This window comes from Bradyrhizobium erythrophlei (genome assembly GCF_042430365.1).
Classification (GTDB): Bacteria; Pseudomonadota; Alphaproteobacteria; order Rhizobiales; family Xanthobacteraceae; genus Bradyrhizobium; species Bradyrhizobium erythrophlei.
In genome coordinates this window covers 1-55,149 of the sequence record NZ_JBHMET010000126.1, presented here as the reverse complement: position 1 = coordinate 55,149, position 55,149 = coordinate 1, and the positions used below count along the sequence as shown (strand labels likewise).

The 55,149-nt window shown below is 64.7% G+C and carries 52 protein-coding genes, 1 tRNA gene and 3 pseudogenes (1 of these 56 only partly in view); 35 read left to right on the top strand and 21 right to left on the bottom strand.

Features of this window, described 5'->3' with window-relative positions:
* The 3 genes from ACFFWD_RS19430 to ACFFWD_RS19420 form a co-directional block, all read left to right on the top strand.
* A protein-coding gene (locus ACFFWD_RS19430; RefSeq protein WP_376968069.1) for a patatin-like phospholipase family protein crosses the window boundary here: on the top strand, positions 1–1,080 show its 3' portion. Its footprint begins 282 nt before the window's first position; the window shows 1,080 of its 1,362 coding nt (coding positions 283–1,362); its start codon lies beyond the left edge, outside the window; its stop codon occupies positions 1,078–1,080.
* A 115-nt stretch (positions 1,081–1,195) separates the two neighbouring features.
* Complete coding sequence (gatB, locus tag ACFFWD_RS19425) at positions 1,196–2,683, top strand: Asp-tRNA(Asn)/Glu-tRNA(Gln) amidotransferase subunit GatB (RefSeq protein ID WP_376968039.1); 1,488 nt, start codon at positions 1,196–1,198, stop codon at positions 2,681–2,683.
* 1,530 nt (positions 2,684–4,213) lie between these two features.
* Entirely contained in the window at positions 4,214–4,480 is a 267-nt protein-coding gene (locus tag ACFFWD_RS19420) for a hypothetical protein (protein ID WP_376968036.1), read from the top strand.
* A 107-nt stretch (positions 4,481–4,587) separates the two neighbouring features.
* Here ACFFWD_RS19420 and ACFFWD_RS19415 read toward each other — a convergent pair whose 3' ends face one another.
* The 3 genes from ACFFWD_RS19415 to ACFFWD_RS19405 all read right to left on the bottom strand — a co-directional run bounded on the left by ACFFWD_RS19415 (position 4,588) and on the right by ACFFWD_RS19405 (position 6,562).
* Positions 4,588–4,749, bottom strand: a complete 162-nt coding sequence (locus tag ACFFWD_RS19415; RefSeq protein WP_376968034.1) for a hypothetical protein — start codon at positions 4,747–4,749, stop codon at positions 4,588–4,590.
* Between the two features lie 101 nt (positions 4,750–4,850).
* Positions 4,851–6,110: an MFS transporter gene (locus ACFFWD_RS19410; protein WP_376968031.1), complete on the bottom strand. Its 1,260-nt coding sequence runs from the start codon at positions 6,108–6,110 to the stop codon at positions 4,851–4,853.
* A complete protein-coding gene (locus ACFFWD_RS19405; RefSeq protein ID WP_376968029.1) occupies positions 6,107–6,562 on the bottom strand; it encodes a PaaI family thioesterase in 456 nt (151 codons plus the stop codon). Before ACFFWD_RS19405 ends, ACFFWD_RS19410 begins: the two co-directional genes overlap by 4 nt.
* Positions 6,563–6,816: 254 nt before the next feature.
* Between ACFFWD_RS19405 and gcvA the strand changes: the two genes are divergently transcribed.
* Positions 6,817–7,737, top strand: coding sequence for a transcriptional regulator GcvA (gcvA, locus tag ACFFWD_RS19400; protein WP_376968026.1), 921 nt, complete (start codon positions 6,817–6,819; stop codon positions 7,735–7,737).
* Here the strand turns inward: gcvA and ACFFWD_RS19395 are convergent.
* On the bottom strand, positions 7,728–8,267 hold the full coding sequence (locus ACFFWD_RS19395; protein ID WP_376968067.1) for an AraC family transcriptional regulator: 540 nt from the start codon (positions 8,265–8,267) through the stop codon (positions 7,728–7,730). The two genes, gcvA and ACFFWD_RS19395, sit on opposite strands and share 10 nt — an antisense overlap.
* 30 nt (positions 8,268–8,297) lie before the next feature.
* Complete coding sequence (locus tag ACFFWD_RS19390; protein ID WP_376968023.1) at positions 8,298–8,501, bottom strand: AraC family ligand binding domain-containing protein; 204 nt, start codon at positions 8,499–8,501, stop codon at positions 8,298–8,300.
* Between the two features lie 98 nt (positions 8,502–8,599).
* Here ACFFWD_RS19390 and ACFFWD_RS19385 point away from each other — a divergent pair, with 98 nt between their 5' ends.
* Positions 8,600–9,502, top strand: coding sequence for a DMT family transporter (locus tag ACFFWD_RS19385; protein WP_376968020.1), 903 nt, complete (start codon positions 8,600–8,602; stop codon positions 9,500–9,502).
* 453 nt (positions 9,503–9,955) lie between these two features.
* Here ACFFWD_RS19385 and ACFFWD_RS19380 read toward each other — a convergent pair.
* Both ACFFWD_RS19380 and ACFFWD_RS19375 read right to left on the bottom strand, forming a co-directional pair.
* A tRNA-Ser gene (locus ACFFWD_RS19380) sits at positions 9,956–10,049 on the bottom strand.
* A gap of 249 nt (positions 10,050–10,298) precedes the next feature.
* Positions 10,299–12,716: a transglycosylase SLT domain-containing protein gene (locus ACFFWD_RS19375; RefSeq protein ID WP_376968017.1), complete on the bottom strand. Its 2,418-nt coding sequence runs from the start codon at positions 12,714–12,716 to the stop codon at positions 10,299–10,301.
* A gap of 295 nt (positions 12,717–13,011) precedes the next feature.
* Between ACFFWD_RS19375 and dapA the strand changes: the two genes are divergently transcribed.
* From dapA to ACFFWD_RS19350, 5 genes are read left to right on the top strand one after another with little or no spacing between them, the layout of a single operon-like run.
* Positions 13,012–13,902, top strand: coding sequence for a 4-hydroxy-tetrahydrodipicolinate synthase (gene dapA, locus ACFFWD_RS19370; protein WP_376968015.1), 891 nt, complete (start codon positions 13,012–13,014; stop codon positions 13,900–13,902).
* A gap of 43 nt (positions 13,903–13,945) precedes the next feature.
* Positions 13,946–14,362, top strand: coding sequence for a large conductance mechanosensitive channel protein MscL (gene mscL / locus ACFFWD_RS19365; RefSeq protein ID WP_376968012.1), 417 nt, complete (start codon positions 13,946–13,948; stop codon positions 14,360–14,362).
* Between the two features lies 1 nt (position 14,363).
* Complete coding sequence (gene smpB / locus ACFFWD_RS19360) at positions 14,364–14,837, top strand: SsrA-binding protein SmpB (protein ID WP_376968009.1); 474 nt, start codon at positions 14,364–14,366, stop codon at positions 14,835–14,837.
* Positions 14,838–14,889: 52 nt separating this feature from the next.
* Entirely contained in the window at positions 14,890–15,468 is a 579-nt protein-coding gene (locus tag ACFFWD_RS19355) for a peroxiredoxin (protein WP_376968007.1), read from the top strand.
* Between the two features lie 16 nt (positions 15,469–15,484).
* Positions 15,485–16,096 (top strand): LbetaH domain-containing protein, encoded by a 612-nt coding sequence (locus ACFFWD_RS19350; RefSeq protein ID WP_376968004.1) that lies wholly within the window; start codon positions 15,485–15,487, stop codon positions 16,094–16,096.
* Positions 16,097–16,099: 3 nt separating this feature from the next.
* On the opposite strand, the gene ACFFWD_RS19345 is transcribed toward ACFFWD_RS19350, so the two are convergent.
* The gene (locus ACFFWD_RS19345) at positions 16,100–16,759 is read right to left on the bottom strand and encodes a uracil-DNA glycosylase (protein ID WP_376968001.1); all 660 of its coding nucleotides are present in this window, start codon (positions 16,757–16,759) and stop codon (positions 16,100–16,102) included.
* Positions 16,740–17,375: a LabA-like NYN domain-containing protein gene (locus ACFFWD_RS19340; protein WP_376967998.1), complete on the bottom strand. Its 636-nt coding sequence runs from the start codon at positions 17,373–17,375 to the stop codon at positions 16,740–16,742. The genes ACFFWD_RS19345 and ACFFWD_RS19340 overlap by 20 nt, the downstream gene beginning before the upstream one ends.
* A 358-nt stretch (positions 17,376–17,733) precedes the next feature.
* On the opposite strand from ACFFWD_RS19340, the gene rpoZ reads away from it, so the two are divergent.
* The 12 genes from rpoZ (at position 17,734) to ACFFWD_RS19280 (ending at position 29,779) form a co-directional block, all read left to right on the top strand.
* A complete protein-coding gene (gene rpoZ / locus ACFFWD_RS19335) occupies positions 17,734–18,126 on the top strand; it encodes a DNA-directed RNA polymerase subunit omega (protein ID WP_027522935.1) in 393 nt (130 codons plus the stop codon).
* Positions 18,127–18,346: 220 nt separating this feature from the next.
* Positions 18,347–20,638 carry a RelA/SpoT family protein gene (locus ACFFWD_RS19330; protein ID WP_376967994.1) on the top strand — a complete coding sequence of 764 codons (2,292 nt, stop codon included), beginning with the start codon at positions 18,347–18,349 and terminating at the stop codon, positions 20,636–20,638.
* A 98-nt stretch (positions 20,639–20,736) separates the two neighbouring features.
* Positions 20,737–21,507 carry a pyridoxine 5'-phosphate synthase gene (locus tag ACFFWD_RS19325; protein ID WP_376967991.1) on the top strand — a complete coding sequence of 257 codons (771 nt, stop codon included), beginning with the start codon at positions 20,737–20,739 and terminating at the stop codon, positions 21,505–21,507.
* A complete protein-coding gene (gene acpS / locus ACFFWD_RS19320) occupies positions 21,504–21,920 on the top strand; it encodes a holo-ACP synthase (RefSeq protein ID WP_376967988.1) in 417 nt (138 codons plus the stop codon). Before ACFFWD_RS19325 ends, acpS begins: the two co-directional genes overlap by 4 nt.
* A 286-nt stretch (positions 21,921–22,206) precedes the next feature.
* Complete coding sequence (gene lepB / locus ACFFWD_RS19315) at positions 22,207–22,965, top strand: signal peptidase I (protein ID WP_376967986.1); 759 nt, start codon at positions 22,207–22,209, stop codon at positions 22,963–22,965.
* A complete protein-coding gene (gene rnc, locus ACFFWD_RS19310; protein WP_376967983.1) occupies positions 22,962–23,783 on the top strand; it encodes a ribonuclease III in 822 nt (273 codons plus the stop codon). The genes lepB and rnc overlap by 4 nt, the downstream gene beginning before the upstream one ends.
* The gene (era, locus tag ACFFWD_RS19305; RefSeq protein WP_376967980.1) at positions 23,776–24,699 is read left to right on the top strand and encodes a GTPase Era; all 924 of its coding nucleotides are present in this window, start codon (positions 23,776–23,778) and stop codon (positions 24,697–24,699) included. Before rnc ends, era begins: the two co-directional genes overlap by 8 nt.
* A 12-nt stretch (positions 24,700–24,711) precedes the next feature.
* Positions 24,712–25,092 carry a hypothetical protein gene (locus tag ACFFWD_RS19300; RefSeq protein ID WP_376967977.1) on the top strand — a complete coding sequence of 127 codons (381 nt, stop codon included), beginning with the start codon at positions 24,712–24,714 and terminating at the stop codon, positions 25,090–25,092.
* A 143-nt stretch (positions 25,093–25,235) separates the two neighbouring features.
* A complete protein-coding gene (recO, locus tag ACFFWD_RS19295) occupies positions 25,236–25,991 on the top strand; it encodes a DNA repair protein RecO (RefSeq protein WP_376967974.1) in 756 nt (251 codons plus the stop codon).
* Positions 25,992–26,082: 91 nt separating this feature from the next.
* A complete protein-coding gene (locus tag ACFFWD_RS19290; protein ID WP_376967971.1) occupies positions 26,083–26,340 on the top strand; it encodes a hypothetical protein in 258 nt (85 codons plus the stop codon).
* A gap of 82 nt (positions 26,341–26,422) precedes the next feature.
* Positions 26,423–28,678: a DNA topoisomerase IV subunit A gene (gene parC, locus ACFFWD_RS19285; RefSeq protein WP_376967968.1), complete on the top strand. Its 2,256-nt coding sequence runs from the start codon at positions 26,423–26,425 to the stop codon at positions 28,676–28,678.
* A 165-nt stretch (positions 28,679–28,843) separates the two neighbouring features.
* Positions 28,844–29,779 (top strand): cation diffusion facilitator family transporter, encoded by a 936-nt coding sequence (locus tag ACFFWD_RS19280; RefSeq protein ID WP_376967965.1) that lies wholly within the window; start codon positions 28,844–28,846, stop codon positions 29,777–29,779.
* Between the two features lie 98 nt (positions 29,780–29,877).
* Here the strand turns inward: ACFFWD_RS19280 and chrA are convergent, their stop codons facing one another.
* Both chrA and ACFFWD_RS19270 read right to left on the bottom strand, forming a co-directional pair.
* A complete protein-coding gene (chrA, locus tag ACFFWD_RS19275) occupies positions 29,878–31,269 on the bottom strand; it encodes a chromate efflux transporter (protein WP_376967963.1) in 1,392 nt (463 codons plus the stop codon).
* Positions 31,269–32,087 carry a chromate resistance protein ChrB domain-containing protein gene (locus ACFFWD_RS19270; RefSeq protein WP_376967960.1) on the bottom strand — a complete coding sequence of 273 codons (819 nt, stop codon included), beginning with the start codon at positions 32,085–32,087 and terminating at the stop codon, positions 31,269–31,271. Before ACFFWD_RS19270 ends, chrA begins: the two co-directional genes overlap by 1 nt.
* 364 nt (positions 32,088–32,451) lie before the next feature.
* Between ACFFWD_RS19270 and ACFFWD_RS19265 the strand changes: the two genes are divergently transcribed.
* Together ACFFWD_RS19265 and ACFFWD_RS19260 are read left to right on the top strand one after the other, a co-directional pair.
* Positions 32,452–33,024: a hypothetical protein gene (locus ACFFWD_RS19265; RefSeq protein ID WP_376967957.1), complete on the top strand. Its 573-nt coding sequence runs from the start codon at positions 32,452–32,454 to the stop codon at positions 33,022–33,024.
* A 24-nt stretch (positions 33,025–33,048) separates the two neighbouring features.
* A complete protein-coding gene (locus tag ACFFWD_RS19260) occupies positions 33,049–34,275 on the top strand; it encodes an MFS transporter (RefSeq protein ID WP_376967954.1) in 1,227 nt (408 codons plus the stop codon).
* Positions 34,276–34,293: 18 nt separating this feature from the next.
* On the opposite strand, the gene ACFFWD_RS19255 is transcribed toward ACFFWD_RS19260, so the two are convergent.
* Complete coding sequence (locus ACFFWD_RS19255; protein WP_376967951.1) at positions 34,294–35,178, bottom strand: DUF1259 domain-containing protein; 885 nt, start codon at positions 35,176–35,178, stop codon at positions 34,294–34,296.
* Positions 35,179–35,550: 372 nt separating this feature from the next.
* On the opposite strand from ACFFWD_RS19255, the pseudogene ACFFWD_RS19250 reads away from it, so the two are divergent.
* Both ACFFWD_RS19250 and ACFFWD_RS19245 read left to right on the top strand, forming a co-directional pair.
* Positions 35,551–36,344: pseudogene (locus ACFFWD_RS19250) on the top strand (N-acyl homoserine lactonase family protein).
* A gap of 184 nt (positions 36,345–36,528) precedes the next feature.
* Positions 36,529–37,397: pseudogene (locus tag ACFFWD_RS19245) on the top strand (DMT family transporter).
* A gap of 9 nt (positions 37,398–37,406) precedes the next feature.
* On the opposite strand, the gene ACFFWD_RS19240 reads toward ACFFWD_RS19245, so the two are convergent.
* On the bottom strand, positions 37,407–37,601 hold the full coding sequence (locus ACFFWD_RS19240) for a hypothetical protein (RefSeq protein WP_376967948.1): 195 nt from the start codon (positions 37,599–37,601) through the stop codon (positions 37,407–37,409).
* Between the two features lie 49 nt (positions 37,602–37,650).
* Positions 37,651–38,808 carry an MFS transporter gene (locus ACFFWD_RS19235; protein ID WP_376967946.1) on the bottom strand — a complete coding sequence of 386 codons (1,158 nt, stop codon included), beginning with the start codon at positions 38,806–38,808 and terminating at the stop codon, positions 37,651–37,653.
* A 150-nt stretch (positions 38,809–38,958) separates the two neighbouring features.
* Between ACFFWD_RS19235 and ACFFWD_RS19230 the strand changes: the two genes are divergently transcribed.
* Positions 38,959–40,215, top strand: coding sequence for an adenylate/guanylate cyclase domain-containing protein (locus ACFFWD_RS19230; protein WP_376967944.1), 1,257 nt, complete (start codon positions 38,959–38,961; stop codon positions 40,213–40,215).
* A gap of 1 nt (position 40,216) precedes the next feature.
* On the opposite strand, the gene ACFFWD_RS19225 is transcribed toward ACFFWD_RS19230, so the two are convergent.
* From ACFFWD_RS19225 to ACFFWD_RS19210, 4 genes are all read right to left on the bottom strand, one after another.
* Entirely contained in the window at positions 40,217–41,458 is a 1,242-nt protein-coding gene (locus ACFFWD_RS19225; protein WP_376967941.1) for an MFS transporter, read from the bottom strand.
* A gap of 148 nt (positions 41,459–41,606) precedes the next feature.
* Entirely contained in the window at positions 41,607–43,364 is a 1,758-nt protein-coding gene (locus ACFFWD_RS19220) for a flotillin family protein (RefSeq protein WP_376967938.1), read from the bottom strand.
* A 3-nt stretch (positions 43,365–43,367) separates the two neighbouring features.
* A complete protein-coding gene (locus ACFFWD_RS19215) occupies positions 43,368–44,030 on the bottom strand; it encodes an OB-fold-containig protein (protein WP_376967936.1) in 663 nt (220 codons plus the stop codon).
* The gene (locus ACFFWD_RS19210; protein WP_376967934.1) at positions 44,027–45,157 is read right to left on the bottom strand and encodes a PspA/IM30 family protein; all 1,131 of its coding nucleotides are present in this window, start codon (positions 45,155–45,157) and stop codon (positions 44,027–44,029) included. The genes ACFFWD_RS19215 and ACFFWD_RS19210 overlap by 4 nt, the downstream gene beginning before the upstream one ends.
* 121 nt (positions 45,158–45,278) lie before the next feature.
* Between ACFFWD_RS19210 and ACFFWD_RS19205 the strand changes: the two genes are divergently transcribed.
* A complete protein-coding gene (locus tag ACFFWD_RS19205; RefSeq protein WP_376967932.1) occupies positions 45,279–46,655 on the top strand; it encodes an Nramp family divalent metal transporter in 1,377 nt (458 codons plus the stop codon).
* Positions 46,656–46,664: 9 nt separating this feature from the next.
* On the opposite strand, the gene ACFFWD_RS19200 is transcribed toward ACFFWD_RS19205, so the two are convergent.
* Together ACFFWD_RS19200 and ACFFWD_RS19195 are read right to left on the bottom strand one after the other, a co-directional pair.
* A complete protein-coding gene (locus ACFFWD_RS19200) occupies positions 46,665–47,441 on the bottom strand; it encodes an arginyltransferase (RefSeq protein ID WP_376967930.1) in 777 nt (258 codons plus the stop codon).
* A gap of 85 nt (positions 47,442–47,526) precedes the next feature.
* Entirely contained in the window at positions 47,527–48,078 is a 552-nt protein-coding gene (locus tag ACFFWD_RS19195; RefSeq protein WP_376967927.1) for an RDD family protein, read from the bottom strand.
* A 156-nt stretch (positions 48,079–48,234) separates the two neighbouring features.
* On the opposite strand from ACFFWD_RS19195, the pseudogene ACFFWD_RS19190 reads away from it, so the two are divergent.
* Positions 48,235–48,711: pseudogene (locus ACFFWD_RS19190) on the top strand (DUF6151 family protein); the annotation flags it as partial.
* 174 nt (positions 48,712–48,885) lie between these two features.
* Here the strand turns inward: ACFFWD_RS19190 and hemB are convergent.
* A complete protein-coding gene (hemB, locus tag ACFFWD_RS19185) occupies positions 48,886–49,947 on the bottom strand; it encodes a porphobilinogen synthase (protein ID WP_376967925.1) in 1,062 nt (353 codons plus the stop codon).
* 186 nt (positions 49,948–50,133) lie between these two features.
* On the opposite strand from hemB, the gene ACFFWD_RS19180 reads away from it, so the two are divergent.
* The 6 genes from ACFFWD_RS19180 (at position 50,134) to ACFFWD_RS19155 (ending at position 54,988) form a co-directional block, all read left to right on the top strand.
* Positions 50,134–50,595, top strand: a complete 462-nt coding sequence (locus ACFFWD_RS19180) for a DUF6163 family protein (RefSeq protein WP_376967922.1) — start codon at positions 50,134–50,136, stop codon at positions 50,593–50,595.
* A 377-nt stretch (positions 50,596–50,972) separates the two neighbouring features.
* Positions 50,973–51,491 (top strand): transcriptional regulator LdtR, encoded by a 519-nt coding sequence (ldtR, locus tag ACFFWD_RS19175; protein WP_376967919.1) that lies wholly within the window; start codon positions 50,973–50,975, stop codon positions 51,489–51,491.
* A 178-nt stretch (positions 51,492–51,669) separates the two neighbouring features.
* Positions 51,670–51,897 carry a hypothetical protein gene (locus ACFFWD_RS19170; RefSeq protein ID WP_376967917.1) on the top strand — a complete coding sequence of 76 codons (228 nt, stop codon included), beginning with the start codon at positions 51,670–51,672 and terminating at the stop codon, positions 51,895–51,897.
* Positions 51,898–51,915: 18 nt separating this feature from the next.
* Complete coding sequence (locus ACFFWD_RS19165) at positions 51,916–52,137, top strand: hypothetical protein (RefSeq protein ID WP_376967914.1); 222 nt, start codon at positions 51,916–51,918, stop codon at positions 52,135–52,137.
* A 911-nt stretch (positions 52,138–53,048) separates the two neighbouring features.
* Positions 53,049–53,408, top strand: a complete 360-nt coding sequence (locus tag ACFFWD_RS19160) for a hypothetical protein (RefSeq protein WP_376967912.1) — start codon at positions 53,049–53,051, stop codon at positions 53,406–53,408.
* A 308-nt stretch (positions 53,409–53,716) separates the two neighbouring features.
* Positions 53,717–54,988: an adenylate/guanylate cyclase domain-containing protein gene (locus ACFFWD_RS19155; protein WP_376967909.1), complete on the top strand. Its 1,272-nt coding sequence runs from the start codon at positions 53,717–53,719 to the stop codon at positions 54,986–54,988.
* The last annotated feature ends 161 nt before the right edge of the window (positions 54,989–55,149 follow it).

The following is a 55,149-nucleotide window of genomic DNA, read 5'->3' as shown; positions in this document are numbered from 1 at the left end:
GGATCGGTGACGGCTGCCTATTTCGGTCTCAAGCGGCGCGCCGCGCTCGACGATTTCCGCGAACGCTTCCTGCTGCGCAATGCGGAGGAAGGACTGAAGACCCAGATCTCGCTCGGCAATATCGGTCGCGCGCTTGGCGGCGGCGTCAACGACAGCCAATTCACCGATTGGCTGGATCGCAACCTGTTCGACGGCGCGCGCTTCGAGGCATTGCCCGACGAGCGGCGCCCGCGGGTCTGGATCAACGCCTCCGACATCTACAACCGCACGCCGTTCGTGTTCGGCAAGACCGCCTTCGACGCGCTGTGCAGCGACATCCGCTCCTACCGCGTGGCGGAAGCGGTGGCGGCGTCGGCCGCGGTGCCGCTCGCATTCGCGCCGATCGTGCTGGAAACCTATCCCGGCGGCTGCGCGGCGACGTTGCCGTCATGGCTCGAGGGCGTCAGGCACGACCCGAACGCGCAGCCGTTGTTGCGTGCCTATGCCGAAGCCCAGACGCGCTACCACGACGGCTCGATGCGTTACGTCAAGCTGCTCGACGGCGGCCTCGTCGACAATTTCGGCCTGTCCGGCCTCAGCATCGGGCTATTGGCGGCCCAGCGGCCGTATGAGCCGCTCACCGAACGGCAGGCGGCGAAACTCAGGCGCATCCTGTTTCTGGTCGTCGATGCCGGGCGCGGCGTGTCCGGCGACTTCGTGCAGACGGTCGAAGGGCCGAACGGCGTCGAGCTCGTCGCCGCTGCCGCCGATACCGCGATCGACGCCAGCGTGCGGTCGAGCTATGCCGCGTTCACGGCGCTCGCCAACGATTGGTCGGGCAAGCTGAAGCGCTGGCGCTGCGGCCTGTCGGCCGCGGAGCGCAGCCGCCTGGGTGTCGGCGCGAACTGGAAATGCGGCGATGTCGGCATCTATATCGAGCGCGTCGGCTTCGACCGGCTGGGGCCGGAGCGCGCAGGTCTCCTGAACGCCATCCCGACGCGGTTCTCGCTGCCGGCGGAGCAGGTCGATCAATTGATTGCCGGCGGGGCGGATGCGCTGCGCGCGAGCAAGGCCTACCAGTCGTTCCGGCACGGGCTTTAAAGCGCGATCCGGGCCCGGATCATGCGCTGAGGCGGCTTGACTGCCGGGAGCGGTTGCGCGAAGCCCAATCCGGCCCAGATATCCCAGATATGACTTTGTCCGGAAACCAAGACCCATGAATGCACCTGCCGCACCCCACAAGCTGATCAAAGGCGCGACCGGCGACTGGGAGGTCGTGATCGGCATGGAGATCCATGCCCAGGTCACCTCGAATTCAAAACTGTTCTCGGGCGCGTCGACCGCGTTCGGCGGCGAGCCGAACAGCCACGTCTCACTGGTCGATGCCGCGATGCCGGGCATGCTGCCCGTCATCAACGAGGAGTGCGTCCGTCAGGCGGTGCGTACCGGTCTCGGGCTGAATGCGAAGATCAACCTGCGCTCGGTGTTCGACCGCAAGAACTATTTCTATCCGGACTCGCCGCAGGGCTACCAGATCAGCCAGTACAAGTCGCCGATCGTCGGCGAGGGCGAGGTGTTGCTCGAGCTCGACGGCGGCCGCAGCGTCACGATCGGGATCGAGCGGCTGCATCTGGAGCAGGACGCCGCCAAGTTGCTGCACGATCAGTCGCCGACGATGTCCTATGTCGACCTCAACCGCTCCGGCGTCGCGCTGATGGAGATCGTCTCCAAGCCCGACATCCGCGACGCCGAGCAGGCCAAGGCCTATGTCACCAAGCTGCGCTCGATCCTGCGCTACCTCGGCACCTGCGACGGCGACATGGAGAAGGGCAATCTGCGCGCCGACGTCAACGTCTCGGTGCGCCGCTTTGGCGAGACCGCATTCGGCACCCGCTGCGAAATCAAGAACATGAACTCGGTCAACTTCATCGGCCAGGCGATCGAGTACGAGGCGCGGCGCCAGATCGAGATCATCGAGGACGGCGGCACTATCGACCAGGAAACCCGGCTGTTCGACCCGAACAAGGGCGAGACGCGCTCGATGCGCTCCAAGGAAGAGGCGCACGACTACCGTTACTTCCCCGATCCCGACCTGTTGCCGCTCGAGTTCAGCCAGGCCTTCGTCGACGATCTCAAGGCGGAGCTGCCAGAGCTGCCGGATCAGAAGAAGACCCGTTTTATTACGGGCTTTGGCCTGTCGCCGTATGATGCGAGCGTGCTGGTGGCCGAGCGCGAGAGTGCCGACTTCTACGAGACGGTGCTGTCAGGTCTCGCCGACAAGGCGCGCGACGGCAAGCTCGCCGCGAACTGGGTGATCAACGAACTGTTCGGGCGGCTGAACAAGGAGAGCCGCGACATCGCGGCCTCGCCGGTGTCGGCCGAGCAGCTTGCTGCGATCGTCGATCTGATCGGCGAGGGGACGATTTCCGGCAAGATCGCCAAGGACTTGTTCGAGATTGTCTGGCAGGAAGGCGGCGACCCGCGCGCGCTCGTCGAAGCGCGCGGAATGAAGCAGGTCACCGATCTCGGCGCGATCGAAAAGGTCGTCGACGACATCATCGCGGCCAACCCGGACAAGGTCGCGCAAGCCAAGGCGAAGCCGCAACTGGTCGGCTGGTTCGTCGGTCAGGTGATGAAGTCGTCCGGCGGCAAGGCGAACCCGCAAGCCGTCAACGATCTGCTCAAGTCCAAGCTCGGTATCTGAACCAAACGAAAGCGACGACGCTATCCTTGGCCCATGATCCTCCCGGAAAACCGGTGCCCACTTTTCCGGATAATGCTCCTGCGTCGTCTCTTTCGGCATCGTCGCGCACCCGTGAGCGCGACGTGATCTCGCCTCACACCTGCCGTTCATCGTCGCGATGACGCCCGTCGCCACCGAATCGCCGGAACCGCGATTCGTCCGGAAATCCGGTTTTGGCGACCGCTGATGGGGCAAAACGGGCTTACCCACGAAATTTTTTTCAGCGCCAGAATCTGTGACTCGGGGACCGCGCCGAGATGTTTTTCGTCGGCGGCATCGACGCATGACGATGACGATCGTGCATCGAGCGACGAAATGCGAATTCACGAAAGGCCTGCAGAACAAGCCTTTCCTGCGATATCGACAAATGCCGATGTCGAGCGGCTGCTGCACTTCTTGCATCGTTGCGCGAACGCATCGACGATTTGTCCGACGCAGCGCGCTGCACGATGGCGCATCTCTGCGTCAACACTTCCTTAAGCTGGACGCTGTTTTTTTCGCTCTGTTGGTGTATTCGGGATGTCGTGCATTTCGATTCCCGAGTGCACGCAGCGAACCAAGCCATCTCACATACTGGAGGGCAACATGGCTAAGAAGGCAAAGAAGGCGAAGAAGGCGAAGAGCGCAGTGAAGAAGACTGCGAAGAAGACCCGCAAGGTCGCCAAGAAGAAGAAGTAAGCCTCTCGCCTTTGAGAGGATTGCCGGCGGCTTGAAGCCGGCACGTCACGAGAGCCAGCGGCAAGTTTGTTTTCAAAGCTCCTGCTGAGAGGCAAACTCCCCCAAGGCTCTGGTTGACGAAAGAGGGTGTCGGCGAGACATCAGGTCAAACGGCTGGATCGTATTTCGGCAAGACTTCGCTCCCCAACGGGAGCCTGCTCTTCCAAAACCGGTCCGGCAGAAGAAACGAGAGATTTCTTCGTTCGGTGCGGATCCCTCCTGGTTCCGCAATTTCACCGGCGCCAATGCCCAAGTGAAATCTGGCCCTGACGTGATCGCCGACGCCCTCGTTCCGGCGGCCCGCGCACTCCGCGCCCGGCGCCAGTTTCCAGATATTTCCGACAACAAACTGTTCGAACCGCCCGAGCGAGGTGCGGTCTCCGTCTTGTCGCGCCCGTGGACAGCCACGCGGCCGTTGCCAGCGGCGACCACTTGCGTCCGTATCGGCAATGCCGGCATCCGGCGTTTGTCCGCAATGGTTATCGTTGTCCGAAATGCCAGGGTAAACCGGCGTTCACGAATGCCGGGAAGTGCCTGTGGCACAGGCACTTCTGCGATTCCTGAAAGTCGCGCGCCGGCCGCGAATTTACACCCCGTTCATCGCGATACTTAAACCGCTCTTCAAATTTGCTGGGCCATGATCACCCCAACAAGCCGGCGAACGGCAAGCGCATGATCCGCACGATCAGCGCAGGGGACGAAGAGGCGTTTTGACAGTGGACGGGGGCCGCGCTCGGGGGAGGGCGGCCAATAACAAAATGGGGAGTTGCGACAATGTTTCAGGGCTTCATCGATCAGGACACCGCCATCCCGGTTGCGGCCACCGCGATCCAGGACGTGCTGTTCGAACGTGGTCTCTACTGGGCAAGCGGCCGCTCCGGCGTGGTTAATCTCGTCGCGGCGCACAAATGGTTCAACCTCGCCGCCCTGAAGGGCCGCGCTGACGCGATCACGATGCGTCGCGAGGTCGCCGAGCAGATGTCCGACGTCGAGATCGCCACGGCCCAGCGCGAAGCGCGCGCCTGGATGACCACTCACTAAAGGCTCGACGACGCGTCCGGCATTGACGGGCAGGTCGGCCTGGCGCCCATCCCGCGCCGTGAGCGACATATCATCGGCTCGCGCCGAAGCGGCGCCGGTCCGACACCCTAGAGCCAATACCGCACCGCGTAGATCACGCTCATTGCGGCGCCTGCCACGATCACGAATTGCCTGACGATGTGGCCGGGAAGAACCCGGATCAGGCGACCGCCGGCATATCCGCCGATCAATGCCCCGAGCAGCATCGCCATCGTTTCCGGCCATCGCACGGCGCCCTCGGGGCAGAACGGGTCATCGCAAGCTAAGGAACCAGGGATCATCACCAGTCAGTGGCGGAGTGTACCACGACCGGCCACCGAAGCGCGATGCGTCATGACCGTACGACCGCTGCAATCGGCGAGCCGGTCTTCATCGTGGCCACCGCGATGAGGGCTGCGACGACGTTGGCGGCCGCGCTGATCGCAACCGGGAAGACGTAGCTGTGGCTGATGTCGAACGCAAAGCCGGCGGCGCTCGGGCCTAACAGCGTCCCGATCGCGACGCTGGTGTAGAGGATTCCGATGATACCGCCGACATTGCGGCCGCCGAAATGGTCGGTAACGACAGCGGGCAGGATCGCGACCCAGCCGCCATAGAATACGCCGAACAGCAGCGCGAAGCCCACCAGCGGCCAGAACCCGCCGGCAACCGCCCAGATCGCGAGCGACGCGGCCATTCCGACATACATCGCGATCAGGAAGGCATCCCGTCCGACCCGATCGGCAATACCGCCGAGGAAGAAGCGGCCGGCGGTGCTGCCGACGCCGATCGTCCCGAGCAGCAGCACCGCGGCCGCGGGCGCCACCTGGTGGTCGACGGCATAGGGGACGAGATGCACGAAGGGCACAAACACGCCGAATGCGCTGATCAGGCATGTCGCATAGAGCCCGGCGAAGCGCGCGGTGCGGACCGCTTCGCGCACCGACACGCCGTGCCGGACCGGCGAACTCGCGAGCGGGTCGAGCGGAGCACCATCGGGTCCGACGCCGTGCCGGCGCGGATCATCCGCGATCAGGAACGATGACCCGACGCCGACGATCGCGGCGAAGAAGCCGAGGACGAGGTAGGCGTCGCGCCAGCCCAGGCTTGCGATCAGCCAGGTCGCGAGCGGCGGCATGACGAGCGTGCCGACGCCGATCCCGCTGACCGCCAGACCCGACGCGAAGCCGCGCCGTTTGACGAACCAGCGTTGCACTGCGCCGAGCGTCGGCACGTAGGCGCAGCCGACGCCCGCGCCAATGCCGATGCTGTAGGCGGCATAGACCTGAACGATGGTCTGCGCGCGGCCGGCCAGCATGAGGCCGAGGCCGACCAGCGCCATGCCGATAGCCGCAAGTCGTTTCGCGCCCCAGCGGTCGGCAAGCGGGCCCGAGATCATGCCGAGACCGAAATATAGGAAGCCGGCGAAGGAAAACACCAGCGATACGGAGCCGCGGGAGGCGCCGAAATCGCGTTGCAGGGAGTCCACGAAGGAGCTGAACGTATAGGCGCTGCCAAAGCCGATGAACGTCACGACAAAGGCTGCTGCCACGACGAACCAGCCGTAGAACAGCTTTGTTTTGGGGTGGTCGGTCACAGCAGTGGTCCTCATGATTGTTCGGATGGCATTGCGGGCCGAGGAGGCTTGCCCGGCGGCGGATAGAGCAGCATCTGGGTGCAGCGAAACAGCGCGATCGTCTTTCCCGTCGTCTCACTCCGGAGCTCTGCGTCCCAGACCTGGGTCGTGCGCCCGGCATGAACGAGCCGCGCCTCGCAGCTCACAATTCCCTCGCTGATGGCGCCGATGAAGTTGGTCTTCAGCTCGCCGGTCGCGAAGCCGTGGGCACCATCGGGCAAGGACGCGAGGCATCCGAAGCCGCACGCCGTGTCGGCCAGCGCCACGATCGCCGCGCCGTGCAGAAGTCCGTGCGGCGAAAAGTGCTTGGCCGCGATCTGAAAGCGGCCGCGGACATAGCCCTTGTCGGCCTCGATCCATTCGAACTCGAGCACGCCGGGCAGGCTGCCGGCTTGCGACGCATTGATCCGATCGACGCGCGAGGTCATGCCGCGGCTTCCGCGACGGAAACGTGCCGCGCACAAGGAGATGTCGTCATTCTGTCGCTCCATTGGTGACGCAAGGGCGATCGGCTGCGAGGGCGGTTCGCGATTACGTTTTCGGTAGAAAATCTAATCTATGGTACGCAGGTTCTCCGCGTTGACGCGGCCAATGATGCTCGGATACTCTGACAAAGCACACGAAAGCGCCGCTTCGCAAACCAGAATTCCTGCGCGATATTGATTAGAAAATCTAAATCGAAATGGACCCTAAGATCCCGCCTTTGAACGCGTTGAAGGCCTTCGAGGCCGCTGCCCGCCATCTCTCGGTGAAGCTCGCGGCCGAGGAGCTGTGCGTGACGCCTGGCGCAGTCAGCCAGATGCTCAAGACGCTCGAGACCCATCTCGGTGTGCGGCTGTTCGAGCGCGTGCCGCGCGGCATCTATCTCACCGACGCCGGGCGCGATTATCTGCCCTCGATCCGCAATGCGTTTCGCCAGATCGCGGAAGCGTCGCGCCGTGTCGCCGCGTCGACCGACGCCGGCGTTCTCACGGTGAGCGTCACGCCGTTCTTTGCTTCCGCCTGGCTCGTGCCGCGCATGGCCTCGTTTCAGGACGCCCATCCCGAAATCGATCTGCAGATCGTCACCAGCAGTGCGCTGGTGGACTTTTCGCGCAGCGGCGTCGACGTCGCTATCAGGCACGGGCTTGGCCGCTATTCCGGCCTGCGCAGCGATCGCGTCGTGACGGTGGAGATGGTGGTGGTCGCGGCGCCGTCGCTCGTCGCCCGGCTTGGCCGGCCGAAACGTCCTGCCGATCTCGCGCACTGGCCCCAGGTGCATGACGCCGAGCGCAAGGGATGGAGCCTTTGGTTTCAGACCAACGGCGTCGACGAGGTGCGCGCACCGCGTGGTCCGTCGTTCGACGACACCAGTCTGCTGCTCAAGGCGGTGATGTCAGGGCAGGGCGCCGGCCTGCTGCCGGCGGCGATGGTCGCCAACGAAATCGAGAGCGGCGAGCTGATCCAGCTGCTGGATACCGCGCAGATGGAAGACTTCGCCTATTATCTCGTCTGTCCGGCGCACAAGCAGGATCAGCCGAAGATCGCGGCGTTCCGGGAGTGGATCCTGGGGCAAGCCCAAACGGCTCACGCCGAGAGATCGCCGACGGTGGCCTATCGATAGAACGCGTTCGGCGGCACGCCAAAATGCTTGCGGAACATCGCGGTGAACGCGCTCTGGCTGGCATAGCCGCTGTCGAGTGCGACGTCGACGATCCGCTCGCCGCGCGCAAGACGTTCGAGGGCGAACAGAAGGCGCGCCTGCTGGCGCCATTCGCCGAACGTCATGCCGGTCTCTTTCGCGAACAGGCGATGGATGGTCTTCGACGTCACGTTCAGCTTGCTTGCCCATTGATCGGCGGTCGAGGTGTCGTCCGGATGAGTGGCCAGCGCCTGGCAAATCCGGCGTAGCCTGACGTCGCGCGGCATCGGCAGATGCAGCGGCAGCACGTCGATTTCGCGCAGCTCGTCGAGCAACAGATGCATTAGCCGTTCATCGCGCGTGCCGGGCGCATAGTCGAGCGGGACGCCCATCGCGGCGACGAACAGCTCGCGCAGCAGCGGCGACACCGCAAAGACGCAGCTCGAGGGTGGCAGGTTGGGCGCGGCGCGCGGATCGACGAAAACGGTGCGGATATTCACCGCGCCGCACATGCGCACGTTGTGCTCGAGCCCGGCGACAAGCTACACCGCGCGATTGGGCGGCACCACCCACGTTCCCTCCGCGGAGCGCACGATCATGACGCCCTCGATCGCGTAGAGCAGCTGGCCGCGCGGATGCGCATGCGGGCCGGTCGAGGCGCCGCTCGGATAGTCGATCTCCATCGCCGCCATCGGCCGTGCGGTGGCGTGGTAGTCGAGATGCCGAATGATCAATTCGTCGAGCATGTCCCAATCTCGCTAGGGGTGGTCATTCTAGCGTGAGACGGACGTCTGCGCGACCGGCTAGCTGCTGCGGTTCATCTCGTTCAACGCAAAGCCGGATCATGTTCAGAAAGACAGCAGCTCTCTATCCGTTCGTCGCCATCGTTCTATGGGCCGGCAACGTCATCGTGTCGCGCCTCTCAGCGCACACGATCGGCCCGCAAGCGATCACGTTCTACCGGCTTCTGGTCGCGGTGCTCCTGATGACGCCCTTCATCGCGTGCGCCACCTGGCGCAATCGGCACGCGATCTGGCCGCATGTCGGTCAACTCGCGATCCTCGGCTTTCTTGCGATGTGCCTGTTCCAGAGCTTGTCGTATCTCGTGGCCGAAACTACGACGGCGACCAACATGGCGGTGTTCACTGCGCTCACGCCGCTGCTGACGGTCGGCCTCAGCGCGGCGCTGCTCGGCGAAGCGCCGACGCTCGGCATGATCTGCGGTGCGCCGCTGGCCTTCGCCGGCCTCGTCTATCTCGTCAGCGGCGGCGACCTGTCGTCGCTGCTGCGGAATGGTGTGCATGCGGGTGACGCGCTGATGTTGCTCGCGGCCATCGTCTATGCGCTCTACGGCGTGCTGCTGAAGCGATGGAGCCTGCCGATCACCGGTTGGCAATCCACCTACATGCAGGCGCTCTGCGCTCTCGCGGTCATGTTTCCCGCGTTCCTCGCAACGCCGGCGCCGCTGCGCGTGCTCAACGCCGAAACGCTGCCGTTGATCTTCTATGCCGGCGGGCTTGCATCGGTGGTGCTTCCGTTCCTGTGGATTCGCGGCGTGCAGCAGCTCGGTCCGAACCGCTGCGCGATCTTCATGAATCTGCTGCCGGTGCTGACCGCGGCCGCCGCGATCGTGATGTTGGGCGAGCCGGTGAAGCCGTTTCACATCGTCGGCGGCGGACTGGCGTTGCTCGGCGTCGCATGCGCCCAAGCCTTCCAGCAGCCGCCGAAGGCCGCGCGCCATGCGTGACAACTCGCAAGTTGCAGATTGGTGATCTCGCCGTTTTGATCGCATGTGAGAGGCCTAAGCAGAATACGGCGTGGCGGTCGGCGATCAATTGTTCGGTGAAACGGAGCAATTGCGATGCGTGCTGCTTTCTTGACGTTGCCCTTGGGCCTGCTGGTGTGGGGGGCGGTTGCCGACGCCGCGACGGTGGGTCACCCGCGCGTGCGTCGGCCGGTCATTGTTCGTCCGAGCCAGGAGGTGGTGCCCCCTGGCTGGTACAAGTTTCCTGGCTGGAGGCCCATTCCGCCCGAGGAGAACAGAAACCTCGACCCGTCGAATCGCGGCAGCGGTTGACTTGCAACCGGCTCCGGCGCGGCGAGGTTTGACGACAATCGCAAAGCGGTGCCCGCAACCTGGCGCTCAAGGTCACGCGGCAATGCGCTCGGGGCGCGGCGGTCGATCAGGGTTTTGGGGGGCTGGCGGAGACGGAGGGATTCGAACCCTCGATAGGCCTTTACAAGCCTATAACGGTTTAGCAAACCGCCGCCTTCAGCCACTCGGCCACGTCTCCAATGGCGCCGATATGCCCGAGAGGGCGCTGAGCCGCAAGCGGCAGATTCAGATTGCGGCAAGGTGATTTGGTGGCATTTCCGGTGCAGCCGGCCCTACGGCCCCCGGCGAGCCTTTATAGATGGTGTCGATCGGGCCGCTCCGGCCCGATTCTTCTCAGGAAAGTTATTTCCTAACAATAGCTTAGGTCGAATCTGGTTGCGGTCGAGCGCGCCGGGTCAAGCGCCTGTTGAAAACTGAACGCCGCGGTTCATTCCACGCTCGCGCCGCGGCGCAGGTCGGCCTCGATCTGCAGTTTTGTGCCGCCGCCGAACCGGGCGCGATAGACCTGCAGGTTCTCCATGATCCGCTGCACGTAGTTCCGCGTCTCCGAGAATGGAATCAGCTCGACCCAGTCGACCGCGTCGATCTTCGGGTCGCGCGGATCGCCGTAGCGGTCGATCCACTTCTTCACGCTGCCGCGGCCGGCATTGTAGGCGGCGAAGGTGAGGATGTAGGAGCCGCGATAGTCCTCGAGAAGGCCGCCGAGCTCGGCCGCGCCGAGCATTGCGTTGTAGACCGGATCGGTCTTCATCCGGTTGAGATCGAAGCCGATGCCGGCGCGCTTGCAGACGTAGCGGCCGGCCTCCGGCGTCACCTGCATCAGGCCATAGGCCTGCGCCGGCGACACCACCGCCGGATTGAACGCGCTTTCCTGGCGCGCGATCGCATAGACGATGCTCTGCTCGACCTCCGGTCCGACCTGGCGGAATGACGGAATGCCGTTGACGGGGTAGGCGTAGTGGTCGAACGGCAGGCCGCGATTGAGCGCGGACTTGCCCATCAGCAGCATGCCGCGCGCATCGCCATGGCGCGCCGTCAGTTCGCCGAGGCCGGCGAGCGCTTCGGGATCGCCATTGTCGCCCATGTCGCCGAAGATCGGGATCGCAAGCTCGCGCTCGTCGAGCTCGTAGAGCAGCCCGACCGCGCGGACGATCTCGAGCCGCTCGGCGCCGCGGCCGCGCGGCACGCCGTTCAACTCGATCTGCGGCAGGCCGAGCTTGGCGCGCGCAAGCTGGCCGTAATAGCTCGTCGACTGCTCGGCCGCGCGGCCATAGGCGGCGCGCGCCTCCTGGCTGCGGCCGGCGGCCTCCGCGGCGCGGCCCTGCCAGTAGCCGGCGCGCGCCAGCGCCGTCGGGTTGGCGCTGCCGACGCCGATCCGCGCGAAGTGCTGTGCGGCGAGCGAGGGATCGTTGAGGAAGCGCAGCGCGATCCAGCCCGCGGTGAATTCCTGTTCGGTCTTGTAGATGTCGCGGGCGGGAAGGGCGGCGTCGCGCGCGATCAGATAGGCGCTGCGGAATTCATTGACGTCGATCATCTTGCGCGCGAGCAGCCGGCGCTCGATCCACCATTCGTCGACGTTGAAGAGACGGGAGGCCTCCTTCGGCGCGCTCATCATCAGCTGCGCGGCCTCGGTGAATTTCTCCTCGCGGCGGAGCAGCTGGATCCTGGCGAAGATGTAGCCGGTGTCGCCGGAGAGCTCGCGCGGCACCGCTTCGAGCAGCGCGCGCAGGTTCGATCCCTTGCGGGTGGCGGCGCTGCGCGCTTTCGCCAGCGCCATATAGCCCGAGCCGAGGCGCTTGGCCGCACGCATGCCGGCGGCCTCGTTGTCGGTGCCGTAGAGCATCGTGTCCATGCGCGCCTTGTGGTCGCCGGCGGTGAGGAACGATCCGAACAGATCGAGCGCGGTGGTCTCGGTGTCCTCGCTCATCGGGTCGTTGCGCCAGGCCTCGCGCACCAGCCGCTCGGCATTGCCGCGGTCGCCGCGCGCGATCATCGCTTTCGCCAGCGCGAAGCGTCCCTTCGCCGACACCGGCGATTCATTCTCGAACCACGACCAGACCGCGGAATCCTCGCGGTGGTCGTCCCATAGCGCGGCCTCGAGCCGGCGGCGCAGGAAGGTCTGCGACGGCCAGCTCGGATTGGCATTGAGGAAGGCGCGATAGCGTTCGACGGAGGCGCCGTTGTCCTCGCTGCGCAGGATCAGCCATTCCGCGAGCTTGCGCGCCACCGGATCTGATATCGAGGCTTCGGCCTGCGTCGCATCGCTGGCCTTGCGCTTGCGCAGGAGCTCGATGATGGTCTCGAGCGTGTGCTTGTCGTCCTGCGAGGTCGACGAGGTCGCGGCCACGGCCGCAGGGGTGACCGGCTTGCGCGTCGCGGGCGCGGCATGCTGGCGGGTCGCCGGAACCAGCGCAGGTGCGACGGCATTCGCGGGGGCTGGCTTGTTCGGCAGGGTTCCAGTGACTTTGGGAACGGCGGGCTTGGCCGCGCTCGTCTTGGCCGCGTGAGTTTTGGCCGGGCTAGTTTTGATAGCGTCGGCTTTGGCAGCGCTGGTCTTGGCAGGACTTGTTGTTGTCTTTGCCGCGTCGGGCTTGGGAGTGCTGGGCTTAGAAAGGCCGCTCTTGGTGGTATTCGTCTTGGCAGCAGTCGTCTTCGCAGCGCTAGTCTTCGCTGTGGTCGTCTTGGCGGCGGGCTCCTTGGAAGCCGTACTGTCGGCAGGCTTTGCTGTTGGAACCTCCGCTGCGGCCCAACCACCGGCCGCTATGGTGCCGAAGCCGACCACAAGCGCCAGGCTGGTCGCCAGCGCCGTCGATCGCAATGTGGCTGCGCGGGCCAAACGGGTCACGGTGTCCTCTGCGGCGGGCGAATCATCAGATCGCTCAGGCGTTTGGCTCTTATTTGATGGAATATGTGGACAAAACACTAAAAACCGGCGCGGTGCGGCTGTTTGCGCCAGCACCACGGCAAAATCGCGGCTGGGATAGGTACGGCGCGGCCCTTTCGCCTGTCCGCCAGACCCGATATGAATGCCCGATCACTGCGTTTTCGCGTGAACCGGACACCGGTTCGCTCGCCGAAAGCGCGTCAAAACCAAGATCCGCAGGCCAAGCCGCAAGCTCTTTAGCGTTTGGAGGACATCCATGGCAGCCAAGACAAAATTCCGGGGTTCTTTCACCGCCTTGGTCACGCCCTTCAAAAACGGCTCGGTCGACGAGGCCGCGTTCCGCAGCCTGGTGAACTGGCAGATCGCCGAGGGCACCCATGGTCTCGTGCCGGTCGGCACCACGGGCGAGAGCCCGACGCTCAGCCATGACGAGCACAAGCGCGTGGTCGAATGGTGCATCGAGGAGGCCAAGGGCCGGGTCCCGGTGATCGCCGGTGCCGGCTCCAACTCGACCAAGGAAGCGATCGAATTGTCCGAGCATGCCGAGAAGGCGGGCGCGAACGCGGTGCTGATCGTGACGCCGTACTACAACAAGCCGACCCAGGAAGGCATGTACCAGCACTTCAAGGCGATCAACGACGCGATCGGCATTCCGATCATCATCTACAACATCCCGCCGCGCTCGGTGATCGACATGTCGGTCGACACCATGACGCGGCTGTTCGAATTGAAGAACATCGCCGGCGTCAAGGACGCCACCGCCAGCATGGTGCGGGTGTCGCAGCAGCGCGCGGCGATGGGCGAGGACTTCAACCAGCTCTCGGGCGAGGACGCGACCATCCTCGGCTACATGGCGCATGGCGGCCATGGCTGCATCTCGGTGACCTCGAACGTCGCCCCGCGGCTGTGCGCGGAATTCCAGACCGCCTGGCAGAAGGGCGACGCGGCCACGGCACTCAAGATCCACGACAAGCTGATGCCGCTGCACACCAACCTGTTCATCGAGAGCAACCCGGCGCCGGTCAAATACGCGATGTCGCTGCTCGGCAAGATGGACGAGAAGCTGCGCCTGCCGATGGTGCCGGTCACCGAATCCACCCGCGCCGCGGTCCGCAGCGCCATGGTGCATGCCGGCCTGATCAACTGAGACGGCCGCGGACCGCCGGGAAGGCCGAGAAAAGGGAATGGGCATGCTGAACGAATTCCGCGAATTCGCGATGAAAGGCAATGTCGTCGACCTCGCCGTCGGCGTCATCATCGGCGTGGCGTTCGGCGCGATCGTGAACTCGCTGGTCGGCGACATCATCATGCCTGTTATCGGCGCGATCACCGGCGGCCTCGACTTCTCGAACTATTTCACCGGCCTTTCCAAGGCCGTCACCGCCACCAACCTGGCCGACGCCAAGAAGCAGGGCGCGGTGCTGGCCTGGGGCAACTTCATCACGCTGACGCTCAACTTCCTGATCATCGCCTTCGTGCTGTTCATCGTCATTCGCGCCATGAACCAGTTCAAGCGCAAGGAAGAGGCAGCGCCCGCGGCGCCGCCGAAGCCGACCGCCGAGGTCGAGCTGCTGACGGAAATCCGCGATATCCTCAAGAAGAGCTAACGTGGCCGACAAGAACGAACGCCCCATCAAGGTCGTCGCCGAGAACCGCAAGGCCCGCTTCAACTACGCCATTGAGGATACGATCGAGGCCGGCATTTCCTTGACCGGCACCGAGGTGAAGTCGATCCGCAGCGGCAAGAGCACGATCGCGGAGTCCTATGCGGATTCCAAGAACGGCGAGCTGTGGCTGATCAACGCCAACATCCCGGAATATCTCCAGGCCAACCGCTTCAATCACGAGCCGAAGCGGCCGCGGAAGCTGTTGCTGCATCGCAAGCAGATCAACAAATTGCTGGGTGCCGTCGACCGCGAAGGCATGACGCTCATTCCGCTCAAGCTCTACTTCAACGAGCGCGGCCGTGCCAAACTCCTGCTCGCGGTCGCCAAGGGCAAGAAGCTGCACGACAAGCGCGAGACGGTGAAGAAGCGCGACTGGGGCCGCGAGAAGGGCCGCCTGATGCGAGCGCGGGGGTAGCGCTCTCGCGTTCTGGCTGACGTCGCAATGACGGCGGATGGAGAGTGGAGCGATGAGCCAGAACAGCCTGACCGACGTCGATTGGAGCAAGATTCCAGCGCCATCGGACGATGGCGGCGCGGCGCATCTGGCCAGCATGACGATCCCATCAGTCACGCTGCGTGCCACCAACGATACGTCGGTGACACTGTCCGAACTCAAGGGGCGCACCGTCGTGTTCGCCTATCCGCGGACGGGCGAGCCCGGCAAGATCGGGCTGGTCGACGATTGGGACATGATCCCGGGCGCGCGCGGCTGCACGCCGCAAACCTGCTCCTTCCGCGACCTGTTCGCCGAGCTGAAGGTGGCTGGCGCCGCGCATGTATTCGGCCTGTCGACGCAGAGCAATGAATACCAGACCGAAATGGCTAATCGGCTGCACCTGCCGTTTCCGGTGCTGTCGGACGAGGCGCTGAAAATGACGCGCGCGTTGAACTTGCCGACGATGTCGGTTGCGGGCCAGACGCTGATCAAGCGGCTCGCGCTGATCATCGACGACGCACGCATCCGCCACGTGCTCTATCCGGTGTTTCCGCCGGATAGAAACGCCGGCGACGTGCTGGAATGGCTGAAGGAAAACAGCGGCAAGTAGACGTCGGGGGGCGCCGGTGATTGACGAGTACATCAGCGGATTTGGCTCATCTGCGCTCGCGGAGTTCGCCGGCCGGATGCCATGGGAACTGACGCGCGGCTCGGTTGGAATCGTCGAACGGCTGCTGGGCGGGTTGCGCGACGGCTACGTAACCGCAGGCGGCATTGCCGTCCATCTCACGTCGACGATTGAGAATGGGGCGGTGGTCAAGGGGCCGGCCATCATCGGGCCGGATTGCGTCATCGCGGCAGGCGCCTACGTCCGTGGCGGCTGCTGGCTGGAAGCCGATTGCATTCTTGGGCCTGGAGCCGAGCTGAAGTCCTCATTCTTATTCAGAGGCTCCAGGCTTGCTCATTTCAACTTTGTCGGAGACAGCCTTCTCGGTTGCGGGGTCAATCTCGAGGCAGGGTCGATTATCGCGAATTACCGAAACGAACGGACCAATCCAACAATTTCGTTCTTCCACAAAGGCAGACGTCTTGAGACCGGAGCGGAAAAGTTTGGCGCCCTGGTTGGCGACCGGACAAGGATCGGCGCTAACGCCGTCATCGCCCCGGGCGCAATCCTGGCACCTGCAACGATCGTGGCGCGGCTGTCGCTGATCGATCAAGGAACCGGAGTGGGCTGACTCTCAGCCGATATCCTTGCGTACGGTCGCGAACACGTTGCGGAACATGTCGGTCGTGAGCACGCCAGTGTTCGTGTTGTAGCGCGAGCAATGATAGCTGTCGTAGAGCCTGATGTTGCCGGCCATATGCACGGCACCGTGCGCAAATGGCGCCGCGGCGAGGCGAATACCGAGTGCCTTCAAGGTTGATTCGTGTGCGATGCGGCCGAGCAGCACGATCGCGCGGAGCTTCGGCATCGCGGCAATGGTCGCGCTGAGGAACTGCCGGCAGGTGTTGATCTCGGCCGGCAATGGCTTGTTCTGCGGCGGCACGCACCGCACCGCATTGCTGATCCGGCAATCGATCAGCTTCAACCCGTCGTCCGGCCGCGCCTGGTAGACGCCCGAGGCAAAGCCGAATTCCAGCAGGGTCGCGTAGAGCAGGTCACCGGCATAGTCGCCGGTGAAGGGGCGGCCAGTGCGGTTAGCCCCCTGCAGTCCCGGCGCCAGGCCTACGATCAGGAGCCGCGCATTGGCGTCGCCGAAGGAGTCGACCGGCGAATTGAACCAGCCCGGCTCGCGCGCGCGGGCCTGCGCACGAAAGTCGGCCAGCCTCGGGCAAAGCGGGCAGTTGCGATCCGGTGTGGCGGCAGGGGTGACGAGGCTACTCGTCGAAATCGTCATCGGCACCCCGGGGCGCCATAGTGGTCGCGCGCTGCAGGAATTGCGGGGAATGATGGCGCGGCTCGCGCGGGGCAGGGCGCTCGGACGGGTCGCGGCCGAGCTTGGATTGCAGTTCCACCAGGTCGGTGAAGACGTCGGCCTGACGGCGCAATTCGTCGGCGATCATCGGCGGCTGGCTGGCAATGGTGGAGATCACGGTGACGCGGACGCCGCGGCGCTGCACGGCCTCGACCAGGGAGCGGAAGTCGCCGTCACCGGAGAACAGAATCATCTGGTCGATGTGCTCGGCAAGCTCCATGGCATCGACCGCGAGCTCGATATCCATGTTGCCCTTCACCTTGCGGCGGCCGCTGGCGTCGATGAATTCCTTGGTCGCCTTGGTGACGACGGTGTAGCCGTTGTAGTCGAGCCAGTCGATCAGCGGACGGATCGACGAATATTCCTGATCCTCGATAATCGCCGTGTAATAGAAGGCGCGGAGCAGGGTGCCGCGGCCCTGGAATTCCTTGAGAAGGCGCTTGTAATCGATGTCGAAACCGAGCGTCTTTGCGGTTGCGTAAAGATTGGCTCCGTCAATGAAGAGCGCGATCTTGTTGGAAACTGGTGACGACGACATCAAATGGTTCTCGCGTGGTTGTTAGCGTATTAGCGCAGCGGCGACCGACCGCGCGCAATTTCCTGCGTTGCTGCCTAAAGTTCGGTGAATCTTCCCCACGACAGTCACCACCGCAATTATGGTGAGGCGAGGGCAAAAAGCCTAGACTTTTGACATTGCAATGAAGAGATTTACTTGTCTGGGACGGCAACCTGGCCATGCCCTCAGACGCTCCGGCCATTCTGGCCCCGGCGCACCGGGTTATCAGAGCCTGTTCGGAAGGCAAATCACAAATTTTGCCTTGCGAAACGGCTGCCACCCCTATAACTAACCCTCATAACCAACATATTCGGTCCCTTTTACCACGGAGCGCCTCGAGATGGCTCGCGTCACCGTCGAAGACTGCATTGATAAGGTCGACAACCGCTTCGATCTCGTCCTGTTGGCGGCTCACCGCGCGCGGATGATCTCCTCGGGTTCGCAACTCACGGTTGATCGCGACAACGACAAGAATCCGGTCGTGTCGTTGCGGGAGATTGCCGACCAGACGATCTCGCCGGAAGACCTGCGCGAGGAACTCGTGCACTCCCTGCAGAAGTTCGTCGAGGTGGACGAGCCCGAACCCGACACGGTGCCGCTAATCGGTTCCGCCGGCGCGAGCGTCGATGCTGATGATACCGAGGTCGCCGTCGAGCGGATGACCGAGGAAGAGCTGCTGAAGGGGCTCGAAGGTCTCGCGCCGCCGGAAGAGCAGCCCGAGGAAGACGAGTAATCCGGGATTTCCGGTCAGCTCAGCGGACAAATTTGCCAGAGGCCCGGACATCGCTCCGGGCCTTTGCTTTTGTTGACAATTTTGCAGTTAGGATGCGTCCTATGGGGGCGCAGGAAATTGAACGGCTCAGCGCCCCGTGCGGGGTGCAGCTTCGATCCAAGGCGCACTAGATTGAGATTGGATGGGCCCGTTTTGGGCCCGCAGGAAAGGCATTGAGGCGATGGCGTATCGGCGCCGCAGTTCCAGCCAGATGCAGGCTGCCACCGACACGGTGGCGGTGGCGCCGGCATCGCGTGCGGCCGAGAAGCCACCAAAGTCCAGGGCGCGGATGATGCGGCAATACGACCTCGTCGAACGCGTCCGCTCCTACAACCCCGACACCAACGAGGATCTGCTCAACCGCGCCTATGTCTACGCCATGAAGGCGCATGGCACCCAGACCCGCGCCTCCGGCGACCCCTATTTCTCGCACCCGCTCGAGGTCGCCGCGATCCTCACCAACCTCAAGCTCGACGACGCCACGATCGTTGCCGCCTTGCTGCACGACACCATCGAGGACACCGAGGCGACGCGGGCGGAGATCGACAGCGTTTTCGGTCACGAGATCGGCGCGCTGGTCGAGGGCCTGACCAAACTGAAACGGCTGGAACTGGTCTCGCGCGAGGCCAAGCAGGCCGAGAATCTGCGCAAGCTGCTGCTTGCGATCGCCGACGATGTCCGCGTGCTGCTGATCAAGCTCGCCGACCGCCTCCACAACATGCGCACGCTGGAATTCGTGCCGCCGGCCTCGCGCCGCCGCATCGCCGAGGAGACGCTCGACATCTATGCGCCGCTCGCCGGCCGCATGGGCATGCACGAGATGCGCGAAGAGCTCGAGGACCTGTCCTTCTTCGTGCTCGATCCCGAGGCCTATGCCGTGGTCAAGCAGCGGCTCGACGCTCTGGCCGACCGCAACCGGAACCTGATCGGCGAGATCGAAACCCAGCTCTCCAAGAACCTGCAGAAGAACGGCATCACCGCGCGCGTGTTCGGTCGCCGCAAGCAGCCGTTTTCGATCTGGACCAAGATGGAGCGTAAGTCGGTCGGTTTCGAGCAATTGTCCGATATCTACGGCTTCCGCGTCATCCTCGACGATGTCGGGGCGTGCTACCGGGCGCTCGGCATCGTGCACACGACCTGGCCGGTCGTGCCGGGCCGCTTCAAGGACTACATCTCGACGCCGAAGCAGAACGACTACCGCTCGATCCACACCACCGTGATCGGCCCCGGCAAGCAGCGCGTCGAGCTGCAGATCCGCACCGAGGACATGAACCAGATTGCCGAGCTCGGCATCGCCGCGCACGCCTTCTACAAGGAAGGGGCGGGTTCGCCGAACGAGCGGCTGAAGCATGAGTCCAACGCGTTCGCCTGGCTGCGCCATACCATCGGCATCCTGTCCGACAGCGACAATCCGGAAGAGTTTCTGGAGCACACCAAGCTCGAGCTGTTCCACGACCAGGTGTTCTGCTTCACGCCGAAGGGCAAGCTGATCGCGCTGCCGCGCAAGGCCAATGTGATCGACTTCGCCTATGCGGTGCACACCGCCGTCGGCAACAGCGCGGTCGGCTGCAAGATCAACGGCAAGTTCGCGCCGCTGTCGTCCGAGCTGCAGAATGGCGACGAGGTCGAGGTCCTGACCTCGAAGGCCCAGTCGGCGCCGCCATCGGCGTGGGAAGCGCTCGCCGTCACCGGCAAGGCGCGCGCCGCGATCCGCCGCGCCACCCGCGACGCGGTGCGCGATCAGTACGCCGGCCTCGGCCGCCGCATCGTCGATCGCCTGTTTGCCCGCGCCAAGATCGAATATGCCGACGACAAGCTGAACGGCGCGCTGCCGCGGCTCGCGCGCACCTCGATCGAGGATGTGATGGCCTCGGTCGGCCGTGGCGAGATCAAGGCCTCCGACGTCGCGCGCGCGATGTATCCCGACTACAAGGAAGAGCGGCTGGTGCGCTACGGCGCCAAGAAGGGCCTGACCACCAAATTGAAGACGCAGCCGGCGCCGCATCCGGCGCGCGCGGCCTCGGTGATCCCGGTGCGCGGCATCAACTCCGACCTGCCGGTGAAGTTCGCGCCGAACGGCGGCGCGGTGCCGGGCGACCGCATTGTCGGCATCGTCACGCCGGGCGAGGGGATCACGATCTATCCGATCCAGTCGCCCGCGCTGAAGGATTTTGAGGAGGAGCCGGAGCGCTGGCTCGACGTGCGCTGGGACATCGACGAGACGATGCCACAGCGTTTCCCGGCGCGGATCCTGATCCATAACGTCAACGAGCCGGGCAGCCTTGCCCAGATCGCCACCGTGATCGCCGAGCACGACGGCAATATCGACAACATCCATATGTCGCGCCGTTCGCCCGATTTCACCGAGCTGACGATCGATCTCGAGGTCTATGACCTCAAGCATCTCAGCGCTATCATCGCCCAGTTGCGCGCCAAGGCCGTCGTCGCGCGGGTCGAGCGCGTCAATGGTTAGACTTGCACCCGTCGTCGACCCTCATCCGAGGAGCGGCGCCTTCGCCGCTTCTCGAAGGATGAGGGGATGGTTCAATCCATTTGTCAGAGAGTAGTTTGATGCCCCTTCCTCCACTGCGCCTCGGCGTCAATGTCGACCACGTCGCCACCCTGCGCAACGCGCGCGGTGGTGCACGGCCGGATCCGGTGCGCCTGGCGCTCGCTGCCATCGCGGCCGGTGCCGACGGCATCACCGCGCATCTGCGCGAGGATCGCCGCCATATCCGCGACGAGGACATGGCGCGGTTGAAGGCGGAGATCTCGAAGCCGCTGAATTTCGAGATGGCGGCGACCGACGACATGCTGCGGATCTCGCTCGCCACCAAGCCGCACGCGGTGTGTCTGGTGCCGGAGCGCCGCCAGGAATTGACCACCGAAGGCGGCCTCGACGTGGTCGGCCAGCACAATGCGCTGGCGCCTTTCATCGCGAAGCTGAGCGATGCCGGGATCCGCGTCTCGTTGTTCATCGCCGCCGATCCCAGGCAGATCGAGATGGCGGCGAAACTCAAGGCACCCGTCATCGAGATCCACACCGGCGGCTGGTGCGACGCCGTGGTCGATGGCCACAAGGACAAGGCCGACGCCGAATGGAAGCGAATCGTCGCGGGCGCGAAACTCGCCCAGGCAGCAGGGCTCGAGGTCCATGCCGGCCACGGCCTCGACTATGAGACCGCTGAAACGATCTCGGCGCTACCGGAGATGCGCGAGCTCAACATCGGCTACTTCATGATCGGCGAGGCGCTGTTCGTCGGGATCGCCGAGACCGTACGCGCGATGCGCGCGGCGATGGATCGGGGCCGTGCCAAGGCGGAAGGCGTAGGTCGAGCATGATCATCGGCATCGGCTCGGACCTGATCGACATCACCCGGATCGCCAAGGTGATCGAGCGCCACGGCGACCGGTTCCTCGATCGCATCTTCACCGATGCCGAGCGGGCTAAGGCGCTGCGTCGCGCCAACAGCGAGAGGATGGTGGTCGCAACCTATGCCAAGCGTTTTGCCGCCAAGGAGGCCTGCTCCAAGGCGCTCGGCACCGGCATCCGCCAGGGCGTGTGGTGGAAGGACATGGGGGTGGTGAACCTGCCTGGCGGGCGTCCGACCATGCAACTCACCGGCGGGGCGCTGGAGCGGCTGAAGAAGCTGACGCCCGAGGGCATGGACGCGCGGATCGACCTGTCGATCACCGACGACTGGCCGCTGGCGCAGGCCTTCGTCATAATTTCGGCGGTCGCGCCCGGCAAATGACGACTAAAGGCAGGGCGTTCGTCGCGGCATCGCGCCAAAACTAAAAATCGTTGATTTTTCAATGAATTATGAAGTTTTTACACGGCGCTTGATTGCGCCGCTGCGAACAACCGTCTAAAACGCCGCAGGGTTAACATCGAGCGAGACGCGAATTCGGGTTTGCGCCGGAATTTGCCCTCAATATCAGAATCAAGGCCATTTTCCTCACGCGAAGGGCGGCTCCTGCGCGTGAAGAGAACGTTCTGCCACCGCGCGGGGATCAGGGCCTGCGGGAATTGGGAAAGCAATGAGCGTGACCACCGGAACCAAATCTGAGAGCGGCTTCGGCGAAACGATCCGCGTCGTCATCCACGCTCTCCTGATCGCGCTCGTGATCCGGACCTTCCTGTTCCAGCCCTTCAACATTCCGTCGGGGTCGATGAAGGCGACGCTGCTGGTCGGCGACTACCTCTTCGTGTCGAAATATACCTATGGATATAGCCACTACTCGATCCCGTTCTCGCCCAACCTGTTCTCGGGGCGCATTTTCGGCTCGAACCCGAACAGGGGCGATATCGTGGTGTTCCGGCTGCCCAAGGACGACTCCACCGACTACATCAAGCGGGTGATCGGCCTGCCGGGCGATCGCATCCAGATGAAGGAGGGGCTGCTTTATATCAATGACGCCCCGGTCAAGCGCGAGCGGTTGAGCGACTTCATCGGCGAGGACCCCTGCGGCTCGGATGCCACCGCGCGGGTCAAGCGCTGGAAGGAGACGCTGCCCAACGGCGTCACCTATGAGACGCTCGATTGCGTCGACAACGGCTTCTACGACAACACCAACATCTACACCGTGCCCGAGGGCCATTTCTTCATGATGGGCGACAACCGCGACAATTCGACCGACAGCCGGGTGCAGTCGGCGGTCGGCTATGTGCCGCTCGAGAACATCGTGGGACGGGCCCAGATGATCTTCTTCTCGATCGCCGAGGGCGAGCACGCCTGGATGTTCTGGCGCTGGCCCACCGCTGTGCGGTGGAATCGCATATTCTCCATCGTGCGATGAACGACGAGACATCAGTCATCAAGAACCAACCGACGAGCGGCGAGCCGAGCCAGACGCCTGACGCCGGCGGCAAGGCTGCGCCGAAGAAGCGGCGCAGCAAGGCTGCCAGGGCGGCTGAGGAGAAGGCTGCGATCGCCGGGACCGAAGCGCGGATCGGGTACACATTCTCCGATTCCACGCTCCTGACCACCGCGTTCACCCACGTTTCGGCGCTGAAACCGGCGACCCGCAACCGGGCCGACAGCTACCAGCGGCTTGAATTCCTCGGCGACCACGTGCTCGGGCTGATCGTTTCCGACATGCTGTTCCGGGCCTTTCCGAAGGCGGATGAGGGCGAATTGTCGAAGCGGCTCGCCGATCTCGTGCGTAAGGAGAGCTGCGCCGACGTCGCCAAATCGCTCGGGCTGCTCGAGGACATCAAGCTTGGCATGGTGAAGGCGGTCGAGGGGGCGCGGCTGCGCAAATCGGTGCTCGGTGATATCTGCGAGGCGGTGATCGGCGCGATCTATCTCGACGGCGGCCACGAGGCGGCCCGCCAGTTCGTCGAGCGCAACTGGACCGAACGGATGCGCAAGCTGCGCCGGCCGCTGCGCGACCCCAAGACCGTGCTGCAGGAATGGGCGCAGGGCAAGGGATTGCCGACGCCCGTTTATCGCGAGGTCGAACGCACCGGCCCGCATCACGATCCGCAATTCCGCGTCGCCGTCGATTTGCCCGGACTGGCGTCCGCCGAGGGCCTCGGCGGCAACAAGCGCGCGGCCGAAAAGGCGGCGGCATCCGTCATGATCGAGCGAGAAGGTGTCGGCACCAATGATTGACGGGGCCGAAGGGCAGGCGGCTGCCACGCGCTGCGGCTTTGTCGCGCTGATCGGCGCGCCGAACGTCGGCAAGTCGACGCTGGTCAATGCGCTGGTCGGCTCCAAGGTGACGATCGTCTCGCGCAAGGTGCAGACCACGCGCGCGCTGATCCGCGGCATCGTGATCGAGGGCCAGTCCCAGATCATCCTGGTCGACACGCCCGGCATCTTCTCACCGAAGCGCCGGCTCGACCGCGCCATGGTGTCGACCGCCTGGAGCGGCGCCCATGACGCCGATCTCGTCTGCGTGCTGCTCGACGCCAAGGCCGGCCTCGACGACGAGGCGCAGGCGATCCTCACGAGGCTCGAGAGCGTCGCCCATCCGAAGATCCTGGTGTTGAACAAGGTCGACCTCGTTGCGCGCGAGAAGCTCCTGGCGCTGGCGCAGGCCGCCAACGAGCGGATGCGCTTCGAGCACACTTTCATGATCTCCGCGCTGTCGGGCGACGGCGTCGACGATCTGCGCCGGACGCTGGCGCAGATGGTGCCGGAAGGGCCGTTCCTCTATCCCGAGGACCAGATGTCGGATGCGCCGATGCGGCATCTGGCGGCGGAGATCACCCGGGAGAAGATCTACGGGCATCTGCATCAGGAGCTGCCGTATCAATCGACGGTCGAGACCGACAGCTGGAAAGACCGCAAGGATGGCTCGATCCGGATCGAGCAGACGATCTTTGTCGAGCGCGAGAGCCAGCGCAAGATCGTGCTCGGCAAGGGCGGCGCCACCATCAAGTCGATCGGCGCGGAGTCGCGCAAGGAGATTGCCGAGATCATGGGCGTGCCCGTGCACCTGTTCCTGTTCGTCAAGGTGCGCGAGAACTGGGGCGACGACCCCGACCGCTACAGGGAAATGGGGCTCGACTTCCCCAAAGAATAAGAACCGTGTGCGATGACCGTCCCCCGAAACGTGTTTTGGTTTGAGGTGTTGCTCTATCTGTCGCTGACACTGGATGCGCTGTCGGTGGCGTTCCAGGATCGCACGCCGAGTGCTGCGATGACGGAGCAGATGATCACGGTGGCGACCATGATGGCCGCCGGCATGATCCTGCTCCTGATGTACTTCGTCTATCTTGCCGCGCAGCGCCGCAAGAACTGGCCGCGCTGGGCGCTCGCCGCGGCGCTCGTGTTGTCGGTGCTCTCGCTGATCCAGGTGATCGGCGAGCGGGGCCTGGAATTCGACAGCGGCATCGAGATCGTTTCTTGCATCCTGACCACGGCGGGGCTCTATTTCTCCTTCACCGGCGACGCGCAGGGCTGGTTCAACGCCTAAGTCGTGCTTAGGGCGAGTCAGCCCAACGGGTCCGCGCGAGCGCGGCCCGATGACAGGCTCCGGCGTAACTCGCCGCCGTAACGTCCCGGCGATATCGGCGGATTACGCTGCGCTAATCCGCCCTACATGATACGTTCGCGACCATGGAATGGACCGACGAAGGCATCGTGCTGGGAGTCCGGCGGCATGGCGAATCTTCCGCCATCGTCGAGCTCCTGACGCGCGAGCACGGCCGCCATCTCGGTCTCGTGCGCGGCGGCGCCAGCTCGCGGATGCGGCCGCTGCTGCAGCCCGGCAACAGCGTCACCGCGGTCTGGCGGGCGCGGCTCGACGAGCATCTCGGCATGTACACGCTGGAGGGCACGCGGCTGCGCGCGGCGAACCTGCTCGCGTCGTCCCACGCCGTCTACGGTGTGACGCATCTTGCAGCGCTCGCGCGGCTGTTGCCGGAGCGCGATCCGCATGAGGACATCTATGCGATGCTGGAATGGACCCTCGACGATTTCGAGGATGCCGGCGTCGCCGCGGTGCATCTGATACGGTTCGAGCTCGCGATGCTCGCCGAGCTCGGCTTCGGGCTCGATCTGGACAACTGCGCGGCCACAGGCGCAACCACCGATCTGGTCTACGTCTCGCCGAAATCCGGCGGGGCGGTGTCGCGCGCCGCCGGCGAGCCCTGGCGCGATCGCCTGTTGCCGTTGCCGGCCTTCCTGCGCGAAGGCGAGGGCGGCGCGAATGCCTGGTCGGACCAGGACCTGCTCGACGGCTTCCAGATTACGGGCCTGTTCCTGCTCCGCCACGTGCTGGAGCCGCGCGGGCAGGGCCATTCCGACGCCCGCGACGGGTTTATCAACGCGGTGACCAAGCGGCGCGGCAAGCTGCCCTCCACCCAGCCCTGATGTCATTGCGCCCCATTCATGTGCGCTGAGGCCGGGAACCAAATCGGTCCCTTGCGCGTTGCCCGGCCTGGTTCCATGGATGGGGCGACTGATGGTCCTTCGGGGGATTGTGGTCTCGGCGGCGTTGCTGGCGGCGGCGCCGGATGCGAGGGCGGGTGGGCAGGGCGGTGTCATCCGCCGGGTGTCCTGTACGGTTGTTCGCTATTATGTCGCCAAATACTCGGTCGCGGCCGCAGAAAGCTGGGCGAGAGCCCATGGTGCGACGGACGCCGAGATCGATCTCGCCCGCCTCTGCCTCAAGGACGTGCCGGTCAAGACCCTGCAGGCCGTGGACCAATCCGCACAATAATCGCACGAATCAGGTGAAAAGGGGCACGGCCAACCCTGATTCGCGTCTTGCCCGATTCAGCGGCGCGGTTTAACGCCTCCTCATGGGAAAACGACAGCTACCGCCGGAAAAGCCGGCTGAAATCCACGAGGTCGGACTGCGCGATGCGCTCGAGGAGCGCTATCTCGCTTACGCGCTCTCGACCATCATGCATCGCGCATTGCCGGATGCCCGCGACGGGCTGAAGCCGGTGCACCGGCGCATCCTCTACGGGATGCGGCTGCTGCGGCTGGATCCCGGCACCGCGTTCAAGAAGTCCGCAAAGATCGTCGGCGACGTGATGGGTTCGTTCCATCCGCATGGCGACCAGGCGATCTATGACGCCATGGTGCGCCTGGCGCAGGATTTTTCCTCGCGCTACCCGCTGGTCGACGGCCAGGGCAATTTCGGCAATATCGACGGCGATAATCCCGCCGCCTATCGTTACACCGAGGCGCGCATGACCGAGGTCGCGCGGCTGCTGCTGGATGGCATCGACGAGGACGGTGTCGAGTTTCGCCTCAACTATGACGGCCAGACCAAGGAGCCGGTGGTGCTGCCGGGCGGCTTCCCGAACCTGCTCGCCAACGGCGCGCAGGGGATTGCGGTCGGCATGGCGACCTCGATCCCGCCGCACAACGTCGCCGAGCTCTGCGATGCCGCGCTGCACCTGATCGAGAAGCCCGACGCCAAGTCGAAGGCGCTCTTGAAATGGGTGAAGGGTCCGGACTTCCCGACCGGCGGCATCATCATCGATTCCAAGCAAGCGATCGCCGAGGCCTACACCACCGGCCGCGGCTCGTTCCGCACCCGCGCGCGCTGGGAGCGGGAAGAGGGCGCTCGCGGCACTTGGGTGATCGTGGTCACCGAAATCCCGTGGCTGGTGCAGAAGTCGCGGCTGGTTGAGAAGATTGCCGAGCTCCTGGACCAGAAGAAGCTGCCGCTGGTCGGCGAAGTCCGCGATGAATCTGCCGAAGATGTCCGCCTCGTCATCGAGCCGAAGTCGCGCACCGTCGACCCCGAATTGATGATGGAGTCGCTGTTCCGGCTGACCGAGCTGGAAAGCAAGATCCCGCTGAATCTGAACGTCCTGATCAAGGGCCGCATCCCGAAGGTGGTCGGCCTTGCCGAGTGCCTGCGCGAATGGCTCGACCATCTGCGCGACGTGCTGATCCGCCGCTCGAACTTCCGCAAGGGCCAGATCGAGAACCGGCTGGAAGTCCTCGGCGGCTATCTGATCGCCTATCTGAACATCGACAAGGTGATCAAGATCATCCGCACCGAGGACGAGCCGAAGCCGGCGCTGATCAAGGCGTTCAAGCTCACCGAGGTTCAGGCGGACGCCATCCTCAACATGCGCCTGCGTAGCTTGCGCAAGCTCGAGGAAATGGAGATCCGCACCGAGGACAAGGACCTGCGCAAGGAGCTGAAGGGCATCGAGGCGTTGCTCGGCTCGGAAGCGCAGCAATGGGCCAAGGTCGGCGAGCAGGTCACCAAGGTTCGCGACATCTTCGGGCCGAAGACGCCGCTCGGCAAGCGCCGCACCACGTTCGCGGATGCGCCCGAACACGATCTTGCGGCGATCGAGGAAGCCTTCGTCGAGCGCGAGCCGTGCACCGTCGTGATCTCGGAGAAGGGCTGGGTGCGTACCCTGAAGGGCCACGTCGCCGATCTCTCCGGCCTTGCCTTCAAGACCGATGACAAGCTCGATCACGCCTTCTTTGCCGAGACCACGTCGAAGCTGCTGCTGTTCGCGACCAATGGAAAGTTCTACACGCTCGATGTCGCCAAACTACCGGGCGGCCGCGGCCATGGCGAGCCGATCCGCATGTTCATCGACCTCGAGCAGGACGCCGCTGTCGTCTCGCTGTTCGTCAACAAGGGCGAGCGCAAGTTCCTGATCGCGAGCAGCGAGGGGCAGGGCTTCGTGGTCAAGGAAGAGGACTGCGTCGGCAACACCCGCAAGGGCAAGCAGGTGCTCAACGTCGACATGCCCAACGAAGCGCGCGCGATCGCGACCGTGACCGGCGATACCGTCGCCGTGATCGGCACCAACCACAAGATGGTGCTGTTCGGTCTCGACCAGGTGCCGGAGATGGCGCGCGGCCGCGGCGTGCGGTTGCAGAAATACACCAGCGCGGCGCTGTCCGACGTCGCGGTGTTCGATGCCAAGACCGGCCTGACATGGAAGGACTCCGCCGGCCGCGAGCACAGCATGACCATGAAGGAATTGGCCGACTGGCGCGGCAACCGTGCCGATGCCGGCCGTCTCGCCCATGGCCTGCCGAAGTCGAACAAGTTCAACCGCGGGGTGGAGTAGTGGAACCGTAGCCCGGACGGAGCCAACGGGTCGCGCGAATGCGCGCCCGATGACAGGCTCCGCGAAATCCGGGCTGCGGTTGGTCGTCCGCCGCACTGTGATAGTATCCATATTTCATCGCGCTATAACCGTCGCCGACGACTTCAGACGACGGCTGCGACGCGAATGGCGCATCATCACGACCACGACGGTCATTCCCACAATCATTCTCACGCCGGGCACGGCCATGCGCCCGATAGTTTCGGCGCCGCCTTCGCGATCGGCGCATCGCTCAACACGGCGTTCGTCGTCGCCGAAATGATCTTCGGCTATGCCGCCAACTCGCTGGCGCTGGTCTCGGACGCCGTCCATAATTTCTCCGATGTGATCGCGCTCCTGTTGGCGTGGGGCGGCGTCTGGCTTGCGGGAAAGCGGCCGACCGACACCCACACCTACGGCTATCGCCGTGCCTCGATCCTCGCCGCGCTGGTCAACGCCGCGCTGCTGCTGGTTGCCGTTGGCGGCATCGTGGTCGAGGCGCTCAACCGCTTGCGCGAGCCGGCCGAGGTCGCGAGCAGGACCGTGGTCTGGGTGGCGGCGCTCGGCATCCTCATCAATGGCGGCACAGCGCTGTTGTTCATGCGCGGCCGCGACAACGACCTCAATGTCCGCGGCGCCTATCTGCACATGGTGGCCGACGCCGGCGTCTCGTTCGGCGTTGTCGTCGCCGCGCTCCTGATCATGGCGACCGGCTGGCAATGGCTCGATCCAGCGATCAGCCTCGTCATCGCCGCGGTCGTGCTGGCGAGCGGCTGGGGGCTGATGCGCGACAGCGTCAATCTCGCGCTCGACGCGGTGCCGAGGGGCATCGAGCTCAGGGAGGTGAGGGAGTATCTCGCCGCGCTTGAGGGCGTTACCGAGGTGCACGACCTGCACATCTGGGCGATGAGCACGAGCGAGACCGCGCTGACCGCGCACCTGGTCCGGCCGGGCGGCCACGACGATGCCTTCCTGCATCACGTCTGCGCCGAGCTCTCGCACCGCTTCAGCATCCACCACGCCACGCTGCAGGTCGAGATCAGCAGCGAGACCTGCCGGCTCGCGCCGGCAGAGATGGTGTAGTCGGCCGTAGGGCGGGTTATTAAGCGAAACCGTAACCCGCCGTTTCGATGCAGGATTGGTGGATTACGCCTTCGGCTAATTCACCCTACGGATATCGCTTAGATAATCCCCACCAGCCGGAACACGATCCCGGCGACGCACGAGCCCGCCAGCACCCACAGCATTCCGAGGTTGAAGCGGAAGATCGCGGTCGCCGCGGCGATCGACAGGATCAGTGCCGGGATATCGATGCTCGACGGCACCGGCATGTCGAACGACAGGCCGAGCGAGCGGACCGGCACGGTGTCGCGGAACAGCGTGTGCAGCGCGAACCAGATCGAGAGGTTGAGGATCACACCGACCACCGCGGCGGTGATCGCGGTCAGCGCCCCGGCGAGCCCCTTATTGCCGCGCAGGGTCTCGATGTAGGGCGCGCCGAGGAAGATCCAGAGGAAGCAGGGCGTGAAGGTGACCCAGGTCGCGAGCAGCCCGCCGAGCGTGCCGGCCAGCATCGGCGACAGGCCGTTGGGATCGCGGAACGCGGCCATGAAGCCCACGAATTGCAGCACCATGATCAGCGGGCCCGGCGTGGTCTCGGCCATGCCGAGGCCGTCAAGCATCTCGCGCGGCCCGACCCAGTGATAATGCTCGACCGCCTGCTGGGCGACATAGGCGAGCACCGCATAGGCGCCGCCGAACGTCACCATCGCCATCTTTGAGAAGAACAGCGCGATCTGGCTGAACACATTGGCCTGTCCAAGCCCGATCAGGAGGGCTGCGACCGGCACCAGCCAGAGCAATAGCCACGTCGTGCCGACGCGAAACGCGCGCGACACGCTGGGGCGGACATGCTCCGGGAGCTCTTCGCCGAACAGGCTGTCGACCGCCGCTTTCTTGCCGTTGCCGCCGCCGTGCTCGGTGGCCGCGAATTCCGCCCGGCCGCTGCGGGCCCCGAGATAGCCGATGATGCCGGCGCCGATGATGATGACCGGGAAGGGGACGGCGAAGAAGAAGATCGCGACGAAGGCGACCGCCGCGAGGCCAATCATGACGTTGTTGCGCAGCGCGCGCTTGCCGACGCGTACCACGGCCTGGACCACGATCGCGAGCACCGCGGCCTTGAGCCCGAAAAACAGCGCCTCGACGAAGCCGACATTGCCGTAGGCCGCGTAGATGTAGCTCAAGGCCATGATGGCGATGATGCCGGGCAGGATGAACAGGCCGCCGGCTACGATGCCGCCGGCGGTCCGGTGCAGGAGCCAGCCGATATAGGTCGCAAGCTGCTGCGCCTCGGGCCCCGGCAGCAGCATGCAGTAGTTCAAGGCATGCAGGAACCGGCTCTCCGAGATCCAGTTCTTCTCCTCGACCAGGATGCGGTGCATCACCGCGATCTGGCCCGCAGGCCCGCCGAAGCTCAGGCAGGCGACACGCAGCCAGACGCGGACAGCTTCGCCGAAGCTGATGCCGTGGCCGGCGTCGCCGCCGGCCGCCTCATTCGTCGTCGCATCCATTACGGTTTTGCCTTGTTGGTCGGCCAATTGTGGGTTTCACCCGACGCGTCGCGGCACCAGCGATAGAAGGCGTCGTAAAGCAGCATGCCGGCCTCGAGCTGCTCGAGGTCGTCGTCATAGATCCGCGACAGTCCGAGCGAGGCCGCAAGCAGTCCCGGCGCCTCGGGCGACAGGTCGAGCCGCGCCGTATCGGCGCCGCGCACCATGGTGGCAAGCCGCAGCAGCGGCGGTGTGGCGAGGCCGAACTCCTCGATCATGACATCGAAGGTGCAGAGCTCGCCGCGGTGGCTCCAGAACACGTTCTCGATGTCGAATGGCGCGGCATTGAAGCGCTCGCCGACGGCGATCACCTCCGATGGTGCCACGAACAGGAACACGGCATTGGGATCGACGAAGCGGCGGATCAGCCAGGGACAGGCGATGCGGTCGATCTTCGGCCGCGCCCGCGTCACCCAGACGGTGCGCCCCTTAGCGTCGCGCGGTGGCAGTTTCGACGTGTTCACCAGTGGAAGCTTGGCAGCCTTCCACGCTTCGAATCCGCCTTCGAGGGCTTCGGCCGATACGTGGGCGTGCCGCAGCCAGGCCGCCGTACCCTGCGCGAGCTTCTCGCCGCGCAGACATACGACAACCGCGGAGCGGCCGGCATACTCGCTGCCCCAGTCGGCGGCCTGTCGATGATCTCGCCTGACCGCTCCCGGGATCAGCCGTGGATCGGCGGCGAAATCCTCTTCGGTCCGGACGTCGATCAGGGCAGGCGTCTTCGCCGTTCCGATCAGTCGGAACAGCTTGTCGTTCGATATTTGGGTATAGGATGACATGGTGCGTCCTCGCAAAAGTACGACGGGACGCGATACTTGGGCATGTCGCCTCGTGGGGAGATCGCTTAATCCCCATGGCCGGAATTAACCGCGAGCGACGGGGACTGTCAACTTGTTCCGACCGACCCGGATATTCGTGCGAGCCTTGCCAAGGCATCCGTTCCGCCCTAGCTTATCTGCATCGGGGATAAAGCAGGCTCCTCAGACGGCCGACCGTCCAAGCTCTGCGCACCACTCGACGTGTCGAGGATTGCGCATGGAACGGTACAGGCGGAAATTTTTCTCTCACAGCAAATCGATTCTGTTGGCAGTTCTCGCTGCGTGTTGTGCCGCGGATTTCGCATCCGCGCAGACAGGAGCTGCCATGATCGAGATTGAACGCATGACACTGGGCGCGCCGCCCGCGGGATTTAGCTTTGGACGCACGGGGCAAGGGGCTGGCGGCGAATGGACCGTAACCGCCGATCCGACCGCGCTCGGCGGCCGCGCGATCGAGCAGTCCTCGACCGATCGCACCGACCATCGGTTTCCTCTAGCGATCCATGAAAGCCTGTCGGCCGTCAATCTCGAGGTCGTGATCCGCTTCAAGGCCGTCGCTGGCAAGGTGGATCAGGCCGGCGGCGTCGCGGTGCGGCTTGCCGATGCCGACAACTATTACGTGGCGCGCGCCAATGCGCTTGAGGACAACGTCCGCTTCTATCGCGTGGTCGCCGGCCGGCGCGAACAGCTGGCCGGCGCAAACCTGAAGGTCACGCCGAACGAATGGCACCGGCTCTCCCTGCGCGCCGAGGGGCCGCGCTTTACCGTTTCCTATGACGGCAAGGCGTTGTTCAGTGCGAACGACCCGACCTTTGCGAATGCCGGGGGCGTTGCGCTGTGGACGAAGGCCGACAGCGTCACGCGTTTTGATCAGATGACGATCACGCAACTGCCGTGATCAAATAGCAGCCGGACGGGACATATGGCGAGCATCGCGACGGAATCTGAGACATCGAGCAAGGCATCGCTGATCGCGCTGCTCTACGCAGCGCGGGCGCTGCGCGGCTTTGGCGACGGCTTTGCCATCATCATCCTGCCCGCTTACATGACCGCGCTCGGTTTCGACGCCGTCGCCGTCGGGCTCGTCGCGACGGCATCGCTGCTGGGGACGGCAGCGTTGACGCTTGCCACCGGCTGGATCGCGCCGCGCTTCGACCTGCGCCTGCTGCTGCTGTTCGGCGCCGGCCTGATGATCGCGACTGGACTGGCATTTCCCAATGTCGAGCACCTCACCCTGATCGCGCTGGTCGGCTTCATCGGCACGGTTAATCCGTCCAGCGGCGATCTCGGCGTCGCCGTGCCGCTGGAACACGCCGTGCTGGCGCGCACCGCATCCAGCGAACGGCGTACGCAGGTGTTCGCACGTTACAGCCTGATCGGTGCGCTTTGCGCCGCGGCAGGTTCGCTTGCGGCATCCCTACCGGACGTCCTGATGTCCGCGGGCGCGACACGGCTCGGGGCGTTCCGGGCGATGTTCTATGGCTATGCGGCGCTGGGGCTGATTTGCGCGCTGCTCTACCGGCGGGTGCCGCACGCCCGCGCCGAGGAGAAGGGGGCGACCGCGGCGCTCGGGCCGTCCCGGCGCACGGTGTACAGGCTGGCGGCGTTGTTCAGCGTCGACGCCTTCGCCGGCGGCTTCGTTGCACAGTCGCTACTGGTGCTCTGGCTGTTCCAGCGCTTCGATCTTTCGCTGTCGGCGGCCGGCCTGTTCTTCTTCTGGTCGAGCACGCTGAGCGCGTTCTCTTATCCGGTCGCGGCCTGGATCGCCAGGCGCGTCGGCCTCGTCAACACCATGGTGTTCACCCACATCCCCTCCAGCGTGTTCCTGATCCTCGCCGCGCTTGCGCCGAACCTGTATGTCGCGCTCGGGCTGTTGCTGCTGCGCGCCGCGCTGTCACAGATGGATGTGCCGACCCGCACCTCCTACGTGATGGCGGTGGTCACGCCGCCGGAGCGGCCGGCGGCCGCCAGCGTCACGGCCGTTCCGCGCAGCCTCGCTTCAGCGATCAGCCCGGCGATCGCAGGTGTGCTGCTGACCACGGCATTCCCCGGACTGCCGCTCGTCATTTGCGGTACCCTCAAGATCGCCTACGACCTCGCGCTCCTGTTCTCGTTCCGCCACATCAAGCCGCCGGAAGAGGTTGGCTGATCCGGCCGGAGCGGGGCGTCAGCGTTGCGCGACCGCGGTCTTGTCGAGCGCCGCACGGATTCCGCGGGCGAGCTTCACCGCATCGTCATTGGCCCAGAAGTGGATGAAGAACAGCCGGGGCTCTTCATTGAGCATGTGGCTGTGGATCGCCGTCACCTCGATGTCGCCGGTGCGCAGTTGGCGGATCAGCGGATTGACCTCGTCGCCGGTGACGAGGAAGTCACCGGTGATCGCGGCCTTGCCATTGCCGGTCGGTTGGAAATTGATGGCGTTGGCGCCGCCCATCGCAGTGGTGACCTGCATCCCGCCTTCCTTGACCGGATCGCGGCGGGGAATCCCGAATTGATAGACGCCGCCATTGACGGTGCCCTTGGCGGCCATCGCGGCATCGATCTTGGCGGTGTCGAGGTCGATGGCAGGTGCGGGGCCGGCGGTCGTCGCCGGTGGATCGAACGGCGTCTTGCTCGCCGACAGCGCTGCGCGGATCGAAGCGGCCATCTTCTCGGGATCGCCGTGGCCGCCGATATGCATGTGGAAGGTTGCCGGCGAGGCGCGAAGGACGTGGTTGTGGATGGCCGTGACATCGAGCCCGCCGTCCAGCAGCTTCGTCATGACAGGCGTGACTTCGGTCTCGAGCAGGACGAGGTCACCCATCACCATGGCTGCGTCATGCATCGGTGCGAAGGCGACCCAGCCCCCGAGGGTCAGCGCCGGCTTGATCGTCACCCCGTCCAGGGTGACGTGGAGGTCGGAGCGCGGCAGGCCGTAGCGATGGACCTCGCCGCTGACGGCCGCAGTCTTGCCGAGCGCGGCATCGACCTTCTTCCAATCGATCTCGGCCGCGCGGGCCGACGTGGACAGCAACGCGCCCGCCAGCACGAGTGACGTGAGCACATGTTTCATGGCGTTCTCCTTCCGCTCATCGCCCGGGCCACGGCAAGGCTCTCGCGCTGCATGGTGCAGCGCGGCGGCCGGGGCGATTTGTGACTCGATGTGAGATTGATCCGGACATGCGCGCGCCCTCGTACAAAACGGGACGCGATACTTCGGCATGTCACCTCGTGAGGGGATCGCAACGCCCCCAATGCCCGAACTACAGCCAAATCGTCGTGACCTGTCAACGAGCGCCGTGGACGGCGGGCGCTCCGGCGCCTTAGAATTCGCCCGCAGTTGACCTATATTCGGCGCCAAACCGGGATATTCCCAACAGCCTGATACGCACTCACTTTCAATTGACCAATGGGGGGCAACGTGAAGAAGGCAATCGGTCTTGCGATGTTGCTGTGTGTCATCTGCGCACCGCGCGCGGACGCCCAGCCATCGGGCGTCGAACGGCTCTACATCCTCAATTGCGGCGAGGGCGTTGCGGGTGACATTTCACGCTGGTCGCCGGGCGTGAATGAGGGCAAGTCGATGGACTTCGTCGACAGCTGCTATCTGATCAAGCACGCCAGGGCTGGTTTCTGTGGGACACCGGCATCCCCGATGCGGTTGCCGACATGCCAAACGGCCTTGCGCCGGCCGATCCGAAGGCGGTGACGTGGCGGCGGCCGAAGACGCTCGCCGCGCAGCTCAGCGAGCTCGGGGTGAAGCCGTCCGACATCAAGGCAATGGCGGTCTCGCACACCCATCCCGATCACATCGGCAATGTCGAGATGTTCCCGAGGGCGATGCTCTATGTGCAGAAGGCGGAGTATGAGTGGCCCGGCACCAACAACGTGCCGCGCTTCGAGCCCGAGCATCCCGTCACCAGGCTGGAGGGCGATCGCGACGTGTTCGGCGACGGCAGCGTCGTCATCCTGTCGACGCCGGGCCATACGCCCGGTCACCAGTCGCTGTTGGTGACGCTCAAGAAGACCGGCGCCGTCGTGCTGACCGGCGACGCCGTCCACTTCAAGGGCAATTGGGACAATCGCGGCGTGCCGGCGATGAATGTCAGCAAGGAGCAGACGCTGGCTTCCATGCAAAAGATCGCGGATACGCTGACCAAGGACAAGGCGCAGCTCTGGATCAACCATGACAAGGCCCAGCGCGACGGCCTGAAGATGTCGCCGGACTTCTACGACTGAGCCTCGCCAGTGACGCCTTGCGCAGCGCTGCTGACATCTGCCGCCATGTGCGCCGACGATCGCGCGCTCCACAATGTTTTGCAGTCGCCGATCTTGCGAGCGGTGGCAGTGACGCGGAAGTCTTCGATCGGCCTCGCGCATCAGGAGGGCCTGTCCGCGCGCATGGCGACGCAGGGAGGCAGTCGTGACCGAGTGGTTCGGCGTTGCGATCGCATTGATCTCGAGCAGCCTCGGCGGCACCGCGGCGGCGATCACGCGCTATCTCGCCGGCAATACCGATCCGATCACGCTCGCGATCCTGCGCTGGGCCATCGGCTTTCTCTGCGTGCTGCCTGCGGCGATCCTGCTGCGCGCAAAGTGGCCGCAGCGCGAGGACTGGCCGGCGGTCGCCGCGCTCGGCCTTGCGTTCTTCGGCGTGTTCTTCGTGCTCTACAACATCGCGATCTCCTATACGACCGCGGCGCGCGCAAGCCTGGCACGGCGACGCTGCCACTCTCGACCATGGTGGTCGGCGCGCTGCTCGGCATCGAACCGCTCTCGCTGCGCAAATCGATCGGCGTCGTGATTGCGGTGCTCGGGGTCGGCGCGGCGCTTGCCTCCGGATTATCAGCGGCGCCGCCGGGCGCGTGGCGCGGCGAGCTGATCATGATGGCGGCCGTGCTGTGCATGGCTTTCTACAATGTCTGGTCGCGGCCGTTCATCCGCCGCTCGAGCGCGCTCGGCTTCCTCACCGTCGGCATGGGCACGGGGGCTCTGGCGCTTGTGGTCGTCGGCGCGTTGAGCGGCAGCGTCGCGACACTCCGCGATTTCAACACCGCGCAGTGGATCGCGGGACTCTATCTCGGCGTCGCCGGCGGCGCGCTGGCCTTCATCCTCTGGGTGCTGGCGCTGGAGCGGGCATCACCGACCCGCGTCGCCAACACCATGACGGTCAATCCGATCGCCGCGGGGTTGCTCGCGACCCAGCTCGTCGGCGAACCGATCACGCCCAATCTTGTCGTCGGGCTCGTCGCGGTGTTTGCCGGAATCTGGGTCGCGACGTCCGAGCGCTAAGGAGCCGGATCAGCTGCGGGGCGCCGACGGCGTCGTTGCGGACGGCGGCGCGGGGCTGTGCTTCGGCTTCTGCGTGCCCGCGTAGAACGACAGGGTGAAGACCAGGATCAGGCAGATCAGATAGACCGCATAGGACTGCGGCGGCTTGATCGCCCATTGCAGGAAGCGTGGGATCGGGCCTTGCGGGCCGGGGTCGTTGTCCATGGCGTCGTTGTGCGCCAAAGCAGGCGCGGAGGAAAGACGAAATCGGCGACTATTCGCTCGCGCGCTTGCCATCAAGCAGGAGCAGCGCGACGAAGGCGGCAAGGCTGAGCACGGACGACACGATCAAGACGCGGCTGCCGATCTCGTCGATCAAAAGTCCGAAGGCGAGCGGGGCAGCTGCCTGCGCCATCCGCGCCGGGGCGCCGATGATGCCGAGCCGGTAGGCATAGTTCCGCGGACCGAAGATCGCGAGCGGCAGGGTGCCGCGCGAAATCGTCAAGACGCCGTTGCCGGCGCCGTGGAACACCGCAAACACGCTTGCCGCGCCGCCGCCCCACAGGCCGACGATCGCGGCTCCGATCGGATGGGTAAGGCAGGCCAGCCGGGTCGACAGCAGCGGGTGATAGCGGCTGAGCAGCGCGGCCTCGACGATGCGGGCTCCGACCTGCGCCGGGCCGATCAGCGCGCCTGCGGCGATCGCCGTGACCGGCGTGGCGCCGGCCGCCTCCAGGGTGCGCGGAAAATGCGCCGCCATGGCACCGGTAACGGTCCACGCGGTCGCGAAGGTGAATGCCATCAGGATCATCGGGCGGTCGATCGGGATGTGCGGCTTGACCGCGTTCGCGACCGCCGCCTTCGCGCCTGCGACCGGCGGCAGCATCAGCCAGTTGATCGGCAGGCCGATCAGGATATGGGCCGCGGCCCAGGCAAAGCAGGTGTCGCGCCAGCCGATATGGGCGAGCCCGAGCGCGGTCAGCGGCCAGCCGACGGTCGAGGCAAAGCCCGCGATCAGGGTGATGCCGGTGATCGGACCGCGCGCCGCCTCGCCATAGATGCGGCCGAGCGCACCGAAGGCGGCGTCATACAGGCCGTAGCCCATGCCAATGCCGAGCAGCAGCCAAGCCGCGGCCAACACCGGGATCGACGTTGCAAATCCGAGCAGCACGAGGCCGCCGGCGATCGTCAGATTGGAGGTCGACAGCACCGAGCGGCCGCCGACCAGATCAATCTGCCGTCCGATCCCCGGGCCGAGCAGCGCCGAGATCACCAGGGCGGCGGAGAAGGCGGCGAAGATCCAGTTCGAGGAGACGCCGAGATCGCGGGCGATCGGATCGGCGAGGATCGCGGGAAGGTAATAGCTCGACGCCCAGGCCAGCGTCTGTGTGGCGCCGAGCGCCAGGATGATCGGGAGCTGCCGGGCACTCATGTCGCCGCGTTGATCCTCTGCCGGCAGTCACACGCCGGTCTTGCGTTGTTGAGCATGCATTTGCATCCGTCACAGAACCGTCGTCAAGCTCGTGCCGGGCATGCGGCGAGCAGGCTTCCTCCTGCGGGAATTGCCCGGCATAATCCAAGTATGGAACTCACGCCCCGCCTGCGCCTGATGAACTGGCTGGTCAACCAGGGTCTCACGGGCCTGCCCGAGAATGACCTGTTGCGCGGCTTCTGCGAGCGCTGCCGGGCCGAAGGCCTCCACCTGTCGCGCGGGATGGTCTTCATCGATACGCTGCATCCGATTTTCGAGGGGCGCGGCTTTCGCTGGAACGACGCCGAGACCAACGAGAGCGACGTATTCGAATATGGCTCGACCAATGAGGGCGAAGCCGCGGACGCGTGGCGGAATTCGATCTTCTATCACATGCTCGAAAACGGCCATCGGGAGCTGCCGGTCGACTTCGCCGGCGGCGGCTACAATTTCAAATTCATGGGGGACCTCGCCGAGAAAGGTCACAAGCATCTGGTGGCCTATGTGCACCAGTTCGGCGAGGCCGGCACCATGGGGCTGATGGATTGCGTCTATTCCTACTGGACGACCCGGCGCGATGATGGCTTTGGCGCGCAGGGGCTGGAGGCGCTGCGCGACCTCGTGCCGGTGCTGGGGCTTGCGATCAAATCCGCGGCGCAGGCGGATATCACAAGGACGCTGGGCCGGGTCTATCTCGGGCGCGACGCCGCCGAGCGGGTGCTGGGCGGCCGGATTGCTCGCGGCGTCACCGAGCGCATCAATGCGGTGCTGTGGTTCTCGGACCTGCGCGGCTCGACCGCGATCAGCGAAAGCATCGGGCCGGACGAGATCATCCCGTTCCTCAACGACTATGCGCAGGCCTCGATCGACGCGATCCATGACGCCGGCGGCGAGGTGCTGAAGCTGATCGGCGACGGCGTGTTGGCGATGTTTACCCATGAGAACATGGCGAGGGCGAAACGCGCAGCGCTCCGCGCCGAGCACCGCTTCCGGCGCAACATGACGATGCTCAACGCTCGCCGCGCGGCGGAGGGCAGGCCGGTGACGTCGGCCCATGTCGGCCTGCATGTCGGCGAGGTTTTTTACGGAAATATCGGAAGCGACGATCGGCTCGACTTCACCGTGGTCGGGCCTGCTGTCAACGAGGTCAGCCGCATCGCCTCGATGTGCCGCTCGGTCGACCGCGAACTGCTGACGTCGACCGCGTTCCGCGCCGAACTCGACGCCGCCGGACGCAACTATCTGGTGTCGACCGGCCGCTTCGCCCTGCGCGGCATCAGTCGCGCGCAGGAGCTTTACACGCTCGATCCGGACATTGCCGCCGATGAGATCGTCGGCGGCAAATACGAGCGGTATCTGGCTGGCTGATCTAGCACCGCGCTGGCTCGCCCACCATGTCGGGCTGCCGCGTCAGCGAGACCGCAGGCGACATCAGGATCACCAGCGCCTGGACGGCGAAGATCGCGGCAGCGAGGTAGAGGCAGGCTTCGGCGCCATAGAGGCCGCCGACGATGGCGCCGAGTGCGGAGCCGAGCGGGCGGGCGCCATAGCTCATGATGTTGATCGCCGAGACGCGGCCGAGCAGCGAGGGCGGTGTCACCGACTGCCGCAGTGTGGTCGTCGAGATCACCCACAGGATCGGGCCGACGCCGAGCAGGAAGAAGCTGAGCCCTGCGAGCAGCGGCGTCGGGATCCAGGTCGTCAGCGCCATCACGGCGGCGGCGACGAAGCCGGTCACCGGGCCGAGCCCGATCACGGTGCCGAAGGCGAGCCGCCGCATCACGCGGGTCGCAAGCAGCGCGCCGACCACCATGCCGACGCCGTACATCGCCAAGGTCGTGCCGACGCCGGTCGCTGACAGCCCGAGATGGCGCACGGCATAGGGCACGAACACCGCGAGCAGCAGGAAGGAGGCGGTGTTGAAGATGAACTGGGTGATGAAGACCGGCCGCAGCAGCGCGTGATGCATCACGAAGGCGGCGCCTTCCTTGATGTCCTGCAGCGGGTGACGCTGCGGTGCGGGCGGCCGCGCCGGCTCGTAGATGCCGGCGAGCAGAACCACGGCAATCGCCGAGAGCGCCGCGGCGAAGCCGAACGCAGGCGCCGCGCCGACCCAGCCGACGAGCACGCCGCCGAGCGCCGGCCCGCTGGCGAACGCCACGGTGCGTGCCAGCTCGATCCGCGCATTCGCCGCCGGCAATTGCTGGGATGTCACTAGTGACGGCACCAGCGCAGGTGCTGCGACGCTATAGGCGACCGTGCCGCAGACGGCGATGAAGCCGAGCAAGGCGAGCAGCGGCAGGGTCATCAGGCCGAGCCAGATCAACAGCAGGATCGCCGCAAGCGCGGCCGCCCGCAGCGCCTCCGAACCCGCCATCACCCAACGCCGCGACACGCGGTCGGCAAGCAGGCCGGCGGGAATCGCGAACAGGATGAAGGGCAGCGTCAGGGCGGTCTGCAGCAGGCCGGTCTGGCCCTCGCCGACGCCGAGCAGCAGCACGGCCACGATGGGGGCGGCCGCGAGCGCGATCTGCTCGGCGGATTGCGCGGCGAGGTTGGACCAAGCCAGGCGGTTGAAGGTTGCGGGGAGGCGAGGCGTATCGGCGGACATGGCAGATTCCTGTGAATTTCGATCTGGCCATAGTGTGTGGTTGGAAGACGCGCGAACCCACCCGTTTCCCGACAACGCCAAGCAAAAGGCCCGCCGAGGGGTTCGGCGGGCCGTTCCGATGTGAGAATGCCAGAGCTCGCTTAGATCATCACTGCGGTTTGGGACCCGCGGCGAGCTGGCCTGTGATTGTGCCGACGATCGCCGCAGGTTGGATTTCATTGGCGATTGCGGGGGCCTCGGCGGCAGCCTCTGCCCTCCGTTGCGCAAGCGCACCGGTCAGGCTGGTCAGCGCATCCGGTCCGGCCGGGAAACCCGCTTCGGAGAGGATCTTGTCGATCATCGGCTTGAACGCCGAAACCGATAAGAGCTGCGCGGCGAGACCGTCGCCGAGCCCGAGGCCGCCATTGCCATTGGCATGACCGTTGCCGCCACCGCGGCCAAGCATGCTGCCGGTGTCGAAGATTCGGATGTCGGAAATCTTCTCGATCGGCTTGACCGCTTCGGCGAGCGCGCTCGGGATAACGTTGATGCGGGCGAGGTTGAGGTCGTAGGCGATCATTTCTGCGCTGAGCTTGTTGCGCGCTTCCGCCTTCATGGTCGCGACTTCAGCCTCGGCCTGGCCGAGTGCCTTGACGCCGGCGGCGCGGGTGGTGGCAGCGGCCGCATCGGCCTTGGCCAGTACGTTGGTGGCTTCCGCCTTGTTGGCGGCGGCTTGGCGTTCAGCCTCGGCCATCACCGTGATCGGCATCGCGTTGGTTTCGGCGACCTTGCGCGCGGCGATCACGTTGATGATCTTGTCGCGCTCTGCAACCTCGGTGGCGCGGGCGGTGGTGACCTTTTCCTCGGCCGCGATCGCGACTGCGCGTGCGGTCTCGGCGATGGTCTGCGCCTCCGACTGCTCCTTGTTCTTGTTGGCGACGACGATCGCGGCCTCCTGCGCCACGATCTGGAGATCCCGCTCCATTTCGGTGGTGCGGCGCTTCACCGCGAGATCCGCTTCGATCTTCCGAGTGTCGCGAGCCTGGTTCGCCTCGGTCTGCTTGTTGGCGACCGCGAGCTCCTGCTGGATGCGATATTCGGCTTCGTTCTGCAACGCGGTCTGTTCGACCTGCGCCGTCTGCGCGCGCATCGCGGCGGTTTTGTTGGCGATGTCGCGCTGCTGCGCAAGCTCCGCCTCGCGCTTGGTGCTTTCGATCTGCAGTGTCGTCTGGCGTGCCACCAGGTCCTGCTGCGCGATGTTGACCTCGGTGGTGCGGACGATCTGGTTGCGCTCCTGCTCGCGCTGTTTTGTGATTTGGGTCAGCGTGGTGAGGCCGTGGGCGTCGAAGAAGTTACTCGGGTTGAAATGCTTGATGTCGCTCTGGTCGAGCCTTGTCAGCGACACCGATTCAAGCTCGAGACCGTTGTTCTGGATGTCGGCGCCGACCGCGTCCTGCACCGCCTTGACGAAGGTCGCGCGTTGCTCTTGCAACTCTTCGAGGTTCATGGTCGCGGCGACCGAGCGGAGGCCGTCGACGAACTTCGCCTCGACCAGCTCGCGCAGCTCGGCCGCATCATTCGTGCGGTTGCCGAGCGTTTGGGCGGCGAGCGCGATCGAGGAGGAGTCGGGCTTGACGCGGAGATAAAACTCGGCGCCGATATCGACGCGCATGCGGTCCTTGGTGATCAGCGAATCCGGGCCGCCGCGCGCGACCTCGAGCCGTAGCGTCTTCAGGTTCACCGCGGCGGTCGAATGGAAGATCGGCAGCACCATCGAGCCGCCGTCGAGCACGACCTTCTGGCCGCCGAGGCCGGTGCGCACATAGGCCTCATCGCGCGTCGAGCGCTTGTACAGTTTTGCGAACAATAGGCCGATGACGAGGATCGTAACGACGCCAATGGCGACGGGTACAGCAAGTTCCCACATGTGTTATGCCCTGTTGGAAGATTGTTGTTGGTCAATGAGGTCGGCGGGAGCAGCAATCGCGATAAAGCTTTTGGCGTCGCGGTCGACCAGCAACACGCTGGCGCCGACCGGCAACGCGGTAGAATCCTGTCCGGCACGCGCCGACACAGTGTGCCAGTTGCCGAAGACATCCTTGAGACGGACGCGGCCGGGCAGGCCCTGGTCGAGCGGGCCAACCGTGACGGTCGCGACCTTGCCGACGAAGTCGTCCTCGCTTACCGCATAGCTTTCGTCGCGCGGAATGACGCGCGCGAGGCCGCGGCTCGCGTTCCTGATCATGGGAATGCTGCCTGCCGCTGCAGCCACGGCGACGATCGACACCGGAATCGCGGTGCCGACGATATGCGCGAGGCCTTGTAGGAGGAATCCGGAAATCGAGAAGATGCCAAGCACCAGGATGATCAGGATCAGGAGGGGAAGCCGCCCGGCGTTGATCCAGAGAAACAGGCCGCTGAGAGCACTGGGGCTCTCGGCCTCGACCGCGAAATCCTTGCCGATGAGTTCGCTGATCGAAAGTCCGATCATGGTGCTCAGCAGCTCGATGCCGCCCAGGGTCACCATGATCGCTGCCGCGACCGCAAAGGGCCGCACGTCCGGGGCGAGCAGAAGTTCGCCAACTGCACTCATTTTTGTGACTTGATCCTTTCAAGCCGCGCTGCGATTTCCTTTTCGCGGTGCAGGCGATCGAGTTCGTCGAGCTCCTTTTCGCCGAGCATGCTCGAGGCGGGAACGCCGGTTACCCGCGCGATCGCCGCCATGGCACGCTCAGCACTCAATGTATTGGTCGGCGATGGTCCCCGGCCGGTTTCCTGCTGGGCCTGCGACATCATGCTTTGCTCGAGATCGGCCAGTTGGGCTTCCGCCTCGCGGCGCGCACCAAGCATCGCCTGCAAAGCCTTGGTCTGCTCGTCGATTTCCAGCTCGATGAAGTCCATCGCGCGTTCCAGCGCGATCACCTGGGATTCCAGATCAATTTGCCGTGCGACGCCGGCGCGGGCGAGATCCTCGCGATTTTCCGCAATTGCGAGACGAATCTTTTCCGTGAGACTCACCGTCTCCGCATCGAGTTCTTCGCGCCGCTTCTTGAGGCGAAACTCTTCGGCGCGCGATTTGCCGAGCGCGTAGCGCGCCTCGTCGGCGCCGGCGTCGATCTCGCGGATCGCCTGCTTGACCAGCGCCACCTTGTTGTTGTTCTCGGCGTTGTCGATGGTCTGGCTCGCAATGGCGGCAAGAAGCCGGCCCATGCGTGCAAGGATGCCTTCGTGAAGCATGGTCATCTCCTCCGGTTGTGCTGATTTGGATTTGACGGCGATGTGGATTTCGTAGCCGCGTCCATCCGAGACCAAGTGCGCCGGGAAGGGGCTTTCCCAGCCCGACGCATATCCCGGCACTTCGAACGGCACCAAGACGCGTCCGCTGACAGTGCTAATGGTCAGTGAAGTTGGGCCCTTGATTGCAAACAACTTGTCGTCGAGCGGTATCCGACGGACGGCTGCACCTGCGACATAGTTGGCGCGGTCGCGCAGTCCGAGCGTCACCAGCCGGGCGGGCAGGCCGGTCTCCTTCCGGATGGTTTCGTAGGCCTGGGCATGGAGCGAAACGAGATTGGCGCCGCTTGGCGCGACCTCGGCGAGGATCGCCATCATCCGGTCGTAGGCCGCGAACGTCGCCTCGATCGCCTCGATGGCGGAGGGATCGGGGACGAGGGCGTAGCGCAACGTTGCGGTCGGCGTCTCGACGGGCGGCTTGATCATGTCTCAAACGTAAAGTACTTCCCTAGTGCTTTACAAGGAGTGCCGCTGGTATCATTTTCGTGAGCCTAGATGCAGTTGCAAATGAGTTGCATTAAGGGGCGAGTTCGGCCATCCTCGCCGGATGGACGCTCGCACGCCTGACCTGTCGGCCGTTTCGCTGCCCAAATCTGTGCCGGATAGCGCCGGCTGGCGGGGCGATGCCGGCCACCCGCGGAGCCTGCCGGAGGTGAACGCGACCGTCGAGGTGCCCACGGGTGGCCTGTGGTGGCGCCGGCTCCTGGCCTTCGCCGGACCGGGCTACCTGGTCTCGGTCGGCTATATGGACCCCGGCAATTGGGCCACCGACCTCGCCGGTGGCTCGAAGTTTGGCTACACGCTGCTCTCGGTCATCCTGCTCTCGAATGTGATGGCGATCGTGCTGCAGGCGCTCGCCGCGCGGCTTGGCATCGCCACCGACCGCGACCTCGCGCAGGCCTGCCGCGCCACCTATTCGCGTCCCGTCAACTTGCTGCTGTGGCTTGCTTGCGAGGCCGCGATCATCGCCTGCGACCTGGCCGAGGTGATCGGCACCGCGATCGCACTGAAGCTCCTGTTCGGCATCCCCCTGATCGGCGGTGCGCTGCTCGCCGCCCTCGATGCCTTCCTGCTGCTGCTTTTGATGAACCGCGGCTTCCGCTTCCTCGAAGCCTTCGTGATCGCGCTCTTGATCGTGATCGCCGTCTGCTTCGTCGTGCAGATCGCGGCTGCCGCACCGCCGGTCGCTGCCGTGATCGGCGGCTTCCTGCCGTCGCGCACGATCATCACCAATCCGGAGATGCTCTACATCGCGATCGGTATCATCGGCGCGACCGTGATGCCGCATAATCTTTATCTGCACTCCTCGATCGTGCAGACGCGCGCCTATCCGCGCACCGAGGAGGGGCGGCGCGACGCGATCAAATGGGCGACGACGGATTCCACCATCGCGCTGATGCTGGCGCTGTTCATCAACGCCGCGATCCTCGTCGTTGCGGCGGCGACCTTCCACAAGAGCGGCCATTCCGACGTCGCCGAGATCGACCAGGCGTTCGAGCTGTTGTCGCCGCTGCTCGGGCTCGGCATCGCCTCGACGCTGTTTGCGGTGGCGCTGCTGGCCTCCGGCCTCAACTCGACGGTGACGGCGACGCTGGCCGGCCAGATCGTGATGCAGGGCTTCCTCGACCTGCGGCTGCCGGACTGGGCGCAGCGGCTCGTCACGCGGGGCATCGCGATCGTCCCCGTCATCGCCGTCACCGCGCTCTATGGCGACAGCGGCACGGCGCAACTGTTGGTATTCAGCCAGGTCGTGCTGTCGATGCAACTGCCGTTCGCGGTGATCCCACTGGTGCGGTTCGTCTCCGACAAACGCAAGATGGGCCCGTTCGCGATTCCGGCGACCGTCGCCGCGGCGGCGTGGATCATCGCCGGCGTGATCGTAATCCTGAACCTGAAGCTGCTCGCCGATACCTTCTTCGGCTAGGGCGACCGCTCAGTCCTGCGGCTCCGCCAGCTGTTCGCCGGTCGCATCGACGCGCAGCCAGCCGCTCGGCGCGAGCCGCTGCTGTGGCAGGAAGCGGCCCTTGTAGTCCATCTTCTTGGAGCCCTCGATCCAGTAGCCGAGATAGACGTAAGGCAGCCCCTGCCGGCGGGCGCGGGCGATGTGGTCGAGGATCATGAAGGTGCCGAGCGAGCGGCTTTCCTGCGACGGCTCGAAGAATGAGTAGACCATCGACAGCCCGTCGCTGAGCACGTCGGTCAGCGCCACCGCCAGCAATTCGTCGCCGCGGCCGGTGATGCCGCTGTCGGCATTGCGCTTGCGGTATTCGATGATGCGGGTCTCGACGTGGCTGTCTTCCACCATCATCGCGTAGTCGAGTACCGTCATGTCGGCCATGCCGCCGTGACGGTGGCGGCGGTCGAGATAGGCGCGGAAGATCGAATATTGCTCCGAGGTCGGCACCGCGCTGCGCTGCTCGCCGATGATGTCGGCGTTGCGGGCGAGCACCTTGCGGAAGTTGCGGGTGTGGCGGAATTCGTTGGCAATCACCCGGACCGAGACGCAGGCCCGGCACTGGTCGCAGGCCGGGCGGTAGGCGATCGACTGGCTGCGGCGGAAGCCGCCATGGGTCAATAAGTCGTTGAGATCGCCGGCTTTGTCGCCGACCAGATGCGTGAACACCTTGCGCTCGTGCCGGCCCGGCAGATAGGGGCAGGGCGAAGGCGCGGTCAGATAGAACTGCGGAGTATCACGCGAGTGCTGGGTCACGTCAGGTCGTCAGGCTCCAAATTCAACAAGGCAGCCAATCTAGCATCGCCTCCCGAAGGTTAACGGTCAATTGGTTTAGGCGGGCCTAATAGGCCCGCGCCGCCGGCGCCACCTGGGTCCGGACCGACCGGTTGATCATGACGGTTCCGAGGATGATGTCGTGCAGCAGCCTCCGCCGGCCATTGAACAGGCCGACCAGCAGGACCAGCGGCGACAGGAACGACACGGTTGCCCAGAACAGCACGGCGTGGGTGGCGCCGAGCACGAAATAGCCCGGCGCGCCGTACCAGGTGCGGAGCTCGAGATCCATCACGCGCATGCCGATCGTCGCCGAATGCGGGCCGCCGATCGAGGAGCCGTAATAGACGATCGCCCAGATGATCGAGGCCGGCGACACCAGCCAGAACAGCGCCCAGCCGAGGCCAAGGGTGACGACGCCGAACACGGCGATGAACAGCACCGCCAGGATCACCGGGACCGACAGCACCACGAGGTCGATCAGGAACGCAAACACGCGCCGCGTCAGCACGCCGCGGAACAGCTCCGGCTGTTCCCAGGGATCGAATGCGTGGGGCGGAACGCCGCCGTCATTGCGCCAGGTGCCGCCGCCATTGGAGCCCGAGCCGCTGTAAGACATGACCAACCTCCGAAGAATGTCACGCGCAGGACATGGGAACCAGCCACGCGGCTGCAAGCCCGCACGAACATTAACAAGCCGAAATATTCCGGCGATTCCGCGGCCGGAACCATCAGCGCCGGTGTATGCTGGAGGTTGAGTGAAAGCGGGGGACACATGGGCACACGAATCGAGTTGCGCTGCCGCTGCGGAGAGGTTCGCGGCGTCGTCACCAACCCGTCGCCGCGGACGGTCAATCGCGTCGTCTGCTATTGCGACGACTGCCAGGCCTTTGCGCATCAGATCGGCCGCGCCGATTGGCTCGATGCCAATGGCGGCACCGACATCGTCCAGGTCGCGCCTGACACGCTCAGTTTCGTGCAGGGCCACGACAAGATCGCCGGCGTGCGGCTGACGCCGAAGGGCCTGTATCGATGGCACACGACCTGCTGCAACACGCCGGTCGGCAATACGCTGACGCCGGCCGTTCCCTTCGTCGGGATCGCAGTGCAGGCGTTTGACGGCGGCGCGCCGTGCGCGGACGAGGCGTTCGGCAAGCCGATCGGCGCGATCCTCGGCAAATACGCGATCGGCGAGCCGCCGAAAGGGTCGACAGGGTTTCACCTGTCGCTGATGCTGCACGCCATCGGCAAGGTGCTGGGCTGGCGCCTGCGCGGAAAGGCCTGGCCGCATCCCTTCTTCAAGCGCGGGACCGGTGAACCGGTCTATCCGCTGACCGTGCTGTCGCAGGAGCAGCGCGAGGCGCTCCGTCCGCTGTGCGGGCCGCGTCCGACGGCGCAGGCCGCACGCCGCACGCCGCGCATAGGCTTACGATTGCGCCTTGATCTTCTCGGCGGCGATCGGCGCGAAATAGGTCAGGATGCCGTCGGCGCCGGCGCGCTTGAAGCCGATCAGGCTCTCCATGATGGCGCGCTCGCCGTCGATCCAGCCATTGGCTGCGGCACCGGCGATCATCGCGTATTCGCCCGACACCTGGTAGACGAAGGTCGGCATCGCGAACGTGTCCTTCACGCGGCGCACGATGTCGAGATAGGGCATGCCGGGCTTCACCATCACCATGTCGGCGCCTTCGGCGATGTCGAGCTCGACCTCGCGCAGCGCCTCGTCGGAATTGGCGCTGTCCATCTGGTAGGTGCGCTTGTCGCCGGTCAGCGTCTTGGCCGAGCCGATCGCGTCGCGGAACGGGCCGTAGAAGGCGGAGGCGTATTTCGCCGCATAGGCCATGATCTGCACGTCGACGAAGCCGCTGTCGTCCAGCGCCTCGCGGATCGCGCCGACCCGGCCGTCCATCATGTCCGACGGCGCGATCACGTCGCAGCCGGCTTCGGCCTGCGTGAGCGCCTGCTTCACCAGCACCGCGACCGTCTCGTCGTTGAGGATCTTGCCGTCGGCGAGCAGCCCGTCATGGCCGTGGCTGGTGAAGGGATCGAGCGCGACGTCGCAGAGCACGCCGATGTCGGGAAACTCCTTCTTGATCGCGCGCACCGACTGGCAGACCAGATTTTCGGGATTGAGCGCTTCAGAGCCCGCTTCGTCGCGCAGGGACGGTTCGGTGAATGGGAACAGCGCGATGCAGGGGATGTTGAGCTTGGCCGCGCGCTCGGCGTCGCGAACGATCTGGTCGACGGTCAGCCGCTCGACGCCAGGCATCGATGCGACCGGGGTGCGGGTGTTGTGGCCATCGACCACGAACATCGGCCAGATCAAATCGTCAGTCGTCAGCACGTTCTCGCGCACCAGGCGGCGCGCCCATTCCGACTTGCGGTTGCGGCGCGGCCGGACCACGAGGTCGAGCGACGGCGGGGCGAGGGTGGTCTGGCGCCGCGGCGCGTCGCGCATTTCGATCGGGCGCCCGAATTTGATCGCCATATTGTGTCTCCCCGACAGTCGGCTGGTCTGGACCTGATATAGTTCCAATTCTAGCACTTTTCAGGGGCCGCCGTCATTGTGCCCTCGGCGCGCCTGATTTGCCGCAACGGCAATTGATTTTACCCTTCCGGCGGGCCAAGACTGCGGCCATGAACCCTCAACGGCAGCCTCTGCGCGGCGATTCTCATGTCTGACACCTCTGCGCGTGATCAGGCGCGGGACAGTGCCATTTCGGTCGGGGCGATCTCGTCGGATCGTATCGAGCCGGACGAGAATGCGTGGACGCGGCGGCTCGTCATCTTCCTGCGCATCATGGCGGTCGTCTCGATCGCCAAGGGCCTCTACCACTGGGCCCAGGTGACCGGCTTCGTCGGCGGCGAGGAGGAGGCATTCGAGAACCAGTCGATGGCCTGGCAAACCGCCACGATCTATTTCGCGGTGATCGAACTCGTCGCCGCCGTCGGGCTGTGGCTCGCAACGCCGTGGGGCGCGGTGGTGTGGCTCACGACCGTGGTGTCGATGGCGGTCATCGAACTGATGTTTCCGGGCATCTATGGCGGCAGCCTGACCGTGGTCGCGTTCGAGGCCGTGATGCTCGCTGCCTATCTTGCGCTCGCCTGGATGGCGGCGCGCGAACGGCCGCCGTAGGAGTTGCGTGATCCCTCGCGAGCGATGTGGCGCACGCGCGCTCCGATAAATTTTTCAGAGAATTTTCGGGTAACCGTTCGGTGACCGTAAAGGGTTCCATCACACCTCTTACGCGGTCGTTTCGAATTCAAACGATGCTGTTTCCGAATGCGACAGGGGAGGCAGACGAAGCGTGAACAAACGGCTTCGCACCGTCAATGAAAAGTTGCGAAAAGTCCTTGATCCACGGGCTTAATCCGCGATTCACTGTCTTAAATTCATGATCTCTTTATTCTCTTATTTAAGCTGATCTTCAAACGGCCCCCTTACGTTGGACCTATCAGGCGGGACACAAGTTTCGTCGCATAAGTCGAAAAAACGACAACAGGGGAAGTGTCATGATGAAAGCCGTTGCGACAACGGCGGTGGAAACCGCTGATCGCGCTGCCAGCCAGTCGCCTGTGCAGCCGCTCTATCTCGAAGCACTGACTTTGGTGGAGCGGCTGCACCGCCGGCTCCTCGACGTCATCAAGGACGAGTTCGATCGCCGCGGCCGCGCCGACATCAACTCGGTCCAGGCGCTTCTGCTTTACAATATCGGCGACAAGGAGCTGACCGCCGGCGAGCTGCGCACCCGCGGCTACTATCTCGGCTCCAACGTCTCCTACAATCTGAAGAAGCTCGTCGAGCTCGGCTTCCTCGATCATCAGCGCTCGCGCGTTGATCGCCGCTCGGTCCGCATCCGTCTGACCGCTCAGGGCCAGGAAGTCCGCCGCATCGTCGACGCGCTCTACCAGAAGCACGTCAAGACGGTCGAGCAGGTCGGCGGCATCTCGAACGAGGAGTTCGCGAGCCTGAACAAGTCGCTGCATCGCCTCGAGCGGTTCTGGACCGACCAGATCCTGTATCGCCTCTAAGAAGCCACCCTGTTGCCTAGCGGCCAAGCCGGCGGTTGAAGAAGACCGGCAGCCACCTCCAGAAAGCGCATCGGCCGTGCCCGGCCGCTGCTTCGTTTTTGCACTGCGAAATAAACCTTACAGCGTGGGAACCAACCTGCGCCCTGGGGCTTATCCGTCGGTTACGGAGAGCCCCGTCGTGCTGATCGAGCGTGAAATCCAGGTGGTAAATATCGAGGTGGTTGGCGATGCCTATGCCATCGCCTCGAATTACCTGCGCAGATCCGGCGCCATTCCCGACAGCTTCGCGACCAACGAGCGCCTGCTCGGGATCATCGTGAAGCTGTTTCAGCGCGGCGACACCAACCGGATCCGTCTCGCCAACAAGGCGATCGCCCAATTCGAGGCCGAGACGCTGATCGCGTAAATGCAATCGGAGAATCCCATGGAAGCCGCCATCGACCGGATCATGCAGACCTATGATCTGCTGCTCAATCGCACGACCGCCGCAAGCGACGATGCGAGGGCGAAGGTGACGGAGTATGTGCGAACGCTGTTCGAGGCGGGCGAGAAGGACACGCACCGGCTGACGGTCTGCGGGCTGACCTATCTGCGTCAGCTCGACGGCAGCACGGATCATGTGAAGGCCGGGTATACGGGGCTGTAGGGGCCCTCACTCCCTCCACGTCATTGCGAGGAGCAAAGCGACGAAGCAATCCATCGTCCAGCATATGCGGAGGGATGGATTGCTTCGCTTCGCTCGCAATGACGAGCGGGATGATCTGATTCAACTGTCAAACAGCGATGAGGATGCACGTCCGCATTCTCGCGACGTGAATCGTCCGAGCTTTGCGTTTCGTTCGCCCTCTTGGAGAACAGAGGGCGCAGGGAAAGCCGGGTGCCGATTGCACCCATGGGCCCTGTGCAACAAAAAGCACAGGGGTAGGACCACAGGTGAAACCGGAAACATCCCGGCTTTCCCTGCGCGATGGTTTTACGGTTTCCTTCGTGCTCTCCCCGGCGAGACCGGGCTTTTTTGCCACCGTCATCTGCAAGAAGCGTTAGCCTTTGCTGATGAGACACCAGCCACTGGGGCGTCAGGACCACACGACTTCGCCGTCCGCGTCATGCGCACTCGTCAGTTGCGTGCTCCGCGTCCACCGCATCTCAACCCAACACTCGTGACGATCGCGAAGCGCCCTCAATCGGGTGAGACGGGCGGATTCATAGACTGATTTTCGTTTCTTGAAAACAGAAATATTTTTAGCGTGGGCACTTGCCCCGTCGGGCAAATCAGTGGCATGGGGCGGGTGAGCCATCATTTGCCGCGTCACCCGTGCTGAGCCGCGGATCTTGGCTGCGCTCGTCAGACGCGGACATGAGACCTGCCATCGGTTCGGAGGTTGGCCGCTTGTCAGGGGAGACCGGAAGTGCCCGCCGCACGGTCAAACGACGGGAATCGCCCAGACGGCGTCGTTCTCGCGGCGCGGCCGGCCTTCGGAATACTACCCCCAATGCGCCCTTTTGAATCTCACAGAGGGATCTAAAATAGCCGGAATGCTATCCGGGCTTGTTATATTGGCAGCACTGGTGCTGTCAGGTTCTGTCGCCGCGGCACAGCAGGCGGGCAATCCCTGCGCCGGCGATATTAAGACACTGTGCGCCGGCATTCAGCCCGGCGAAGGCCGGATCAAGGCCTGCATAAAATCGCATTTGACCGCCCTGTCGCCGAGCTGCGAGGACCGCTTGCTCACGGTGGCGGTGACCGGGAAAGTGTGCAAGACCGATGTTACGAACCTGTGTGCCGGTATCGTGCCGGGCACCGGTGGTATCAGAGCCTGCATAAAGTCGCACATGGCGGAGGTGAGCGATCCTTGCAGGGATGCGATGTCCCAGGCCGCGGCGGGCAAGAAAATCTTGGGACGCGGGGATCTCTAGAAATCATTATCCGGCGAGCGTTGGCTGATCGTCGACCACCATTCCTTGTCGCTTCAATAGTTGCTGGTCACCAGGAGGTCGCTACGTCCTCCAGGTGAATGGCCAGGTGCAAGGTTCCGAGCACCAGCGCTATCGGGGCAAAGCGGACATCGGCCGGTCGTTTGGCGCCTTTTTCCAGTGGAAGTGATCACGTCGGTCAGCGGCGACGTTGGTCTCCGCAGGAGAAAGAACGTCTGGTGGCGGCAATGATGGTGCCATGTTACGCTTTCATCGCCATCGACCCTGTGCAGCCGAGAGGACAACATCGGATGGCGAATAGCGCTTTTGAGGAAGAAGCGGCGCGCGTTGCCGCCGTTCGCAGCTACCAGATCATCGGCACCGCGCCGGAGCCGGATTACGACGACCTCGCCCAAGTCGCGGCGCAGACCTGTGGCTGTCCTGCCGGACTCATCAACATCTTGGATGACGCCTCGCTCTACTCGAAGTCGCGCTACGGCATCCCCTACAGCGGCGAGCCGCTCCCGCGTGAGCTCTTCATGTGCTCGACCGCGGCGATTGGCTCAGACATCCTCGAAGTGCCGGATTGCGCGGCGGATGAGCGCTTTGCTCATCTCCCTGTCGTCGAGCACGACCCGCATGTGCGGTTTTACGCGGGGATGCCGCTGGTCAATAGCGACGGCTATCACCTCGGCAGCCTCTGTATCCTCGACTTCAAGACGCGCGAGCCGCTCACCTTCGAGCAACGCGACGCGCTAAGGACGCTCGCGCGCCATGCGGTGACGCTACTCGAGCTGCGGCGCACTCTTTTCGAGCTCGAGCGGGCGCGCCAAGAGGCCGCTGCGGAACGCGAGAAGTCGGAGCGGTTGTTGCGGTGCATGTTGCCGGATTCCGTGGCGCAAGAGCTGAAGGAAAACCAACGGGTCGCACCCCGTTTTTTCGATTCCGCCAGCATCCTGTTCGCCGATTTCGAAGCGTTCACGCGCCATGCTGAGCGCACTGAGCCCAAGGCGCTCGTCGAACAGCTCAACGAATTCTTCTCCATGCTGGACCAGATCGCGCGGCGCCACGGGCTCGAGATGCTGAAGACGATCGGCGACGCGTATATGTGCGTGGGCGGCGTGCCCGAGCCTCGCCGCTCGCATCCCGTCGACGCTTGCCTGGCGGCGCTCGAGATGCAAGGCGAGATGGACGCGGCCAATCGGCGTCGCGACCGCTTTCGCCTTCCGCGCTGGGACATCCGCATCGGCATCCACAGCGGGGCGGTGATCGCCGGCGTCGTCGGCCAGCGCCGCTTCACCTACGACATTTGGGGTGATGCGGTTAATGTCGCAGCCCGCATGGAAGGCGCCGGCGCGGCGGCGCGCATCAACGTCTCGGAGACGGTCTATCATCGCACCTGCACGCTCTTCGACTTTGAGCCGCGCGGCAGCATCGAGGTGAAGAACAAGGGGCCTCTTGAAATGTTCTACCTCTCCGGGATCAAACGCGAGCTCGCGGGGGACGAAGCGCGGCGCCAGCCGAACGCCGTTTTCGACATAGAATGCGCGCGACTCTTTCCCCGTCGCCCCGGCGCGAGGTAGCGAGTCGACAACCTGCGGCAGATCTTGAGCGCTGGAAGGAGGGCGCGAGTCCGGATATCGCCCTAAGCGACGTGCTGCACCGTCGCAAGACCTCGGTCGCGAACGGGGCATAGATGGTGTAACGGGCCGCCGGCTGGCCGCGGTGGTTAAGGCGGCGAGAA

What these genes read in the sequence shown, in the direction of transcription:
- ACFFWD_RS19210 (WP_376967934.1), bottom strand. Translation starts at nt 45,157, where the DNA reads ATGATCAAGCCGCCCGTCGAGACGCCGACCGCAACGTTGCGCTACGCC.
- ACFFWD_RS19205 (WP_376967932.1), top strand. Translation starts at nt 45,279, where the DNA reads ATGGACGCTCGCACGCCTGACCTGTCGGCCGTTTCGCTGCCCAAATCT.
- ACFFWD_RS19385 (WP_376968020.1), top strand. Translation starts at nt 8,600, where the DNA reads ATGTTCAGAAAGACAGCAGCTCTCTATCCGTTCGTCGCCATCGTTCTA.
- ACFFWD_RS19390 (WP_376968023.1), bottom strand. Translation starts at nt 8,501, where the DNA reads ATGCTCGACGAATTGATCATTCGGCATCTCGACTACCACGCCACCGCA.
- ACFFWD_RS19330 (WP_376967994.1), top strand. Translation starts at nt 18,347, where the DNA reads ATGGCGTATCGGCGCCGCAGTTCCAGCCAGATGCAGGCTGCCACCGAC.
- ACFFWD_RS19215 (WP_376967936.1), bottom strand. Translation starts at nt 44,030, where the DNA reads ATGAGTGCAGTTGGCGAACTTCTGCTCGCCCCGGACGTGCGGCCCTTT.
- ldtR (WP_376967919.1), top strand. Translation starts at nt 50,973, where the DNA reads ATGATGAAAGCCGTTGCGACAACGGCGGTGGAAACCGCTGATCGCGCT.
- ACFFWD_RS19325 (WP_376967991.1), top strand. Translation starts at nt 20,737, where the DNA reads ATGCCCCTTCCTCCACTGCGCCTCGGCGTCAATGTCGACCACGTCGCC.
- ACFFWD_RS19240 (WP_376967948.1), bottom strand. Translation starts at nt 37,601, where the DNA reads ATGGACAACGACCCCGGCCCGCAAGGCCCGATCCCACGCTTCCTGCAA.
- ACFFWD_RS19165 (WP_376967914.1), top strand. Translation starts at nt 51,916, where the DNA reads ATGGAAGCCGCCATCGACCGGATCATGCAGACCTATGATCTGCTGCTC.
- ACFFWD_RS19290 (WP_376967971.1), top strand. Translation starts at nt 26,083, where the DNA reads ATGGTCCTTCGGGGGATTGTGGTCTCGGCGGCGTTGCTGGCGGCGGCG.
- ACFFWD_RS19405 (WP_376968029.1), bottom strand. Translation starts at nt 6,562, where the DNA reads ATGACCTCGCGCGTCGATCGGATCAATGCGTCGCAAGCCGGCAGCCTG.
- ACFFWD_RS19235 (WP_376967946.1), bottom strand. Translation starts at nt 38,808, where the DNA reads ATGAGTGCCCGGCAGCTCCCGATCATCCTGGCGCTCGGCGCCACACAG.
- ACFFWD_RS19355 (WP_376968007.1), top strand. Translation starts at nt 14,890, where the DNA reads ATGAGCCAGAACAGCCTGACCGACGTCGATTGGAGCAAGATTCCAGCG.
- ACFFWD_RS19225 (WP_376967941.1), bottom strand. Translation starts at nt 41,458, where the DNA reads ATGTCCGCCGATACGCCTCGCCTCCCCGCAACCTTCAACCGCCTGGCT.
- ACFFWD_RS19265 (WP_376967957.1), top strand. Translation starts at nt 32,452, where the DNA reads ATGATCGAGATTGAACGCATGACACTGGGCGCGCCGCCCGCGGGATTT.
- lepB (WP_376967986.1), top strand. Translation starts at nt 22,207, where the DNA reads ATGAGCGTGACCACCGGAACCAAATCTGAGAGCGGCTTCGGCGAAACG.
- acpS (WP_376967988.1), top strand. Translation starts at nt 21,504, where the DNA reads ATGATCATCGGCATCGGCTCGGACCTGATCGACATCACCCGGATCGCC.
- chrA (WP_376967963.1), bottom strand. Translation starts at nt 31,269, where the DNA reads ATGGATGCGACGACGAATGAGGCGGCCGGCGGCGACGCCGGCCACGGC.
- ACFFWD_RS19230 (WP_376967944.1), top strand. Translation starts at nt 38,959, where the DNA reads ATGGAACTCACGCCCCGCCTGCGCCTGATGAACTGGCTGGTCAACCAG.
- ACFFWD_RS19300 (WP_376967977.1), top strand. Translation starts at nt 24,712, where the DNA reads ATGACCGTCCCCCGAAACGTGTTTTGGTTTGAGGTGTTGCTCTATCTG.
- ACFFWD_RS19195 (WP_376967927.1), bottom strand. Translation starts at nt 48,078, where the DNA reads ATGTCTTACAGCGGCTCGGGCTCCAATGGCGGCGGCACCTGGCGCAAT.
- ACFFWD_RS19340 (WP_376967998.1), bottom strand. Translation starts at nt 17,375, where the DNA reads ATGTCGTCGTCACCAGTTTCCAACAAGATCGCGCTCTTCATTGACGGA.
- hemB (WP_376967925.1), bottom strand. Translation starts at nt 49,947, where the DNA reads ATGGCGATCAAATTCGGGCGCCCGATCGAAATGCGCGACGCGCCGCGG.
- ACFFWD_RS19420 (WP_376968036.1), top strand. Translation starts at nt 4,214, where the DNA reads ATGTTTCAGGGCTTCATCGATCAGGACACCGCCATCCCGGTTGCGGCC.
- ACFFWD_RS19270 (WP_376967960.1), bottom strand. Translation starts at nt 32,087, where the DNA reads ATGTCATCCTATACCCAAATATCGAACGACAAGCTGTTCCGACTGATC.
- gatB (WP_376968039.1), top strand. Translation starts at nt 1,196, where the DNA reads ATGAATGCACCTGCCGCACCCCACAAGCTGATCAAAGGCGCGACCGGC.
- rnc (WP_376967983.1), top strand. Translation starts at nt 22,962, where the DNA reads ATGAACGACGAGACATCAGTCATCAAGAACCAACCGACGAGCGGCGAG.
- ACFFWD_RS19410 (WP_376968031.1), bottom strand. Translation starts at nt 6,110, where the DNA reads ATGAGGACCACTGCTGTGACCGACCACCCCAAAACAAAGCTGTTCTAC.
- ACFFWD_RS19255 (WP_376967951.1), bottom strand. Translation starts at nt 35,178, where the DNA reads ATGAAACATGTGCTCACGTCACTCGTGCTGGCGGGCGCGTTGCTGTCC.
- ACFFWD_RS19345 (WP_376968001.1), bottom strand. Translation starts at nt 16,759, where the DNA reads ATGACGATTTCGACGAGTAGCCTCGTCACCCCTGCCGCCACACCGGAT.
- era (WP_376967980.1), top strand. Translation starts at nt 23,776, where the DNA reads ATGATTGACGGGGCCGAAGGGCAGGCGGCTGCCACGCGCTGCGGCTTT.
- recO (WP_376967974.1), top strand. Translation starts at nt 25,236, where the DNA reads ATGGAATGGACCGACGAAGGCATCGTGCTGGGAGTCCGGCGGCATGGC.
- ACFFWD_RS19220 (WP_376967938.1), bottom strand. Translation starts at nt 43,364, where the DNA reads ATGTGGGAACTTGCTGTACCCGTCGCCATTGGCGTCGTTACGATCCTC.
- ACFFWD_RS19280 (WP_376967965.1), top strand. Translation starts at nt 28,844, where the DNA reads ATGGCGCATCATCACGACCACGACGGTCATTCCCACAATCATTCTCAC.
- mscL (WP_376968012.1), top strand. Translation starts at nt 13,946, where the DNA reads ATGCTGAACGAATTCCGCGAATTCGCGATGAAAGGCAATGTCGTCGAC.
- rpoZ (WP_027522935.1), top strand. Translation starts at nt 17,734, where the DNA reads ATGGCTCGCGTCACCGTCGAAGACTGCATTGATAAGGTCGACAACCGC.
- ACFFWD_RS19395 (WP_376968067.1), bottom strand. Translation starts at nt 8,267, where the DNA reads ATGTGCGGCGCGGTGAATATCCGCACCGTTTTCGTCGATCCGCGCGCC.
- ACFFWD_RS19180 (WP_376967922.1), top strand. Translation starts at nt 50,134, where the DNA reads ATGTCTGACACCTCTGCGCGTGATCAGGCGCGGGACAGTGCCATTTCG.
- dapA (WP_376968015.1), top strand. Translation starts at nt 13,012, where the DNA reads ATGGCAGCCAAGACAAAATTCCGGGGTTCTTTCACCGCCTTGGTCACG.
- ACFFWD_RS19155 (WP_376967909.1), top strand. Translation starts at nt 53,717, where the DNA reads ATGGCGAATAGCGCTTTTGAGGAAGAAGCGGCGCGCGTTGCCGCCGTT.
- parC (WP_376967968.1), top strand. Translation starts at nt 26,423, where the DNA reads ATGGGAAAACGACAGCTACCGCCGGAAAAGCCGGCTGAAATCCACGAG.
- ACFFWD_RS19260 (WP_376967954.1), top strand. Translation starts at nt 33,049, where the DNA reads ATGGCGAGCATCGCGACGGAATCTGAGACATCGAGCAAGGCATCGCTG.
- gcvA (WP_376968026.1), top strand. Translation starts at nt 6,817, where the DNA reads ATGGACCCTAAGATCCCGCCTTTGAACGCGTTGAAGGCCTTCGAGGCC.